The sequence below is a fragment of the Acinetobacter sp. 24-47-39 genome (assembly GCF_056783825.1).
The window spans coordinates 1-57,671 of sequence record NZ_JBWYIP010000007.1; the positions used below are offsets into that span (position 1 = coordinate 1).

A 57,671-nucleotide genomic window follows, 5' to 3' on the forward strand; every position below is an offset into this window, starting at 1 on the left:
TTCCCCCGCTCGACTTGCATGTGTTAAGCCTGCCGCCAGCGTTCAATCTGAGCCATGATCAAACTCTTCAGTTTAAAATCAATAGTACCTAAAGGGTACCAATCTTGGCTCATCAATTACTGACAAAAAATTTGCTCAAATAAACTTCGAGAAATTTCTACCAATTATCAATGATAATATATATCGATCAATCAACCAGTAAAAATCCACACAAGTTGTTCTTCATAATCTCTTAATGATCTTCTTAATGCTTCGTCAGCATCAAGCTAGGTCGGCTATATTACCCTTTCTCTTCAGAAAGTCAACTAGCAATGTTAATTTATTTTCTAACTCATTCTCAAAACTTAGATCCAACCTATTCAGCTAAACCCTTGTTTTTCAACAAGTTTTAATCAACATCACCGCCGATGGATGTGCATTCTACAGCATTCCTCCCCCAATGCAACCTCTTTTTTAAAATTTAATTATATTTTCTTAATAAGTGATTATATTTTCTACAAAATCACTCTTTTTTCACGGTTAATTCACATTTTTTGTGCAAATATACTTTAGTAAACTGCTTTCAACTCTCGCTATAATGGCGTTATTCTGTTCGTACTTACTATTTATTTAATAAGACTAATATTCAGCTTTTATTCTAGGATGTTTTTATGCAGTACTCTCAACTTATTTGGGTCAGTATGTTAAGTATTGGTTTAGCAGCACCCGCTTACGCCAAACAACCTGAGATTGCAGGCAATAAAATTGCTGACGATACTGCATTATCAACATCTGATAAGTTGTCTACCTCAAATGATAATAACCAGCCTTTAAACAACGATATTGCTAAGGCTTCACAACCAGCTTTAGAAAATTCAGTTAACACCAATGGATCTATCAAAGATTTAAAAAATTTAAAAATTGATAATTTCAAAGTCAATGCAACAGCAGCATTACCTGAAAATGAAAAAGATCCACTTCAACCTTTAAACAGACAAATCTACGCATTTAATGATGTTGTCGATCAAAATGTCTTGCGCCCCATAGCCGTGCAGTACGCTGATAAAGTTCCAGAACAAGTTAGAGATTCAGTACGTGGCTTCCGAGACAATTTGGGTGAGCCATGGAATGCTGTAAATCAGGTTGCTCAAGGTCGCTTTAAACGTGCCGCACAAACGTTTGGTCGTTTTACATTAAATACAATTACAACGCTTGGTTTCGCTGATCCTGCACGTCGCTTATCTCTCCCAATGGAAGATGAGGATTTTGGAACTACTCTAGGCTATTACGGTGTCCCTTCTGGTCCTTACCTCGTTCTTCCTTTTATGGGACCAAGCACCCTCCGTGATACTGTTGGTCGCGTAGTGGATAGTCAGGCACGCCCTCAAAAATATTTACTCGATGGTCATGATCGCATCTATTATAGTGACTGGGCACTTAGCGCATTAGATACACGTGCTCAACTTTTAGAGATTGAACAAGTCTTGCAAGGTGACAAGTATGCAGCAATGCGTGATGCCTACTTACAACGAAAAAACTATGTTATTGCTGAAAAACGCGGTTTAGAAACGGGTTCTGGACTATTTATTGAAGATGATTTTTCAGATGATGAATCCTTCATGGATGAGTCTATGGAATCCGAATAGAAACCATATGCAAGTTAAAGTCTAAATCTTGTGTTTTTAGACTTTAACTTGGCGTTCGATATAAGTTCGTCTAAGATAGTTTTATAAATAAAGCATTTAGGATTGATTCTTTCATCTATGTATTTCATTCAACCCACTCGTGACATCCATCTTCTAGATAGCGTTCTAGAGGCTCTGCCGAGTTTACAAATGATTCATATAGATGATCTTCATCTTTACGATTCAACCATCATTGCCATTAGTGATGTTAATGATTTTCTGCAATATAAATGGCCCCTCCCTACGATCGTGATAGGTCATGCAGATGAGGGACTTCAACTCTCGCAAGCATGGGAACTTGGTGCACTCGCTGGCTGGATTTGGGATCGTCTTCCAAAAGACCTCGCAAAATCGATTGCTAAAATTGAAGCAAAATACAAACGTAATCAGGACAGCCGCGACCTGCCCTCCGCAGCCGAATTACAAAAAAAACTATTACCCAACCCAATCGACCTACTTAATTATAAAGTCGAGACTTTATTTCAACCGTCAGCTTACTTATCTGGTGATTGGTATGATTATTGGAAACTCAGTGATCGTGAAATCTTATTTTATCTCGCTGATGTTTCTGGACATGGTGTAACAAGCTCACTTCTTACCTCTTGGATGGCTGCATTTCACGGTAGATCGAAAACCCCACGAGAACTCCTCAAAAAACTTAATGGCATGCTTTTACAAGAGAACATCGAAAAGCATATTACAATGATTGCAGGCACATTGAATCTAGAGACCCACCAGCTTAAGTGGTCAAGCGCAGGGCATTACCCTCCAGCAATTATCTTTGAACCTAATCAGGATGCTCGCATCCTCAACACCAGCAGCTTTCCCTTAGGTCTTACTGAAGATCTCGAAATTGAAGAGTTTGAATGTACGTTGAATCGTGGAGCTCGTTTTATTATTTGCTCAGATGGTGCACTTGAACCTTTTGATGGTGGATTGAATGAACAATTCACACAATTGGTCTATCACTTGCAAAATCAATCATTCGAAGTTCCTGAACATGTTGCAGATGATATTGCAATACTCAGCTTCCAACGTCTAAATTAAGTTAATAATCAATAGTGTAGCTGTTTATAAATCGATCTACGACTGAAGACTACTTGAGTATCGACTTGCGCTATGTGATAATTTTAGCATCCTTTCTGCAAATGGCATTTATATGTCAACAGGTCATGTTGAATATGCAAGCTTGGATGGTACGCACATTTTCAAACTCATTGGAGAAGTGCGCGCTCAATCTTGTATAAGCCTTGATAAATTATTATCTCGGATTGAACAACAACAAAACGTCGTAGGCGCAATTGTTGATTTAACCCAAACTACATTCATAGACAGTACTGTGCTTGGAATCCTCGCAAAACTTGGATTAAAGCTCAAACAAGTGCATCAAGTTCAAGCTGTTATGTTATCTACTAACCCAGATATCACTACACTTGCGAACAGTATGGGTCTTGGTCAGGTTTTCGTAATTTTAAACTATTGCGGAGATCCGAATGTGTGCACGCGCGCTTTATTGGACGAACACATCACACATAATGCAATGCTTTCAACTGTATTAGATGCTCATCGTACATTAATGAAATTAAATGCTGATAACCAAAATATGTTCGAACCTTTGGTTAAACAATTAGAACAACAACAAGATACCATCGATCACAGCATCTGATATTCTCTTAAGCATACTGAGCGCTTAAGGAGAACCTCATGACAACCTTACTTTCTGTCACCCAAATGAACTCCCAAAATGATATTGAAAATAACTTTCAAGTCATTGAATCATTGTTAGCAAAAAGTAAGAATCAAGGGGCCTCCTTGATCGTTTTCCCGGAGAATTTCGTTTGTTTTGCGGCAGGCAAACAGCGTGAGACTGCTGAACGATTTGAAGAAATACAATCTCGTTTAGAACAACTTGCTCATCAATATCAAATGTGGATTGTTGCTGGGACACTCCCCTGTCCTTTTCGCCCAGACGGCACCATTGTGCCAGATGGTCGTGTCAGAACAACCAGTCTTTGTATTAGCCCTGAAAAGACAGAAGCACGTTATGACAAGATTCATTTATTCGATGTTCAAGTCGGTGATGCGGTAGGTGGATATCAAGAATCTAAGTTTTTTGAACCAGGTGATCAAACCGTCATTGCTAAAACTCCATTTGGCAATATTGGTTTAATGGTCTGCTATGACCTTCGTTTTCCTGAACTTGCTTTAAAGCTGCGCGCACAAGGCGCAAATATTTTAACAGCACCTTCTGCTTTTACTTACACGACAGGTCAAATGCACTGGCAATTACTTTTACAAGCTCGTGCCATGGATAGTCAATGCCAAGTTTTAGGCTCAGCTCAACAAGGGTGGCACGGTGAAAAAAGACAAACCTGGGGTCACTCTGGTGCTGCGAATTCTCGTGGTCAATTGTTAGATATCATCTCTGAAGAAGGTGCTCAAATGATTACAGTTCCGTTTGACATCGATGAACAGAAAAAAATTAGAGAATCGATGCCATTAATTCAGCATCGTAAACTTATTCAGCTTTAACCTGCTCACACATAAAAAATTGAATACCAAGCTTTACAAAATTACCGCTTATCATTCCTTTTAAATCAGAGAGTATAGATATTCACCTATACTCTATCTGGAAGGAATCATGTCATTAGAAAAAGTTGTTTATACCGCACATGCAAAAGCTACTGGTGGGCGTGATGGTCGTGCTACATCATCAGATCAAATTTTAGATGTTCGGCTCGCTGTACCAAAAGAAATGGGTGGTCCCGGTGGTGGAACAAATCCAGAGCAATTATTTGCTGCTGGTTATTCTGCATGTTTCTTAGGTGCGATGAAATTTGTTGCCAACCGCGATAAATTGAAAATAACACCAGATGCTTATATTGAAGGTGAAGTGAGTATTGGTCCTATTCCAACTGGTTTTGGAATAGCAGCCACTTTAAATATTCATCTGGAAGGCTTGGATAAAGAGCAAGCTCAAAAGCTAGTAGATGCTGCTCATATCGTCTGTCCATATTCAAATGCAACACGTGGCAATATTGATGTGACCTTGAATGTGATTGTTTGATCCAGTTGTTTCAATCCTAAAAATCACGCTGATATGCATATTGCATCTCAGCTTTTTTAGCGTTGTAGGTTAAGTTCATGTTAGAACCCATTTAAAATCAGTTATTTAACCATATAAAAAAAGCCCTTTTCATCTCCGATTGGGCTCTTTTGTTGAATCCTCAGCTTTCGGGCTTAATTTCAAATCAGTGCTTCTTCGTTTTATCGAGAATTATTAAATCATCTCTGAATCACTCCGCCGCTTCGTTTGTTACTCGAAGTACTTCCTCTAATGTACTCTTACCTTCAAGCACCTTTCGTAATCCATCATCACGTATCGAACCTGACTGCTGGCGAGCATAGTTTTCAACTTCAAACTCTGCAGCATTCCCGTGAATCAGACGGCGCATTCCATCATCAACAGGGACGATTTCATAAATGGCGGTACGACCACTAAAACCTGTATGCGCACAATGTTCACACCCCTCTGGTTGAGGCAGATTGAGCGCAGTACCATCATGGACATTCTTAAAAATTTCTTTTTCAAAGTCATCCGCGGCACGCCAACTATGACAGTGCGAACACAAAGTACGAACCAATCGTTGCGCAATCACACCAATTAAAGAACTCGACAGAAGAAATGGCTCAATTCCCATGTCTTTTAAACGCGTCACTGCACCAATCGCAGTATTGGTATGCAACGTCGACAATACCAAGTGACCCGTCAAGGATGCTTGCACAGCAATTTCTGCAGTTTCTAAATCTCGGATCTCCCCCACCATCACCACATCTGGATCTTGACGAAGCATCGCTTTCAACGCACGCGCAAATGTCATATCCACTTTAGTGTTAACCTGAGTTTGTCCAATACCTTCAAGTTGATATTCAATTGGATCTTCCGCGGTCAAAATATTCTTAGATCCGTCATTTAAATCCGAGAGTGCAGCATAAAGTGTCGTCGTTTTACCAGAACCTGTCGGTCCGGTCACGAGAATGATACCGTGAGGACGATGCACTAATTGGGTTAATCGCTCGTAATCATCTTTCATCAGACCCAAATGGGTCATATTTAAACGACCTGCTTGCTTGTCTAAAAGACGCATTACTACGCGCTCACCATGTGAAGAGGGTAAAGTCGAAACACGGACATCCACCTCACGACCTGCCAGTCGTAAAGAGATACGACCATCCTGAGGAATTCGCTTTTCAGCAATATCAAGTTTTGCCATTACTTTAATACGTGAAACTAACAATGGGGCAAGTTCACGACGTGGTTGCACGATTTCTCGAAGTTGCCCATCAACACGTAAACGAACCGATAACTTTTTTTCAAAAGCTTCAATATGTATATCTGATGCACTCACTCGAATGGCTTCGGACAATAATGCGTTAATCAATCTAACAATCGGAGCATCGTCTTCCTGATCCATCAGATCTTCTGCTTCAGGTACTTGATCGGCTAAACTTAACAAGTCAGGATGATCTTCTAAACCAGCAGCCACTTGCTGAGACTCGCCTGTCTCGCCAGCATAACTTGAACTGAGTAACTGACTAAAATCTTGTTCAGTCGCCAATTGATATTGGGCTGTACGCCCCACGTAACGGCGTGCTTCTTGCAAAGCAACCAAAGCAGTATCTTGACGACGGACAATAAAAACTTGATCCCCTTCATAACGCAACAAAACGCCATGCTTTTTTGCAAAACTATACGGTATTTGTATTTGTTTAAGTACTTGCATAAGGGATGATAATCATGATTAAAATTACCTCGAGTGTACTCTAAGCATTTGACAGCGTGAAGACAGTTTTTTAATGAATTTATTTAAGGATATTCCCTATTGTCACTAGATCAGAAACTTGAGCAAAACCCTTCGACTTTAAGATGGTGGGGTGAGCAGCATTTTGAACTCAATCAAGTGCGTGCTTGGCAATTTGGTTCATTGCTCTTTCGACTCACTCGTGGCTTACAAGAATGGCGCATGGAGTACTACCGTCCTCAAATTCAATACGACTACGAACAAAAGTGGCAGGAAATGGATGACCCCCATTTTTCATTTCCTCGTCCAGTACATGTTGAACGTTACATGTTCAGGGAAACTCACCCTAAAATTCAATTGATACCACGTCTTGCAGATCGATCTGTGGTGATCCGTCCTGTAGACCCAATTTACATTCCAGCTGGTCAACGTGGCACGCTTTATATTAGTACCCCTCTGTGGCTTTCAGGTTATGTCGAAAGTCAAAAGACCCCATTATTCGATATACCGGTCATTATGCCTAAAGATACATGGTTCGGTCCTGATCAACGCAGTGGTGAAATGTGTTACGCCACTTCAGTCGATGGTCGCACAGAACTCAAACAACTTCGTCCACGTGCATTTCGTGCGGTCACTCCAATTGACTTTCACAATGTCAGTGGACATCAACTCCGTTTCGATCGAATGAATGTACCTGTTCCTGCCCTGCCTTTGTTTTATAGTGAAAGTACAGAGCGATTATGGACATCACAAATTAAAGTCATTCACGAAGGGATGGATCGACCAGCACGTATTCGTATTGAAAATCGCACCCCACCATTGGCAGGTGATGTAATTTATGTCAATCCAGCACGTGCCCCAGGTAGTACTTTATTTAACATGTTTGATTCATTCTTCTAAGGGGGGGGCATATGGCAGATAGTCTTACCAGCACCATTGCTGATAGCCTCAAAAGTATATTTACCAATATCAATACGGATCGCTTAACTGAAATTATTATTGCGATTGTGCTTTGCTTTATTGGATTCCTTTTTGCTCGAGTCGTTTCCAATACTTTTGTGAGAACGATCGGCGCCAAATTTAATGCTCATCAGCGTTTGGTATGGCGGCGCGGTATTTTTTATTTTATTTTCCTCATCTTTGTGATGGCGAGTTTAAAAGAAGCAGGTTTTAAATTAAGTGTATTTCTAGGTGCCGCTGGTATTTTGACCGTAGCGCTGGGTTTTGCATCTCAAACCTCTGCGACGAACTTGATCAGCGGTTTATTCTTGATTGGTGAAGGTTCTTTTGAAATTGGTGACACCATTCAAATTACGTTAATTCGTGGACATACCATCGAAGGTGAAGTGATCTCCATTGATTTACTGTCTGTCAAATTACTGACTCAAGATAATGTCTATGTCCGTTTACCTAATGAGCAATTAATTCGTGCTCCCGTACACAACCTTTCTAAATTCCCGATACGGCGCATCCCCATTACACTTGCAATCAACTTTCATGAAGACATCATTAAAGTACGAGAAGTTTTATTAAAAGTGGCAAACAGCTATCCTTTAGTGTTAGCAGATCCCAAACCTGCTGTAACGGTAACCGCATTCCGTGAATCTTCAATCGAATTGTTATTCGCCATTTGGTGCCAACAGGAAAACTTTTTAAAAGTGCGTGATGAAATGCAAGAGCGGATTCGAAACGGTTTTGTTGATCACCATATTGAAATTCCTGTACCTAAAATGGGTTTTGTTGATCGCCCTCCACAACCCTCGTTAACAGATGAGGAAATAGACCAATACGCCAATGCTAAGGAAATCAAAAGAGAGCCTAAATTATAATGAATTAAGGTTAATGCTTGATCTCAGGATCAAGCATTAGTCTCTTCTACTCGATTTTGCTCTGGCGCTGGGGCGATGTACGCAATAATCAGCATCAATCCTCCCGCGCCTAAAAATGATAAAACTCGACTTAGAGTGCCGATATGGGATAAATCTAACAATACCAATTTAAAAGTCACGATCGCCAAAATACTTGCACCAAACATCCATACCACTCGATTATGGATGACAGCGGCATATTTCATCACAATGAATGCCATGACCACCCACAATAATGTCAACGCCAATTGCACTGCAGAATCTTGCCAAATGATCCACTGGTTATAAGGTGTAGCAAAATAAAAATGTAAGGCTCTAAGAAGTACATAACTACTTACCCATAGCACAGCGAGTAAGATCAAGAATGCGCCAAGTGTTCGCTCTAGCCCCATTCTGATTTGACTGCGAAGCACCTGAATAAGAACCCACAAACCAGCCAGACTGACGACATCAATAGGATTTAAGATTGGGATAAAATATTTCCAAAAAGGTTCTACCACCCAAATTTGTGAGCTGACAATCCAGCACAACAATAAAATGAGGCTGGTCTTTGTTAACCAAAGCTTATTCAAGTCTGGTGTTTTAAAAATACTATAGCCATAAAGTATCAACGGTAAAAGGACAGCTCCCATCATAGGTGACATTGAAACTACACCCACGCTGGCACAAGCTAAAGAAGCGAGTCCACCAAAGGCGATCCATTCATTTTCATACTGAGCATTTGAAATTGGTTTTAACCACAGATAGCTCAGGCCCAAACAAGCCAAGATAAACAAGCCTTGCTCACCAAATGACTGCCAGACGATGACTCCTTGAGTGTATTGATCGATCAGCATAATAGCTGCGAACATTACAATAGGAATCAGCCCCAACCATTTTGGTAATAACCATGACCATGAGACTACTTGACGCGGTTGTAAGACTAAATTAGCAGCAAAATAAATCGCAGTTGTGAATGCAAGTGTGTAGATTAATCTCATCGGTTCACTAAAACTTTCCACACCTTGATAAAGCAGTAAAAGACTCGCAAAAAAAGAAAAAATAGACAGGAAAATTTTATCTGACAGTGTCAGCTGTTTTTGATAACGCATAACAACATTGGAGACCGCAATCGCAAGGATATAACTTAGACCTAGTAACCATGGGATGATATTTGGAATTGATGCTAACTCGATCAAATAGTATAAATACGAAAATAATCCAACTGCTAACAACGCATAACCTAATGTTCGCCCTACCCTAAACTCACGATGCAAGCCCCACATTAAAATAAGCAGTCCTTCAATGATCCACCCGATCACACTCCATGCTTGTGGAATCAAGATCGGCGGGATAAAACTTAGAAAAATAAAACCTAACATTAAATAATTTTGTTTAATCGCCGTATCAAATTTTGCGTGCTGCACAACTTTAAAAATCGCAAAGTGAGTCAATGCAAAACCCAAACACAAGGCAATTTGAACCGATGTTTGATCTAAATACATGGGATGTAAAAATGCATATGCGACCAAGGGACTGACATAAATCAATGCGGAGTCAATAATACGCTGACCTAAATGAGCCTGATTTTGATGTGTAGCGAGCTGGTTAAATCTGAAACCCAACCAAATAAATACACTCGCATGTGCAATAACTAGACAGGATAAAACGAATCTCTCTGCAACACCGCCATTCAAAAAGGCATAACCACCACCGATAACAACAATGAGCAGCAACGCTATTTGAGTGAGTATTTTCCATGGATGTAATGTACAAATTACACCTACAACACTATTGACCGCTAGATAATAAGACAGTAATTGAGCTGAGGAAAAATCTGCATGAGGTAATGTGAACGGTGCAATATAAGCAACCAAAACTCCCATCTGGGAAAGCTCCACTGACCGCTGTTTTAAAATCAGTATGACCAACGACAGCATGCTCAAGCTGTAAAGCGTAATCGTATTAATGAGATTTAACAGATCATAGTGATAAGCAAATAGAATACTTAATAACAATCCCGCAAAACCCAGTCCTTGTAAAGCAAGACCAAAGCCGCGGTTTTTTTTCTGTATATGATAACCAAAGGCAACACATATGACGGCGATGACAGCAACAGCCAAAAGTTTGATTGAAAGACTTAAGGTCCAATGTTCAACCATATATCTCAATAATAAGACGACCCCAATCACTAGGACGGTAATCGCAACTTTGAGAACAGGATTACCATGAAAGATCCATCGTCTGATTTGCATCCCAAAACCCAAATCATGCTGCTGATTTGTCTGGATTCCCTCTGAATCTTGTAAAATACTTGTGGTGCTGGTCTGATCGTCTCGATCTAGTTTTATTAGCTTTTCCTGCAAAGCACCGATTTGAATTAATCGACCCTCAAGTTGTCGCAACCAGTTTAGAAAAAAATAAATCCAGAATGTTAAACCTAATCCAACCAACCATGTCCAATCGAACAAACTACCAATTAGTGCAAAAAATGACGAAATATATAAGGGCAATCGTGATGTATTCTGCTTCGAATAATGAGTCTGTTGCTCAATGTTGGTAAGCGGTTTTTCAACATGATGGGCATATTGCATAACACTTATGATGAATGCAGCAACACATAAAAACGTAATGATCGGCAACGCTAGAACCCAAGTACTGATCGCTACTATGATGAGTAGCATCAACCAAATCATTTTTATTTCACTATATTGCTTCAGCATACACATCATTCCTTTTTAGCTAGATTGATGATACCTCAGCAAGAATTAGCATTTTGCGTTTTTCATCGCATATTCTGTACACTTGATTGCAAATCTTGTATCAGCGCAACTGCTGAAAATCACGTACAATGAAAAAGTTAATTGGATTAGGAACGTTTCAATGCCACCATTTGTCTTGGTCGATGGGTCATATTTTTTATTTCGTGCTTATCACGCACTACCACCGCTAACGACGTCAACAGGTTTACAAACCAACGCAATTCGCGGAGCTATTTCTGCTATCCAAAAGTTAATGCGTCGTGTTCAACCTACACACATGGCTGTCATTTTTGACACACCTGAACCAACTTTCCGTCATCAACTTTCCCCAATATATAAAGGGGATCGACCGAGCATGCCTGACGAACTCGCTCAACAAATTCCGTATTTACATAATTTAATTCGTGCTTTAGGTATCCCACTCCATGCCATACCTGGTGCGGAAGCCGATGATATCATCGGTACGCTGGCAAAACGTGCAGAAAAAGAAGGCTATCAAGTCTTGATTTCCACAGGCGATAAAGACATGGCTCAATTGGTCACGGATAAAGTGACACTTGAAGACAGTTTTAAAGACAAGCCCATGGATGTGAATGGCGTTTTTGAAAAGTTTGGTGTTTGGCCGAACCAAATTATTGATTATTTAACCCTCATGGGAGATGCCTCTGACGGCATCATGGGCGTTCCTGGTATCGGGGCAAAGACTGCGGCTAAACTGCTGAATGAATATGGTTCAATTGGCGGCATTCTTGAAAATGTAGATAAAATTAAAGGCAAAGTAGGCCAAAATATTAAAGACAATGCAGATGGTATTGCGCTAGATCATCAGCTAGCAAGTATTGTTTGTGACTTAGACATGAATCTGACCTATGATGATCTTAAACTCCGAGATCCAAATGTTGCAGAGTTACGTCAGCTTTACACCGAACTTGAGTTTAGAAATCAACTGCAGTCTTTAGATCATCCCAACAATCCAAATAGTGCTGCGTATAAACAATTGAGTCAAGTTGTCGCAAAACCGAGTACTGCAACATCGAAAATCGAAGACCAAGCGGTTCAGACTAGTGTAGATGATCAGCTTGGCGAGGCAACTTACCATACCGTTTTAACACCAGCGGATTGGGAAAAACTCTTTCAAAGATTGACTACTGAGAAACGCTTTGCTTTCGATACTGAAACCACAAGTTTAGATTATCGTGTTGCAGAGATGGTAGGCTTCTCTGTGGCATTTGATGCCCAAGATGCATATTACGTTCCGCTTGCTCACGATTATGAAGGTGCTCCAGAGCAATTGGATCGCGACGCTATTCTTGCGCAAATCAAACCAATTTTAGAAAACGCTGAGATTGAGAAGATTGGTCATCATTTAAAATATGATGCTCATATTCTCGAAAATCATGGAATTCATTTACAAGGCTGGTACTTTGACACCATGCTCGCCTCGTACGTGCTCAATGCTGTGGCGACGCGCCATGGTATGGATGACGTTGCGCGCGTTTATCTTAGCCACTTAACCACCACTTACGAACAAGTGGCGGGCAAAGGTGCTAAACAAAAAACCTTTAATCAAATTGAAATCGAAACAGCAGCGCATTATGCCGCTGAAGATGCCCATGTAACCTATCGTTTGTATGAGGTATTGGAGCGTAAGCTTAAAGAAATCCCAGAGCTTCTCAATATTCTTCATCAAATCGAAATGCCGACAGCTGCAGTTCTGACGACGATGGAAGAAAATGGAATTCAGCTCGATTTGAGTTTCCTCGATCACTTGGGTCAAGAATTTTCTAATACAATTCTAGAGTTAGAAAATCAGATTATCGAAATCGCGGGTCAACCTTTTAATGTCAGCTCACCTAAGCAGGTGGGTGATATTCTTTTTGATAAGTTAGGTTTAAAAGGTGGTAAGAAAACTTCAACAGGTCAATACAGTACCAGCGAAAGCATTCTTGAGAAAATTGATCACCCGATCGCTGCACTTATTTTAGAATATCGTGGCTTGTCTAAATTAAAAAGTACCTATACTGACGGTTTAATCAAACAAGCCAATAACGAAAGTCATCGTGTTCATACCAGCTACCATCAAGCTTTAACCGCAACTGGACGATTATCTTCTACTGATCCTAATCTTCAGAATATTCCAATTCGTGAAGAGATCGGTCGTCAAATCCGAAAAGCTTTTGTTGCACCTGAAGGTCGGGTCTTACTTGCTGCCGATTACTCACAAATTGAACTACGTCTTATGGCACATTTTTCACAAGATGAGGCTTTAGTTGACGCGTTTAATCACGGCCAAGATGTTCATCGCCGTACTGCTGCAGAAGTATTAAATATTGCTTTGGATGATGTAACCAATGATCAACGTCGCCAAGCCAAGGCAGTCAACTTTGGATTACTTTATGGCATGTCTGAGTTTGGTTTAACACGTCAGTTGGGATTCACACGCGAAGAATCTCAAAATTACATTAAACAATATTTCCATCGCTATCCTGGCATTTATGAATATATGCAACGCACACGACAAGTCGCATTAGAACAAGGCTTTGTTGAAACCATTACAGGGCGACGCTTATACACCCCAGATATCGATGCGCGCAATATGATGATTCGAAAGGCAGCTGAACGCGCTGCAATTAATGCGCCTCTTCAAGGTTCTGCTGCGGAGATTATCAAAATGGCAATGATCGAAGTAGATAAAATTTTACCTAAAGCTCAGGCCAAATTATTATTGCAAGTTCACGATGAATTAGTGTTTGAGGTAGATGAAGCGATTGCTGACGAGATCGCTATTAAAATCGCAGATGCAATGCAAGGTGTTGTTCAACTCTCTGTGCCACTTGTTGTTGAAGTCGGCAAAGGGAAAAACTGGGGCGAAGCGCACTAACTCCTAAGATTCTTAAATTATAAAAAAGGACTCATTTGAGTCCTTTTTTATAAAATTGTTAAAATCCGTAATCTAGATTTAACCAATTGATTTCAACATGATTTCAGCAATATAAAGTGTAAAAAATGCAAGGATTGGAGATAGATCAATCATCCCTAAATTTGGCATTACTTTACGGAATGGTGCCAACATCGGTTCAGCTAATTCTTGAATCACTTCTATATACGGTGAACGTGTTTGTGAAAACATCAAAATCCAACTACATATGATGTAAGCGAACAGTAAATATTTAAGAATTGAAATTAATGCCTGCAACATTGAAAGTACTGTTGAACCAATAAAGTACAATGCATCGCCTGTTGGTAAGGCATTTAAATATTTATAGCCAAATACCTTAAGAAAATACAACAACACGATCAGCACTAAAGCTGCTAGGTTTACACGCCCCTGTGCCACAGTTGGCAAGATTCGTCCAAATACATCTACGATTTTAGTTGCTTTCACTGTGGAGAGCACAACAGGATTATATGGACTGACTGCCGCCAATTGCATTAAAAAACGGAAAAATACCAATAAAATCGCAACATTAATGATAATGTCAAAAAATAGCGCAGAGTTCGCACCCATACTTCAATTTTCCTAAAATTTAGTTATTTAGAACTATCACTTAATTCCTGAGCGAGCTCCTGACTGCGTTTTTTTGCAGCCGCAAGAGCAGCCTGAATATTCTGTGAAATTTGCGCTCGATCAAAAACTTCCAAGGCTGCTTGAGTTGTACCATTTGGTGATGTCACATTTTTACGCAGTTCAGATGGCGTATTAGAACTGGTGATCGCCATTTGCGCAGCACCGAGAGCTGTTTGTAGCGTTAAGGCTGTTGCAGTTTTCTCATCCAAGCCTAAATTTTTCCCAGCACGAATCATACTTTCCATCATATAGAAGAAATACGCTGGACCTGAACCCGATACCGCAGTTACTGCATCAATTTGCTCTTCTGAGTTTACCCAAAGTGTTAAGCCTGTTGCAGCTAAAATCTGACTTGCCAATTCACGCTTTGCTTGATCAACAACGTCATGTGCATATAAACCATGGGCACCTGTTTGAACCAATGCAGGTGTATTAGGCATGACACGAACGATAAACTCCGTCCCCGTTAATGCAGCAATCGTTGCAATTTCAGCCCCTGCTACAATCGAAACAATTAACTTATTCTCAAATTTACCTTTTAACGGTTTAAGGACTTGTGCCAGTACTTGTGGTTTCACCGCCAGAACAACAACATCAGCATTTTGGATCGCGTCTTCATTATTGTCTGTAACTTGAATTTCTTTTTCTTTTAATAACTCTCTCACACGTTCTACAGGATCGGAAACTGTAATACGCGTTGTTGGTAAACCACGACTAATCAACCCTCCAATTAGGGCTTGAGCCATATTACCACCACCAATGAAACAAATATTACAGTTTAACGCAACACTCATGAACGACTCTCAACCTTGATTTTATAGCGATGAAACTAACTTTGGCTGCCAACCACCGACTTCACAATACTCTGATTCAGCCAGCCAAAACCCTTTTGGCGTGAAAACACCAAGCATAACATTATCTAAGCTTAAAATTTGAATAGTATGACGCTTCCATGGAAAAATTTGTGCCTCTTGAATTGCTTTTTTTAATGGCCATTTCCCCACACGTCCATGCAAATGGACTTTTTCCCCACCTTGACGATAATGCAATGTCAAAGGCTGATTTAAAAGTTCTATACGCAGACCATACTCTTCCTGATGTTGGCAGATCTTAAATTGACCCGAAGCTAAATTTACAACATGCTGGATTTCAAATTTTATTTCTGAATCAGTTGTATTTGATGCTGCTAAGTATTCATCCTTAGGAACTCGATATAAGATATTTTGGAAACGAACATAATATTGTCCATTCCAATGCAATGCTGCTTGTGCATCAGGTTTCGCCAAAATAACTTCTTCAGTCAACCGCTCTACCATCTCAAATGCAGGACGGTATTGGTCTTGTCCTTTCATCCAATTGGATAAAAGTTGTCTTCTTCTTGCTAAACTTAATTGATTGAGTTGTCGTAAATCTAGATGATCATCATCGCCACAGAATGCCAAATCCTGTTGTAAAACCTCTTGCAAAATTTCATTCGCATCTTGCATCAGCACACTGGTTCTCACAATCGCCTGTTGCATTTTAGGGAATCGGCTTTGCAAAATATTCCAAAGCTCATGACGACACCAAGCTCGATCATAATGCGTATCAAAATTGGTCGGGTCATCCACGTAGGGCAATTCGAGTTGCTCTACCCATTGGCAAATCTGCTCACGACTTAGATTCAATAATGGTCGCCAAATAATGATGTCTTCACGTGAATCTAATAATTTCATCGCGGACAACCCCTGTATTCCAGCACCAGAGAACAAACGTAATAATACGGTCTCAGCTTGATCCTGCTGATGATGTGCCAGTACTAAAATATCTGTGTCGGATAAATGATGTTTAAAAGCTTGATAACGTGCTGCTCGAGCTTGCTGTTCCAAATTCCCTTCAGCAACTTGAACTGTCTCGAGAACCACAGGGATGTGCGCTGCCATACAAAATTGATGGACGAATTCAGCCCATTCCTGATTTGCAGATTGCAACTGGTGGTTAATATTAATCGCACGGATTTTTTGGGGAATTAATTGAGACATGACATACAGCAACAGCATGGAATCCATGCCGCCACTGCATCCCACTAAGAACGTGTGTTCATCACCAAATTTGGCAATTTGTTTTAAGAAGCTAGACCTGAATTGTCGCTGCCAAACTTCATTAAACGTTGGTAACGTGCTTCGCATCTTGCATTTGCATCCATTGGAACAAGCTCATCAAGTGCAGCTTGTAACACATGTTTTAATTTATCCATGACTAGGTCTGGCTGAAGATGAGCACCCTCACCTTCATCTACAACATACTCAACAATACCAAGTTCTTTCAGTTTATCTGCAGTGAGTGCAAGTGCTTCACTCGCTTGCTCAGCTTTTTCAGCAGTTTTCCAAAGAATTGAGGCACAACCTTCAGGTGAAATCACAGAGTAAATACTGTGAGAAAGCATAATCACACGATCTGCAACGCCAATGCCTAATGCGCCGCCAGAACCACCCTCGCCTAGAACAGTCGCGATGACAGGTACTTTTAAACTTGAGAGTTGAGCTAGACTCGTAGCAATTGCTTCTGCTTGTCCACGCTCTTCAGCACCTACACCAGGGTATGCACCCATGGTGTCAATAAATGTGAAAACTGGAAGATTAAATCGTTCAGCCATATCAAGTAAACGCTGAGACTTGCGATAGCCTTCTGGATTACTCATCCCAAAATTATGCTGTAACTTTTCACGTGTACTACGACCACGATGTTGACCAACCACCATCACAGCCTGACCATTAAAACGTGCTAAACCGCCAACCATTGCACCATCATCACCATATAAACGGTCACCATGAAGTGCATCAAATTCTGTAAAAATTTCGCTCACATAATCTAAAAATTGTGGGCGATCTGGATGACGCGCAATTTGAACCGTTTTCCATGCTTTAGATTGAGCAGCTTTATTTTTCATAAGTCGATGAATATCCCTAAATTAACTATGACGTAGTTAACTAATAAAATTCGCTTATCAGCTTCTGTTAGCCAATAAATTGTTCCGACTGAATATTCAAAACGATATCCCAATGTTTAAATTGCACCTGCTCATCATGCAGCTCTGCAACCAACAAAGGCCATTGTTTTGCATCACCAGAAACTTTCAGTTGCCATTGTTGCTCATCTAATATCTTTAATTCAATGGCAGGAAGCATCTCATCGCTTCGGCTGTGATTCAGCAAAATTGCGAGACGAAGGAGCAAACATAGATAGACAAGTTTAATTCCACCGACTTTCGTCACATCATTTTTTGCTTCAGCACGCAATTTACGGCGATGATGAGCGACCAAATGTGACAAATGATTTTGATCAATTTGTGAAAAACCAGCAATGTCAGAATGCTGAAGCAAATATGCGCCGTGACGATGATAACCACTATGACTAATCGCTAAACCTATTTCATGAAGATAAGCTGCTCGACGTAGCAAATCACTATCGTCATTATTTAGACCAAGCGTTCCTGCCACGCTATCAAATAATTGTTGAGCCGTTTCAACAACACGCTCTGCTTGTTTTTGATCAGCACCATAACGCCCCATCAAGGCTTGTACGCTACGATCTCGAATATCTTCATGCTGGAAACGCCCGAGTAAATCGTACATTACACCTTCTCGTAAGGCGCCATCTGAATAGACCAGCTTATCAACTTGAAGAACTTCAAATACAGCGTATAAAATCGCAATACCCGCAGGTAGGACTGCACGACGATCTTCCTTAAGACCCTCGAATTCCATGTCTGAAATATGCTTGTATTTGAGTAACTTATCTTTAAGTTTTTCCAAGCCTTCTCGCGTCAAGTTTTCCTGATCATCGCTCCAACCCATATTTACCGCAATTTGACGACAAGCTTTAATGGTTCCACTTGAACCAACAACAGTATCCCATCCTGCCGCACGGTAAGTAGTCGCGATACCCGAGATTTCTTTGCGTGCGGCAGTCACCGCACGATCGAAAGCTTTTGGATTAATATCGCCGTCTGCAAAATAGGCCTTCGTAAATGCAACGCATCCCATTTGCACGGATTCAGTATGAATTGGCTCAAACTCTTCACCAATGATTAACTCGGTCGAGCCACCACCAATATCAATGACCAAACGGCGACCGCTGTTCGCCATAGTATGTGATACACCTAAATAAATTAAGCGTGCTTCTTCACGACCAGCAATAATTTCAATAGGTTTAGGCAGAATTTCAGCTGCTTTTTGAATGAATTCATGCCCATTTTTAGCTTGGCGCAAAGCATTGGTGGCCACAATTCTTAAACGATTCGATTGGACTGAACTTAGGCGCCCTACAAATCGAGCCAAGCATGCTAAACCACGTTGTTGAGCAGCTTCTGTCAAATTTTTATTTTCATCTAAACCTGCGGCCAATTGGACCTTTTCAGACATCGATGCGACTTTTTTTACCTCACCATGATCAACTCGAGCAATCGCCAAGTGGAAGCTGTTTGAGCCCATATCAATGGCTGCAAGGAGTTCTTCATCAATCAAAAAATCAGACATTGTTGCGCTAAGTTCAACCAGAATTGTGCCTAGATTAATTCACATAACTGTAATTTAAAAGCCATTTATTTAGTCAATTTAACGACTATTTAAAAAATCATCATATATGACAATTGTGTTACACCGATCATGGAAATCGTGAGCATCAATTAGACATTTACAGAATTTAGTCCGAAAATAAACCCTATCCCCTACTTTGTTAAAGTGGTCTATGTAATACTTATATACATAGATAGACCGTTTTCAAAAAATTATTCGGAGCAAATTCCATGTCTGCTAATATCGTTAATACAACTGATGCTAATTTTGAAGCTGACGTTTTAAATTCTGACACGCCAGTTCTTGTTGATTTTTGGGCAGGCTGGTGTGCGCCATGTAAAGCTATTGCTCCTGTACTTGAAGTTTTAGCAACTGAATACGAAGGTAAAGTTAAAATCGTAAAAGTTGACGTAACTTCATGCGAACAAACTGCTGTAAATTACAATATTCGTAATATCCCAGCTTTATTGATGTTCAAAAATGGTGAAGTTGTTGCTCAACAAGTTGGTGCAGCTCCTAAATCAAAACTTGCAGCTTTTATTGAAGAAAATATCTAATTCTTTCAATTTTAATGGCTTTGAAAGCGTCAAATTTTTGGCGCTTTTTTTGACGGTAAAATTGACAAAGAGCCATATCTCACTTATATTGCATGATCAAGAAACACTTGGACAATTTCTCCTCGTTTCTTACAATACACAAAACATAAGATCGCCGCTCGGCTAAAGAAATTGTTTACACATTTCTCCTCGAAAGAACTTACTAGATTCTGAGTTTGTTATTGTGCAAATCAATTGCTGCTCTTTTCTTGCACTGCGGATGTCTTTTGCTTCTATTCTATCTGTGTTCCACACTTCCTTTTAATTCAATCGACCATTTATGAACTTAACTGAACTCAAGAAAAAACCGATAGGCGAACTCATCAAAATTGCTGAGTTCATGGGCCTTGAAGGAATGGCACGTAACCGTAAGCAAGACATTATTTTTGCCATTTTGAAACGCCATGCTATGAATGGTGAAGAAATTTTCGGCGATGGTGTTCTTGAAATTCTGTCTGATGGTTTCGGTTTTTTACGTTCTGCAGCAGGGTCTTACCTTGCGGGTCCAGATGACATTTATGTCAGCCCTTCTCAAATTCGCCGCTTCAATTTGCGCACTGGGGATACGATTACAGGTACGATTCGCCCACCAAAAGAAGGCGAACGTTATTTTGCACTTTTAAAAGTGAATCAAATTAACTACGACACGCCAGAAAACTCTCGCAATAAGATTCTTTTCGAAAACTTAACGCCTTTATTCCCAACTGAACAATTAGTGATGGAGTTAGGAAATGGTTCGACTGAAGATTTAACTGCGCGTGTTGTCGATTTAGTTGCTCCAATTGGTAAAGGTCAACGTTCAATTATTGTTGCACCACCCAAAGCTGGTAAGACAATGTTGATCCAAAACATTGCTCAATCTATTGTTCGTAATAATCCTGAATGCTTCCTAATCGTTCTTCTCATTGATGAGCGTCCAGAAGAAGTAACAGAAATGGAACGTACCGTTCGTGGTGAAGTTGTTGCTTCAACATTTGACGAATCACCTGCACGTCACGTTCAAGTCGCTGAAATGGTGATTGAAAAAGCTAAACGTTTGGTAGAACACAAAAAAGACGTTGTTATTTTGCTTGACTCAATTACACGTTTAGCACGTGCATATAACACGGTTATTCCATCATCAGGTAAAGTTTTAACTGGTGGTGTTGATGCCCACGCTTTAGAACGTCCAAAACGTTTCTTCGGTGCTGCACGTAATATCGAAGAAGGTGGCTCACTTACGATCATTTCTACTGCTTTAATTGAAACTGGCAGTAAAATGGATGAAGTCATCTACGAAGAATTCAAAGGTACAGGTAACCAAGAGATTACGCTTGATCGCCGTATTGCTGAGAAACGTGTATTCCCTGCGATGAATATCAAGAAATCTGGTACACGTCGTGAAGAACGCCTCATGGATGAAGATAAACTACGTAAGGTTTGGATTTTACGTAAGCTTCTCCATCCTATGGACGAACTTGCTGCGATGGAATTCTTACTTGATCGCATGAAGGAAACCAAGACTAATGATGATTTCTTCGATCAAATGAAACGCAAAGCTGCCAACTAATACGCAAAAGGCCATCATTTATTGATGGCCTTTTATTTAGGTTGACACCATTTACATAAATACACAATACCGACTTTTGAATGTAACTTTTTTTGCAAGTATGTGATTTTTATCATCTTGTATTTTAATTCCCTTTATTTTTTAAGTATTTACTTAGTGTTTATCCAATTCAAAATGCAAAAATGATTGTAATTTTCTGTTAAAAATAGGGTCAAATTTCTCATTTTTTAAGCATTTTTTCATTTCGCCTAGTAGTAATTCAAAATACTCAGTGATAGCATGTCGGCATACCAGTTAGGCTGCTCCATGCGTTATTAACCTTACTAACGTTAGGAATAATAAAAGCACACAACAGACTAACCGGGTTTTTTGTCTCAATTTATTTTAATGAGAGTGATGCCATGTTATTCAAAAAAATTGCTATTGCTGCTGCCGTTGCTACTACTTTAGCTTTCGTTGGTTGTGCTAAAAAAACTGAAGAAGCTGCTGCTGACGCAAACGCTGCTGCATCTGAAGCTGTAGAAGCTGCTTCTGAAGCTGTTGTAGCTGCTGACGCTGCTGCTGTTGAAGCTTCTTCTGAAGTTGCTGCTCAAGCTGACGCTGCTGCTGCTGAAGCTACTGACGCTGCTGCTGAAGCTACTGACGCTGCTGCTGACGCTACTGCTGCTGCTTCTGCTGCTCAATAATCTAAACTTTAGATTATTCGAAAAAAAGAGAACCAAAGGTTCTCTTTTTTTATGCGCTGAATTCTATGAATTCGCATAAAGTTAAGAGCATAAAAAAACCTGAGCGGAGCTCAGGTTTTTTTAAATGTTATTTGATCAAGCGATTAATCGACTTGCTCTGTCCCTACACGCTGTCTAAACTTTTGACCAGCACGGAAGGTCACTACACGGCGAGCAGAAATAGGAATCTCCTCACCTGTTTTTGGATTACGCCCTGGACGCTGACGCTTGTCACGCAGTTCGAAATTACCAAAACCCGATAATTTGACATGTTCACCTGCAATTAATGCCTGGCTAATTTCATCAAAAAACAACTCAACCATTTGTTTAGCTTCACGACGATTTAAACTCGTCAGCTCACTCAAATGATCAGCCATTTCTGCTTTTGTTAATGCTGTCATGAGGCCCTCAATGTCGCTTGGTAAGTGTTTTCTAACACTTGTAAAATATTATCCATACCAGATTTAATTTCAGCATCCTCAAGCGTGCGACTCGGATGCTGCCATAAAAGTGCAAACGCCAATGAACGTTTACCCTCTTCTACACCTTGACCCGTATACACATCGAATAACCAAGAAGAATCAAGTAACTCTCCTCCAGTTTTTTCGATAAGTTGCTGAATTTCACTAACATTAATCTTATCACTAATTAAAACTGCAATATCACGTCTCACTGAAGGAAATCGTGATAATTCTGTAAAATTAGATACATAAGTTTGCAAAACAGACGATTGATCGAGTTCTGCTACCCATGTCGTTGCGAGATCAAGCTCATCTTCAAGCGATGGATGTAAACGACCAATATAACCAATCGATTTTCCGTCCACTAAAATTTCAGCAGATTGACCTGGATGTAACCATGAACGCTCTGAACGTACATATTCTACTTGAACTCGCCCAGCTGCCAATACAGCCTCAATTTCACCTTTAAAATCGAAGAAATCCATTGGCTGAGGTTTAGCATGCCAAGATTCCTGATTCTTCGCACCTGTTGCCACAATCGCAAGTGTAGGTATTTGCTTAAGATCATGAATACTGGTTGCTTCTTGATAATCAAAACGTAAGCCAAGCTCAAAGAAGCGTACGCGACTTTGTTGACGATTAACATTGTATTGGACACAAGGAATTAAGCTTGAAAGTAAAGTCGAACGCATTACAGCCAAATCACTTGAAATTGGATTTGCCAATGCCAAAGGATTTACACTTGGATTTAACTGTTTTTCAAGTTTTAAATCAGCAAAACTAAAGCTGATTGCCTCTTGGTAACCAAGTGCAACCAAAGTTTGACGTAATTGTGCAACTTCAAATTGATCTTGGTATTTTGCAAGTTTCACATCAATCACAGGCAAGCTGATTTGAATGTTGTCATAACCATGAATACGCGCAACCTCTTCAATTAAGTCTTGGTAGATTGCCATATCATAACGATGTGATGGCGGTACGACAGACCATTGACCTTGTGCTTTAATTGTTACCTGACAACCTAGACGTGTTAACGCATCAGTAATAAAGTCAGAGTCAACTTTATAACCAAGAAGTTGATCAACTTGCGCCTGCTCAAGCTCGATTGCTTCGCGTGTTGGCAATACTGTTGGATTTTCTGCTACAGTAATTGGACCAAATTCACCACCTGCAAGCTCAGAAATCAACTGAGATGCACGGTGCATTGCGATCATTGGAAGTTCGAAATCCACTCCACGCTCATAACGCTGAGACGCATCTGTATGTAAACCGAAGCTACGCGCACGACCCGCAATATGAAGTGGTGCAAAGAATGCTGATTCAAGGAAGATTTCAGTCGTTGCGTCTGTCACCGATGAAGACAAACCACCCATGATGCCCGCAATTGCTAATGCTTTTTGGTCGTCTGCAATCACCATCACGTTGTCTTGCATTTCAACTTCTTGCTCATTCAATAGAACAAGTTTTTCACCTGCAGTTGCTTGACGAACGTGTACCGCACCTTGAACTTTACCACCATCAAATGCGTGAAGCGGTTGACCCAACTCCATCAATACATAGTTGGTAATATCAACCAAGATACTGTGCTGACGGATACCAGAACGAGCCAGTGCACGCTCCATCCATTCAGGAGTTGGCGCTTTGGTGTTGACATTTTTGATCACACGACCTAAGTAACGTGGGCAACCTTCAGTAGATACAACGACCTTCTTTTCATCAGCAATCGTTGCAGCCACTTCTTTAATTTCAGGCGCAGTCACAGGAAGTTGGTTAATCACACCAATTTCACGTGCAATCCCACGAATACTGAAACAGTCACCACGATTTGGTGTGATACTAATATCAATCACGTTGTCATCAAGGTCTAGATATTCACGTACGTTTACACCGACTGGCGCGTCCGCAGGAAGCTCAAGTAGACCATCGATTTTATCTTCTAAATCAATTTCAGATGCACCGCACAGCATACCTTGTGATTCAACACCACGAAGCTTACCTTTTTTGATTTTAAAATCACCCGGTAATACTGCACCAATGGTCGCTACAGGTGCTTTCATACCTGCACGTACATTTGGCGCGCCACAGACGATTTGTAATGGTTCACCAGAACCAATGTTGACAGTCGTTACACGTAAACGATCTGCATCTGGGTGCTGTTCTACCGTAAGTACTTCACCTACAACCACACCTGTAAATGGTTTTGCAGCAGGAGATAAATCATCTACCTCAAGGCCAAGCATGGTCAGTTGGTCAGATAAAGTATCGCTATCGATGGCTGGGTTAACCCATGTGCGTAGCCAATTTTCGCTAATTTTCATTGATATAAAACCTGTAATTCAAATCTCTAGAATCCTCCCTCTAACCCCCTTTGCTAAGGGAGAGAACCCCAAATAATTCTGTGGAGTTCCTCAAGTTAGGAGAGGATTTAATAAAAAGTTTTAAGCAAACTGGCGTAAGAAACGCACATCATTTTGGTAGAACATACGCAAGTCGTTTATGCCATAACGAAGCATTGCAAAACGTTCAACACCTAAACCAAATGCAAAGCCTTTGTACTTATCTGGATCAATACCCGCTGAACGAAGAACATTTGGATGCACCATGCCACAACCTAATACTTCTAACCATTTTCCTCGCTCATCCATGATGTCGACTTCAGCACTTGGTTCTGTGAATGGGAAGTAAGATGGGCGGAAACGTACTTTCAAGTCTTTTTCAAAGAACTCATTCAGTAAATTAACCAATAATCCTTTCAATTCAGCAAAGCTCGTATTTTCTGCAACGTACAAACCCTCAATTTGGTGGAACATCGGAGAATGTGTTTGGTCTGAGTCACAGCGATACACACGACCTGGACATACAATACGAATTGGTGGTTGCTGTGTTTCCATCGTACGAATCTGTACACCAGAGGTATGCGTACGAAGCAAATGGTTTACATCGAAGTAAAAGGTATCGTGCATTGCACGCGCAGGGTGATGACCCGGAATATTTAATGCCTCAAAGTTGTGATAGTCATCTTCAACCTCTGGACCAGTCGCAACAGAAAAACCTGCTTTCGTGAAGAATTGACAAATACGCTCTTGTACTTGGGTCACTGGGTGGATACTACCCACCTGTTGACCACGACCAGGCAACGTGATGTCTATCTGTTCACTTGCTAATTTTTGTTCTAGTGCAGCTTTTTGTAATGCAGTTTGACGCTCAGTTAATGCACCATTAATCGCTTCTCGAACTGAATGAATCTGCGCACCAAAGACCTTACGCTCTTCCGGATCCATTTTACCCAGTGCTTTCGATTGTTCAGCAAGCTGGCTTTTCTTACCCGTAAATTGCACTCGAACCTGATCGAGTGTTGCAAGGTCTTGAGCTGCTGCAATGGCAGCGAGCGCTTCAGTGGTCAGGGCTTCCAGTGACATAGTAACTCTCAAAGCAACAAATATAAAAAATAATATAACTGCGCATTCTAACAGCTTTTATAGCTCCGTATGAAGATCAGCAAGTGTTAAAATTGGATGTGGAATTAAATTGGAAATTACATTTATAAAAAGTTTAAGATATCCTCAATGATCATTGAGAAGATATGTCATGGCATTAGATCAAATTTGGAAACAACAGCTCACACTCGTGACTTATGGCAATGAGTTTTTAAGTCAGGATTTAAGTTTTCAACACTGGAAAAATCATGCGATTTTTAATCAGCACCATTTCCTTTTTCGAGATTTAAATACACAACACTTATTGGCACAACACTTCCAAGTTTGGTTAGAAAGCTTAAAACGTCAGGGTGTCACACGCTTAAGCCTACATAACTCAAGTTTATTAATCGATGAAAAAAATCCCAATCCAAATGTTGAACTTTTACCATATCCCCATTTCATTGTCAGTCATCACCGTAATGTAAAAACAGCATGGATCTGTGGTAAAGAACTTGCCGAATGGTATAGCTCTGAACAAGACTTCGACATACCAAACAATCAAACACTCCCCGCACGAATTGAAACATTTTGGCGTTTTGATCTATCCACCCAGCATATCAAACGTGTTGAGGCAGATCTTCAAGCACCTAATTGGAATGATATTCACGACTACACAGAGAATGAGCTGTTCGATCGCGCATTAGCACAAGGTGTGCAATCCGTTGAGCGTGGTGCAATCTTTTATGGTACTGACGATCAATCGCCCTGCAACATTGGAGTTGCCTTACCATTACTGCCACAAGATTATGCAGCACCTTATGCCAATGAAACCTTAGTGCGTTTCATGCATCTAGAACAACATTTAAATATTCAAAAACGAAAACTTTTGGAGCAAGATCATCAAGAATCTCTTGAGGAAGAAAAACAACTGAAGGTATTTCAACAAAAGTTAGATGACCTGAGTGCAAAATTCATCACTAAAGTAGCAAATCACTATAAATCTGCTCATTTAAAAAGCTCCGAAATTCACTCCCCTTTGGATGAAGCCTCAACACATACTCAACATGGAAAACGCTTTTTTTACAATGATTCCTCTCCTCACCAACCCACACCTAAAACAGGTAAATCAAATGTGTTTGCCCTCATTTTAGTCACTGCAATAATCTGTTTCTGCGCTTACTATTTTGGACTGTGATGTTTTAAAAATTCATCTAATTGTTCAGATTTATGAAAATGTAGCCACTTTATATGATGATATTGAGTGGCTTTCATCATCTGCGAATATTTAAGTCTATTTTTCCCATGCGTTTGGACTACCCACAATATTATTGAGTCTTTACTTAACAATTTCGCCCAATGTTCTCTATTGTTAGAATTTTTCCATATTTTCTTTTGGCTAATCACACGATATAGCGACCTCTTAATCACACGATAAAGATTTACGCGTAGTGAAAAATCCAACCAAATCACAGTGTCGATCTCACTTAAGATTAAATTTTGAATCAGGGAATAATTACCATCAATTACGAAGCCCTTATTCATAGACCTAACACGACTTATAAATTTTTCTTGAAATTGTATTGAAGATGACTCAGTCCAGTTATCCAACCAAAAGAGATTATCAAGTTCAATATGATCGACTTACAGTTGAGCAGCCAACTTACGTGCAAAGGTTGTTTTCCCAGATGCTGCTGTACCGACGACCATAATTTTATTCATGCTGATCTCTTGGCTTTATTTGGTCGTAAACAATGAAAATAAAAAAGACCGCTAAAAAGCGGTCTTTTTCTCATCTACGATGATTAAGCAGCTAATGCGCCTTTAGCTTTTTCAGCTAAAGCAGCAAATGCAACTGCGTCATGCATAGCGATGTCAGCAAGTACGCGACGGTCGATGATCACTTGAGCTTTTTTCAAGCCATCGATCATACGGCTGTACGACAAACCATTTTGACGTGCACCAGCATTGATACGCGCAATCCATAAAGCACGGAATTGACGTTTCTTTTGACGACGGTCACGGTAAGCATATTGACCTGCTTTGATTACCGCTTGGAACGCTACGCGGTAAACGCGTGAACGAGCACCATAGTAACCTTTAGCGCGAGCAAGAATTTTTTTGTGACGGCGATGAGCCTGTACACCACGTTTTACACGAGCCATTTATAATCTCCTTAGATGTACGGGCACATACGACGAACTGAAGCAACGTCACTTACGTGAACCATTACACAGCCGCGCAATTGACGAATACGCTTAGCAGATTTTTTGGTCAAAATGTGGCGTTTGAACGCTTGTTTACGCTTAAAACCGTTAGCAGTCGCTTTGAAGCGTTTTGCTGCACCACGGCGAGTTTTCATCTTAGGCATAACAACCTCTTTTGAACACCTGTTCGGCTCGTTTGCACCATTACAATACGACCTGCAGGTAAGGGAGCGAGTATTCTATAGCATCTTTGCGCAAAACAAAAGCACCGTTAATCTTGATTCAGACAAATTAATCTTGATGAGTTTTACTCTACGAAAATTTACAACAAACCAAGATACACCCAGTAGATAAATAGATATCGACCTGTTTTCGCTATACCCACCACGAAGATAAATTTCCAGAATTTTTCTTTCAAGATTCCTGCAATTAAGGTGATTGGATCACCAATGATAGGCACCCAACTTAAAAAAAGTGACCATGTACCATACTGCTGATAAGCCCGTTGAGCACGAATCATTTGATCTGACTTAAATGGAAACCACTTTTTGGTTTTAAACTGCTCTATTTTTAAGCCCAACCACCAATTAACGCATGAACCCATCACATTCGCTACACTTGCAACAAAAATAAGCATCCACGGCGAAAATTGTTTTAGAGCAAATGACCCCAACAATACTGCTTCGGACTGTAAAGGCAATAAAGTGGCGGCTCCAAAGGCACTTAAAAACAATAAAATCAGATTCATTTACTGGACTTGTTCGCTGCTAAAAGTTTCTGCGTTTTGCGATATTCTTTTATCGACCAAGCAATTGCCAACACTACTATGATGGCACGTAGCACCGTATATTTACTCGTAATTGCTGGAATCACCTGTTTTAATTGATCCCTAGAATCTGGTTCGATTGCTGCAATGATATTTTGCACATGAAATATTTCGACGATATAAGAAGCAACACAGAGTAAAATACCAGCAATAATTGCCCAGTATACTTTTGAATTAGATTCAACAATTTTGCTGAAATTTAAAAAAAAATCCTTCATGGCAGTTCTCCATAAAAAAACCACCAAATGGTGGTTTAGATGTATAGAGTTTAGCACACTTAAATCCGTGATCTACTTAAGTAGTGCAAGCGCCTTTTGTACCGCTGGTCTCTGTTGGATACGTTGAATATAAGCTTCCACTTCAGGAAACTCTGCTAAATGAATACTTTGCCACTCGTGCCGCATCAACCAAGGGAAAATTGCCATATCCGCAATAGAGTACTCGCCTGCCACATAGTCTTGCCCAACTAACTGCTTATTGAGCACTCCATATAATCTTTTGGTTTCTGTCATGTAGCGCTCGATCGCATAAGGGATTTTCTCTTTAGCAAATTTAGCGAAATGATGATTTTGACCTAACATCGGTCCTAGACCACCCATTTGCCACATCAACCACTGCTCAACCTGAATCCTCGCGATTTCGTGCTGAGGATAGAATTGTCCCGTTTTACGTCCTAAATATTGCAGTATTGCACCAGATTCGAAAATCGAAATTGCTTGATTATTTGGTCCATTTTGATCAACTATCGCAGGAATTTTATTATTAGGAGAAATCGCAAGAAAGTCAGCTTGGAACTGATCATTTTCTAAAATATTGATTGGATAGATTTGATAATCTAAAGCCATTTCTTCGAGTGCAATTGTTATTTTTAATCCGTTGGGTGTTCCCCAATAATATAAATCGATCATTACAGTTCAGGCTCCATATGCCCTTTGTTGATTGATTTATCCACCATAAATCATTTCAAACCAAACAACAAGGATAGAAATTTTTTATTTATAAGTTATAAAAAATCAATTATTTATAAAATATTTTTAAAAATTTTTTGAATTTATTATTGAAAAATTTCGGTCTGAACCTATATAAAAAATTGCCAGATTTATGATGATCATCTGATTCTGTTGATGATAGTCATGACAGAACAACATTCTTATTTTTATGACTTTGCTGACCTCAGGAGGTTTTAATCATGAGTAACTTAAATCTTCATCCATTGTTTCGTCGTAGCATTGGTTTTGATCGTTTAAACGATTTTATTGATTATGCAATGCAAAGTGATGCTCCAAACTACCCACCTTATAACATTGAAAAAAAAGGTGAGAATAAATATCGCATCGTGGTCGCTACTGCAGGCTTTAGTCAAGATGAGTTAAATATCAGTCTTGAAAATCAGCTTCTCTCGATCACAGGAAAACCAGAAGCTATTCAATCTGAACAAACCGAATATCTTCATAAAGGAATTGCGCGTCGTTCATTTAAATTATCGCTTCGCTTAGATGAACATATTGAAGTTCAACAAGCAGATTATGAAAACGGCTTATTAGTGATCGATTTAGAGCGTATCATTCCAGAAGAGAAATTACCTCGACAAATTCCAATTGGCAAAAAACTTCTGTTAGAAAATACAGAGTCTACTGAAAAAACAGTTCATGTCGAATAAAACATCGAAGTTGATGAGTCACAAAAAAGCCGATGCAAAAGTATCGGCTTTTTTTATAGATCAAATCTACAGGTGCTTTGAGCAACGAATTTCCTGATGTGCTAATGTGCTAATGTGCTGATGTGCTGATGTGCTGATGTGCAATATAAAAAATCCTTTTTGGGTCATCTTTCAAGACAGTAAACACTCTAAACCTATTCAGTTTTACCATCCATCTAGAATTTTCTATGCATAAGTACGAGTTTACCTGTCGAAATAACTACATTTTTTACTCAAGCCACAAAATGATTCGAGAAGTTTAAAATATACGTTTATTAGACTTCACTAAAGTACTGCCTGATGGAAATATTCAACTGATGATTTATACCCCAACTACAGTCGTTCCTCTCTTTACTAACTCAGGATGTACCTATATTCCTTCAATCAACATATAAAAAAAGCCCTGCATGTGCAGGGCTTTTTCTCTAAATCGGTTTTACTTTTTCTTTTTAGGACCAAGTAACATACCCATTTGACGGCCTTCCATTTTTGGTGCTTGTTCCACTACACCGATTTCAGCCACATCAGCTTCAATCTTTTGTAATTGAGCAAGACCCAATTGTTGGTGAGCCATCTCACGACCACGGAAACGTAGAGTAATTTTAACTTTGTTGCCTTCTTCAAGGAATTTCAGAATAGCACGCAACTTAACATTGTAATCACCAACGTCTGTACCAGGACGCAACTTGATCTCTTTAACCTGAACTTGATGCTGCTTTTTCTTAGCATCTTTTTGCTTTTGCTTCAGATCAAATAAATGCTTGTTGTAATCCATGATTTTACAAACAGGCGGCTCTGCATTCGCAACGATCTCAACGAGGTCAAGATCAACTTCTTCTGCAGCACGCAACGCTTCAGCAAGTGAAACGATGCCTTTTTGTTCTCCGTCAGCGCCAACGAGACGTACTTCTTTCGCACGAATCTCATCATTTAATGCAGGACGATTGCTTTTAGCACCTTGTTGTTGGTTACGGTCAGGCTGTTTAATCTTTCTTACTCCACAATATACCGGCCGCGTTCGGCTACGGCTACTTTCACTAAGTCAACGAATGCATCGATAGACATAGTACCTAAATTTGTTCCAGAGCGAGTACGTACATTCACTGTACCTTCCTCTACTTCTCGATCCCCAAGCACCAATAGGTATGGAATACGCTCTAAAGTACGCTCACGAATCTTAAAGCCGATTTTCTCATTTCTCAAGTCTGAAATCGCTCGAATGCCATTTTCTTGCAATTTAGCGACGACTGACTGACAAGCATCTGCTTGAGAATCGGTAATATTCATCACACATGCTTGAATTGGTGCCAACCATGGTGGCATAAATCCAGCGTAGTGTTCAATAAGTATACCAATAAAACGTTCAAAACTGCCAAGAATTGCACGATGAAGCATTACAGGATGATCACGATCGTTATCTTCAGTGACATAAGATGCATCTAAACGTAATGGCAAGTTAAAATCGCATTGGATTGTACCGCACTGCCAGATACGACCTAAACAATCTTTCAAAGAAAATTCAATTTTAGGACCGTAGAACGCACCCTCACCAGGTTGTAAATCCCAAGCGAGACCCGCTGCATCCAGTGCGTCAGCTAAAGATTTTTCAGCAACATCCCAAAGCTTATCATCCCCTACACGCTTTTCTGGACGTGTTGAGAGTTTCATTTGCACTTCTTCAAAACCGAAATCTTTATAAACATCTAAAGTCAGTTTGATAAAGTCAGCAACTTCTTGACCAATTTGCTCAGTTGTACAGAAAATGTGTGCATCATCTTGGGTGAAGCCACGAACACGCATAATCCCATGTAATGAACCCGATGGTTCGTTACGGTGACATGAACCAAATTCAGCGAGCCGAATTGGTAAATCACGGTAAGATTTTAAACCTTGGTTAAACACTTGAACATGACATGGGCAGTTCATTGGTTTAACGGCATAGTTACGGTTTTCAGAATGTGTAGTAAACATGTTTTCTGCATAGTTTGCAGCATGTCCTGATTTTTCCCAAAGACTAAAATCGACCACCTGAGGTGTGCGAATCTCTTGATAACCATTGTCCTGCTGAACTTTACGCATGTATTGTTCTAAAACTTGATAGATCGTCCAGCCATTTGGATGCCAGAACACCATGCCTGGTGCTTCTTCTTGCATGTGGAACAGATCAAGCGCTTTACCAATTTTACGGTGGTCACGCTTTTCAGCTTCTTCAATACGTTTGATATAAGCAGCCAACTGCTTCTTATCCGCCCAAGCCGTACCATAAATACGTTGAAGTTGTTCGTTTTTCGCATCACCACGCCAGTAAGCACCTGACATCTTCGTCAACTTAAATGACTTTAAGAATTTAGTGTTTGGTACGTGTGGACCACGACACATATCCACATATTCTTGATGATAATAAAGACCCATTTGAGTCTCATCTGGCATATCTTCGATGAGGCGTAATTTATAATCTTCACCACGCTCAGTGAATACTTTGATCACTTCATCACGAGGTGTCATCTTTTTAATGACATCATAATCTTGATCGATGAGCTTTTTCATACGCTCTTCGATGGCAGCCATATCATCTGGTGTAAATGGTTTTTCACTGTAGATATCGTAATAGAAACCATCTTCAATGACAGGTCCAATCACCATCTTTGCTTCGGGGAAAAGCTGCTTCACTGCGTGACCAACTAAATGGGCACAAGAGTGACGAATAATTTCAACACCTTCATCATCTTTAGGCGTAATGATCTGCAACGTGGCATCATCAGTGATTAAGTCACATGCATCAACTAGATGGCCGTTTACACGACCTGCAACCGTATTTTTTGCAAGACCTGGACCGATGCTTTGAGCAACTTCCATGACAGAGACAGCTTGATCAAATTGTTTTTGATCGCCGTTTGGCAAAGTAATAATTGGCATAAAAAATCCTTAAGGAGTGATGCCCCGTACAATGGAGCATGTCACCGCGAGATTATGATCGAGGCGAACCTCAAAAGATAAAAACGGTGGATAAATAAAATCGCTAGAGATTTTACACGTGTCACGTTGTTTAATAAACCGTTAATCGAGCATTAGGCGATAGCAGTTTTAATTATGACAAAAATAGTTAAAATATATTCCCAATTTGATATTTAAATTACTATTATCCCAATTATAGAAAAATAATCTTTTATGCTTTCTATTAGATGATCAACATACTTTTAAACAAATAAATATAACCCACTGAAATCATTAGGCAGGTCATATGAAATCTCACCCACTAATTGCTTGGTCTACACTCCAGCCGCTTAAACCCGCATATGCTTTAGCAGCCAATGTGGATCTTGTTGTTCTTCGTCTTGAAGATCATGATGAAGAAAAAGTCGTAGTCATGTATGGTCGTTGTCAGCATCGCGGAGCACTCATGTCCGATGCCCATATTCAAGGCGACAAAATTGTATGTGGCCTTCACGGCTCTCATTACATCTATAAAACTGGCATTAACCCGAGATATCTAAATAAAAATCTGCAAAAATTTAAAGCTTGGATTCATGATGATCATGTCTATGTTGACTTAGAAGAAATCGAAGCTTGGGAAAAAAGAAATCCACAGCAATTCAACCGTGATCGTTATCAAGGACTCTACGCAGATTCTCAGCCTGCTCCTGAAGAGCCACACAATAGATTCATCTTAGAATTAGCTCGAAATGGTCTAAAAAATTTCGGTCATCATGGTCCTACCGCAGCCATGGGTGTGCCTTTTGACAAACTTCCAAAATGGGAAGATATCCAACTGGTCACAGCTCAACTTTGGAAAGTTCCTCTACTGGATGATGCCCCCGTTGCAAGCGAAGTGATTATTGGAGCAAATGCAAAAAAACCATTGAGACTCAATATTCCATTATTTGTTTCCGACATGAGTTTTGGAGCTTTATCGCAAGAAGCAAAAACTGCACTGGCAATGGGTGCGGAAATGGCAGGTACTGGCATCTGTTCTGGTGAAGGTGGAATGTTAGATGATGAACAAGCCTCGAATTCACGATATTTTTACGAGTTGGCCTCTGGTCGTTTTGGCTATGACATTGAAAAAGTAAAAAAATGCCAAGCTTTTCACTTTAAAGGTGGACAGGCAGCAAAAACAGGAACAGGCGGACATCTACCCGGGCATAAAGTGGTCGGTAAAATTGCAGAAGTACGTGGTTTAGAAGAAGGACAATCTGCGATTTCTCCCGCAACCTTCCCGGATTGGACTGAACTTTCACAGTACAAGGAGTTTGCAAACTATATACGCGAGCAGACAGGTGGCATTCCGATTGGCTTTAAACTGTCTGCACAGCATATCGAAAAAGACATTGATGCTGCGATTGCGATAGGTGTGGACTACATTATTCTAGATGGTCGTGGTGGTGGTACAGGTGCAGCACCAACATTATTCCGTGACAATATTTCAGTGCCGACCATTCCTGCCTTGGCACGGGCACGTCGTCATTTAGATCGTTTAGGACGTCGTGACATTAGTTTGGTCATTACAGGTGGCTTACGTGTCCCTGCTGATTTTATTAAAGCCTTAGCGCTGGGTGCAGATGCCATTGCCGTGTCTAACTCTGCCATGCAGGCAATTGGTTGTTTAGGAATGCGCGCGTGTAATACAAATGAATGCTCTGTCGGTATTGCAACACAAAAAGATCATTTGCGTCGAAGACTCGAAATAGAAAAATCAGCACAGCAACTCGCCAACTTCTTCAATGCTTCAGTCGAGTTGATGCAAGTAATGGCGCGTGCTTGTGGGCATGACCATTTAAGTAAATTTAATTTGGATGACTTAACCACTTGGAAAAAAGAAATCAGTGAATTAACGGGCATCCATTACGGCGGCGTCCAATAAATTTCAAACCAATGCTAAAAAGGGATGATTAACTTCATCCCTTTTTTTCTTTTAATCACTACTCTCTAAAATTTTCCCAAGGTTCAAATCTACTCGTTTCCAAATCAGATGAATTCCACTCATTTTCTTTTCGATAAAGGTACGTGCGATTGAACTGCGGGATGACCACCTCACTCTGGCTCGGTCGAATAAATACATAGTCATCAGGATGGATATCAATTTTACGATCGACACAAATCATTTCCTGGTTGGTGCTTCGTCCATACAATAAATGAGGATGAGATTTTGCTGGATAAACATATTGACCCATCCAATAGCCACCGTAGATAAAAACCGCTTGATGCTTCTGAAAGAATTTTATTTTTTTAAATGAAGGTATCCCTGGCAATGAGACTTCGTCTAATACTTTCAGTACGGGACTCGCAATATATAAAGCGGGTTTAAGCAAAGAAAGATGTTCAGAATCAAAATCGCTGGGCTTTAGCAACATTGAGCCAAATGACAGATCATTACACACACTATGTTTCACGTGAAAACTAAAGGTTGGACTTCCTCCTCCGTTAAAACACAGCTGAGCATGATTTAAATCTGGGAATTGGTGCTTTAAGATGTGCTGATAATTTTGATAAATATGTTGAGACTCAGCATAAGCTGTTTCTGGACGCTTCACCATCTTAGGTAGTTTAGTAACATGCGCATCGTAGCCCATTAAACCACTCAAATTTAGCGTTTTTTGATGCTGCTGAATATAATTGAGCATTTGTATAAATTCAGCAGAATTTTGAACGCCTCCACGATGTAATCCCACATCAATTTCAAGATTGATATTGAAGCTAAATCCCAGTTGATCAGCCAAGGCATGATATTGTTGCAAACGAGCAAAGGAATCAATTAACCAATGTATCTTGCATTTGATTGGCGTGTGATGGTTTTGATAAAACCTTTCTACTGCACGAATTGGCATCGGCTTGCCAAAGAGTAAATCAGCTTGATCAAAATGATTGAACATCAATTGTAAGTGATCAATATGAAATACCATAAAGTGTTGGGTGTCTAAATCGAAACTTAGCTTTTTTAACAAAGGCAAACAAGCCAAAGATTTAACGACTAACCGCGGTTTTAAGTGCTTTGCCGAAGCTAGCTGCTGTTTTACATAAGCAATATTAAAGTTTAATGCATCGTCATCGATCAAGAGCATAGGTTGACCTAAACCATGTGCCCGCAAATCATCATTCATTTGATTAAAAAAACTATTCATCTCTCATCCTTGTTGCCCAAGTAATAGTTTTTCAAGATAGGGATTGAGAAACTTTCGATGGGGATCGAGCGCTTCTCTGATTTGCATAAATTCATTCCATTTCGGATAAAGAGCTGGAATCTCTTGGTGAGACAGTTGATGCATCTTAGCCCAGTGTGGACGGCCTCGATATTTTTGAAAAATCGGCTCAATAAGATCAAATACTTTTTGAGGTGACTGCTTATAATATTGATGGATGGAAATCGAAATACTGTCCTGCTGATAGAAAGGACTTAGCCAAATATCATCCCCTTTGACCACGCGAAATTCGATAGGGAAAAAAGAATTTATCTGATATTTTCTAAACGTTGCAATCACTTCTTTGATGCATTGAATACCATTCTCAATTGGAATTTGATATTCCATTTCATTGAATTTGGTATTCCGAGGTGTTGCAAAAATATCACTCGACCAATCAATGAATTCTGTTGGCTTCACAAAAACACCGACTAATTTTTGAAGATATTTCGTCAAAAAAGGGGCTTTTTTAGAAATTTCACAACACCATGTTAAAAGTTGATCCTCAGATGGCCAAGAAGTTTCTCTTGGCTTCACCTCACCCTCTGTAACATCAAGTGTTTTAAAAATTAATTGATCTGTAAAAGGGAAAATAAAATATTCCAAATGCCGATGTTGGTGCATCAATTGGAGAAATTGATCAAGGCTTTCTTCTACAGGGGCTAAATGAATTTTCTCTTTCAATTTATATCTAGGGCGGTTTTGCATGGTTATTTTCGTTAATATCCCGAGCGATCCCAACGATACTCTACCTGCCTGAAAAATTTCAGGGTTCTCCGTCTTTGAGCATTGGATTAAATCCCCATTTGCCTGTAATAGCTCAAAATCTTCTACATAGCCTGAAATAGAATATAGCGCTGCACCTGTCCCGTGTGTTCCTGTAGATACAGCACCAGCTAAACTTTGTTGATCAATATCACCCTGATTCATAAGCGACTGCTCATAAGGCGCAAGATGCTGGCCTAAATTGAATAGTCGAGTACCTGCCCATAACGTCGCTTGGCATTTAGCCTGATCAGCATTTAAGACACTTGAAAATCGGTCTAAAGAAATAATAGACGCATCCGTTTTTACCAACGGAGTAAATGAGTGCCCTGCACCAACCACACGAACTTTAGGATGTTGAATCACAATATCCTGTAATTCATGTAATTGGTCTGGATATAAGATATGTTGCGGGTTTGAGTGGCAATATCCCGACCAGTTAGACCAATAATGATGTGTCAGATTACTCATGTTGCCAACTCCTTTTGTGCAACGGCGGTTTGAACATTTCCCCGATTGGTTCTTTTCTCTAATTCTTTTTGAGGTACTGCTTTAGGTACGCAATTTGATAATTGACGTTGTTCAGGTGGCAAACAAATCTGTTTAGCCAAATGTTTAAAATAGGTTTGAAAAGCTGCCAAAGTCCATTGACCAAATAAAGTGTGTCCACCTTCATAGGCTTGTTCTTGATATTCTTCGAATGTCGTGACATAGCCCATATAGTCATTACAATAAGATGCAAACCAAATTTTTGCGTTAGGAAATGTCGGTAATACACTTTTCTGAATGGTATTTAATACGCGCTTACCTGAAGTTGTTGTAAACTCTCCGGGAACACATACCAAAAAAAGTTGACCGATTCGAATGAGCTGAATTGGCACAATATGTGGCACTAAATCGCTTTCTTGAATTGCGCCAGCGTGAACTTGAGCATTCATTTCAGCAATGAGTGGATCTAAAACACCAGGAAGTGAACCTAATTTTTTTCCTAATATCCGATGCTGACCCGATTCAAAAATAATATTTTTGGGTCCTTGAGCATGATAAAGCTTCTGATAATAAGCACTTTCCACTGGATCTTTTGAATTCAATTTACTTCGTTTGAATTGTTTTGAAAGTAAATTCATAGCCATGATCAATGGCTTTGCAGCACCCACACCATCGACTGGTGTGCCCGCAATAAATGCTGTCCCATGACAAGCTTGGCTTGTTATCGCATTGCTATATCCACCTGAAAACTCTGGATCAGCCACAGTATTTGCCATATCCACATACTCGAGTACTGCATCCAAATCTTGATATTGGATGTTTTGATTCTGTTTCTCAAGTAAAGCGGCTAAAGCATACTCACTCTGTATACGACCATTGTTTCTCGCATAGATGTATTCTGCTTCTCCTTTTATCTTTTTTCTGATCTTAGTCTGATTCTTTCCATGGAAGTGTGGTGACACATCGCCTGCTGTTGCTTGCGCAAATATACAAACTGGTCCATACACCCCAGCAGCACTTAAGGTCTCTTCCGAAAGTGTTGCGGCATAGCCTTTATTATCACCATCATGAGCGTCTAATTGATTGCCCAAACATGTCGCATGCACACCAAACAGTGACAACAGAGAATGAAGCTTTTCCCCACGATAAAAGCCAAGGACTTGCATTTGTCGATTGATTGCTTTGTAAGTTTCAGATTCATCGACGAATGCAGTATCGAGATTTCGATTATACGCTTTTATCGAGCGATTCCATGCCACAGGGACTTGCTCAGGAATGTCAATTGTCGCTAATCGAATCTCTGTAAAATCGCGATTGGATAATGCCTGTTGAATACTGGATTGCACAGCATCCACAACTGCATCAAGGTGCTCAGGCACAAATCCTGGTGTCGGCATATTATAAAGAGCTTCATAACCACAACCGCCTGGACCTGAATGGGTATGCGTTGCCATTAGAACCAAACGATGCGGATCGAAACAATCCCTCAACGTTTCATTCAAGCGTTGGATTACATTGATTCGAATTGCTGAAGTAATACAGCCAAAATCTAGACAACATAATATCAATGGGGCATCTTGATCTTTTTGAATGGTCACTGTTCTCGCATACAGCGAAGTTCTTTTTTTATAGGCACGGTGATGCCACATCCCATAGCCAAACATGGCATAGCCTTTGGGTTCGATGTTAATTTCATCTTTCCCCCACCCAACAATATACATATGCAAAATCCTTTTGCTTTTATTATTCGATTTTGAAACTTAAAATCTGTTTAAAATTTACCCCATTTCTCGATCAATTACATTATTCAGCACAAATAAATATCACCAACTTCACGAATAAATCGCAATAAAATGAAGTTAAAAAATATGAAATTTCGCCTAATTGACAAAATGTCACGTTTGCTCGACTAAAGGATAAATGTATTCCGTTTATTTTTTGCTTATCTTTTACTCAGGATTATAAAAATGAAGATGGATACTAAAATGAATTTAAGTCCGTATGACGAACTACCTAGAACGCCAGCAAATTTTGTTGCCCTTTCTCCACTCAGATATTTAGAGCGTGCGGCCTATATCTACCCTCAGCAAGATGCAATTATTCATGGTACACGCCGGATTAGCTGGAAAGAAAAGTACAAACGTTGCCGTCAATTTGCCGATCAGCTGCAAAAGCTTGGTATTCAAAAAAATGATACTGTGTCGGTATTACTTCCAAATATTCCAGCCATGATCGAAGCGCATTTTGCAGTGCCTATGGCAGGCGCTGTACTCAATACATTAAATACGCGCCTAGATGCAAAAACACTCGCATTTATGCTTGAACATGCTGAATCAAAAGTACTTTTAGTTGACCCTGAATTCTCAGAATTAGCACAGGAAGCTTTAGCACAAGTTCCTCAGGACATTTATGTTATCGATGTTGCAGATACTGAATATGAATTCAATGATCAAGCGCCCCGTATTGGAAAAATTGAGTATGAATCTTGGCTTTCACAAGGTAATCCTGAGTTTGAGTGGCAATTACCACAGGATGAATGGGATGCCATCAGCTTAAACTACACCTCAGGCACAACTGGGAATCCAAAAGGTGTGGTCTATCATCATCGTGGGGCTTATATTAATGCAGCGAGTAATATCATTGCTTGTGGTATGACACCCCGTGCCACCTATTTATGGACTTTGCCTCTGTTCCATTGTAATGGATGGTGTTTCGCTTGGACCATGGCCGCCAACGGTGGCACAAATGTTTGTCTTCGAAAAGTTGATCCAGCACAGATCTATCAATTGATCGCGGATCATCAAGTCGATTACTTCTGCGGTGCACCAATTGTATTGTCCATGTTGATCAACACACCAAAAGAGCAACAACGCGAAATTAATCATCGAGTCGAAGTGATGGTTGCTGGTGCAGCGCCACCAGCTGCCATTATTGAAGGTATGCGAAATCTAGGAATCAATGTTACCCACGTCTATGGTCTCACTGAAACCTATGGACCATCAGCGCTATGTGCTTCGCAAGCAGGCTGGAGTGATTTAAGCATCCAAGAACAAGCTCAACTACATTCACGCCAAGGTGTACCTTATCCACTTCAAGATGGGATGAAAGTATTGGATCCTGAAACGATGCTGCCTGTACCGAACGATGGTCAGACCATGGGGGAAATTATGTTCCGTGGCAACATTGTCATGAAAGGTTACTTGAAGAATCCTGAAGCCACCGCTGAAGCATTTGCTGGTGGATGGTTCCATACTGGCGATCTTGCCGTATGCCAGCCTGATGGTTATGCCAAAATCACAGATCGCTCGAAAGATGTGATTATTTCTGGTGGTGAAAATATTTCTTCACTTGAAGTGGAAGAAGTACTTTATCAACACCCTGCCGTGCTGACAGCTGCAGTTGTTGCAAAACCTGATCCACGTTGGCAAGAAGTTCCATGCGCATTTATTGAATTGAAGCAAGGGCAACAAGCTACACCTGAAGAAATCATTGAATACTGCAAACAACATCTTGCTCGATTCAAGGTACCTAAAGACGTAGTGATTACTGAAATCCCTAAAACTTCAACAGGTAAACTGCAAAAGTTTGTGTTGCGAGATTGGGCAAAAGATCGTGCTGCACTCTAAATATTAAGCATCTAAGAAATAAAAAAGGTCTGAAATATCAGACCTTTTTTTTGACCATCAACGATCAGAGATAAGTGCAACTTGCTGAACGTAATTCAGCAAATTTAACTTAGATTGTGCAACAGCATCCTCACCTAAGTTTTTTTGAATATCACGTTCAATACGAAGTAAATGCTGACGTATTGCATGATGCTCTGCAGCATTGTAAGTCTTCATAAATTCTTTAATAACAGGCTCACCTTGTGCAATCATACGATCGACCCAACGGTGCAATTGTGCTGTCTTTTTCGCCCCTTGTTGAGGTGTCAAATAAGATAAGATCATGCTCTCGTCTTCATTGCGTAATAATTTACCAATACGCAAAAATTGACGACGACGAGCCTCACCTGATGTTATCAATTGAACATCCAATAAAGCTTCAATTAAGCGCTCTTCCACAGGAAGGCTTTCAATCTTTTTTTTGGGTAACTCAGCAAGTTGAGCCCCTAAAGCAGCCATACGTTGTACAGCTTTCTTTTGTTCAGTTTTACTTGCACGTCCTTCTAAAGACTCAAAATCATCTTCAGTAAAACGTTGCGATCGACGTGCCACGATTATTCAGCCTCGTAAAATTTTGCTGCGAATAATGCTTGAACTTCAGACAAAGCTTTCTCTTCATCTGCCCCTTCAATCACTAGTCTTAATGTAGTTCCTTTGCCTGCACCGAGCATGAGCAAAGACATAATATTTTTGGCATCGACTAATTTATCGCCCTTACCAATTTTAATCGAACTTCGAAATTTGGTAGTGACCTCAATGAGCTTGCCTGACGCACGCGCATGTAATCCTAATTTGTTAATTACGTCAACAGTTGTGTCAATCATGACCAGTGCTTCATTTCTCTATGCAAGACCTGAATAGACCATTGTGCCTCAAGCGCCTTTTTGAGTCTATCCACAATAAATACAGAGCGGTGCTGACCACCTGTACATCCAATCGAAACCGTAATGTAATGGCGATGCCCTTCTGCAAAGGCAGGCAACCACTTCTCTAAAAATTGCTTTAAATCCTCAAACATCATATTCACTTGGTCAAATGATGTCAGGAATTTTTCAATGGGCTCATCTAAACCCGAATATTTTCTAAGCTCTAAATCCCAATGTGGATTGGGTAAATGCCGCACATCAAAAATAAAATCAGCATCCAACGGAATACCATGCTTATATCCAAAAGACTGTAAAATAACAATTAAGTTATCTACCTGCCCTAAGCGGGATAATAATGTATCTTTAAGATCATGGACACTTTTATCTGATGTATCAATCTGTACAGTTGCTCTTAATTGAATCGGCAACAGTAATTGTTTCTCTTCCTGAATGCACTCATTCAGACTTTTAAAACGATTCGCCAGTGGATGAGGTCGACGCGAAGCACTAAAACGAGCAATTAACTCTTGATCTTTGGTGGTGAGATAAATCACCTCGACCTCACCATGTTTTTCCAGTTGCTGATAAACTTGCTCAAATTCTTGCAAATCAGCGCGTGTACTCCGAACATCAACCCCTAAAGCCAATTGTTCTAAATTATTTTCTTGATCTAACTTTCCAACGATCTCAGGAAGTAATGCTAGCGGCAAATTATCGATACAGTAATAACCTAAATCTTCGAGAACCTGCAATGCAGATGACTTCCCTGAACCGGATTGTCCTGTAACAATAAGAATTCGCTTCATGCACCACACCTGACGATCATCATCGAGTTTAATCCTGTTTTAAAGACTGATTTGTAAATTGTCGATCAAGCGTGTCGAACCAATTTTCGCAGCAACAAATAACACAATATCTTGGTCAAATTGCTCTACTGCCTGCAACATTGGATTACGTGCTTCAACATAATCCACGACAAAGCCAGCATCACTTAAAGTTGATTTTATCTCAGCAAGAACCTCTGTAAGCGCTTGACCTTGTTTTAAATTTGTTTCAGCAGTTTTTAAAGATTGATAAATAACTGGTGCAATTTGACGATGTTCAGCCGAAAGATAACCATTACGTGAACTTAATGCCAAACCATCTTCAGCACGTGCAATTGGCACACCAATAATTTCAATCGGCATGTTCAAGTCACGTACCATTGTCTTAATCACAGCCAACTGCTGGTAGTCTTTTTGACCAAAAAATGCAAAATGTGGTTGTACGATATTAAATAACTTCGTTACCACTACCGCAACACCATCAAAGTGCCCCGGACGTTGAGCACCACATAAATCATTGGTAATTTGACCGACACTAATGTTTGTTAAGCGAGGTTGACTGCCATACATTTGCTCAACTGAAGGTGCAAAAATAATGTCACAACCCTCTTCAGCCAACAACTGACTGTCTTGATCAAGTGTGCGTGGGTAACTGTCATAATCTTCATTTGGGCCAAATTGTATCGGATTCACAAAAATACTGACCACAACCACATCACATAATTTACGTGCTTCACGTACTAAATTTAAGTGACCTTGATGTAGATTCCCCATGGTCGGGACAAAACCAATAGTCTTTCGTGCTTGACGAGCAGCATGAAGTGATGCGGTTAAACCATGGATTGTTGTTTCAGTTTTCATGATTAAAGCTCAACTTGGAACGTATGTTCTTTAGCAGGGAAAGATTGATCTAGTACAGCAGCATGATACGATTTGATTGCATCAAGAATGGCCGTTTCACCAGACTGTTCTTTCATAAAATTACGTACAAAACGTGCAACACGACCGAAGTTTAATCCCAGCATATCTTGAACAACCAGAACTTGGCCATCGGTTTGTGCCCCAGCACCAATACCAATCACAGGTACATGCGGAAATAGTTCTGTAATTTCTTGACCCAATTGTGCAGGTACACACTCTAGCAGTAACACTGCAGCCCCAGCCTCAACAACGGCTTTACAATCAGCAATCAGCTGATCCGCAGCTTCACGCGTTTTGGCTTGTAATTTATAGCCACCAAATACATGAACGGATTGTGGCGTTAATCCAAGATGGACACACACTGGAATACCATTGCGAGTCAATACTTCGACCGTTTCAGCAAGCCAAGCACCACCTTCAAGCTTGACCATTTGTGCGCCAGCTTGCATCACTTTTTTCGAGTTTACTAGTGCATCATTGAGTGTGGCATAACTCATAAAAGGCAGATCAGTTAAGATGAAAGCATGGTTATTTCCACGACGTACAACTGAGGTGTGATAGACCATATCTTCCACATTCACAGGCAACGTTGAATCATGGCCTTGAATAGTCATCCCAAGCGAATCACCAATTAAAATGGTATCTATTTCAGCAATTTCCATTGCCTTCGCCATACTGGCGTCATAACAAGTCAGACATGAAAATTTTCGACCTTGCTGTTTGAATTGTCTTAAATCGCTCAGACTGATCATAAGATGTCCTCTAACACAGTTCCTTAGAACATTTTAAAGTTTAAATATTGATCCAAGATGAATCTGCTAAAACATCCAATTGGCTGTGTTTTGCAATATTCGTTTCTCGAATTTTCTGTCCATGAATTTCTAATTCGACATCCAGATCTAATAACGGCAGTATGACAAAATCTCGCTCAAATATCCCGATATGCGGAACAGTTAAGCGATCATTTTGAATCGTTTGATCACCATATAACAATAGATCTAAATCGAGTGTGCGTTCACCCCAACGACGTAAACGCACCCGCCCTGCTTCATTTTCTATTTTTTGTAATTCATCCAATAATTCAAGCGCCGTTAGACTCGTATCTAAACGAACGACCGCATTGTGGTAATGTGGTTGGTCTTGAGGACCCATAGGTGGACTATGATAAAGCCTTGATGCTTTCACCATACCCAGCATTGCCAGTTTCGTATAGGCTTCTGCCATCAACTGCTGAGAATCACCTAAATTACTTCCCAGTCCAATATATGTTCGTACTGTCATTGGATAGGACCAAACACCACTGTATTTAAATCGCGTTTGACACGTTTACGCTTCAAAATAGGATGATCAGCTGCAATACCATTATCCAAAGCGATACTCGCATTTTGCTCTGTTCTTCGCTCATTCGCTGAAGCGGCCTTACGACTGCGGCGGCTACGTGACTCCGTTTCTTTAACTAGCGGTTCAATCTGCTGAGGCTTTGTTTCCGCAACATCTTCGGTCACGGCAACTTTACGTCGTGATTTAGTCCGTTGACGATTGTACTGCGCAATCACACGCTCTTTTTCGTCCAAAGACATCAACTGATAAGCATCCCACCATTGACCCATGCCATTGGTCGTCTGATCTCCAGACTTTTCACGCAGCAACATAAAGTCAAAACCTGCTCTAAAACGAGCATGACCTGAGAGTGCTTCAATTTGCTGAGGTTTTGGGTTCAACAAACGAGTTTGCATTTCCCAAACTTCACGAATAAATGTTTCTGCAAAACGCGGGATAATCGTGCGTGTCGCTTGGCGCTTCAGCACATCTAAGCCAGCTTGAGCACGTGCTTCAGCTGCCACAACACCTTTGTGCATATAAAAATCACAACGCTCAAGGAATGGTTTCCACAACAATACCGCATAGAAAAATGCAGGGTTGATCGTTTTACCAATTTGAATTCGCTGATCTGTATTTTTCGCTGCACGTTCAATAAATGCATCAATATGAGGAGGAATATCTGCAAATAATTGCTTCCAGATTCCAAACTCAATCAACATCGGGAGCACACGATTCAAATGCCCCATTGTGAATAACTTTTGAGATTCATCATATAAACGATGTGGTGATACATCACGTAAAAGCAAGGTTGCTTCAGGTGTAAATACGTCTAAAATTGCATGATCAATTTTAAAGTTAAGTTTCGCAGCAAATCTCAGTGTTCGTAACATACGAACTGGATCTTCTTCAAAGCGTAACTTTGGATCACCCAATAAACGCAATGTTTTTGTTTTTATATCATCAATAGCGTTACAGAAATCAAGAACGATACCCTTACGCGGTTGGTAATACATCGCATTGATTGAGAAATCTCGACGAGCAAAATCTTCCTCAATTGAGCCCCAATTATTATCTCTTAGAATCATCCCTGCAGCAGAAGTCACTGCTTTTTTAGGAGGAGCTCGGAAAGTGGCCACTTCAATTATTTCACGACCAGAATAGACATGAGCCAACTCAAAACGACGACCAATAATTCGGCAACGACGACCAAATACTTCTTTGATTTGTGAAGGTGTCGCATTGGTTACAGCATCGAAATCTTTAGGCGCAAGTCCAAGCATCAAATCACGGACACCACCACCGACGATATAAGCTTCATAGCCGGCTTTAGTTAAAGAATCAATAACATCTAAAATGGAAGAAGGTAATTGTGCAGTGGATAAACCGCACTTTGACGCGTGCAAAGTTTGCAAAAGACGCTGTCTCCTACGTCAGAACGTAAAATCATAATTGTGCTAATCATAGCTCTAACACAATCAAAGGGCAATTTTATTCTCCAAGATTCACCGTCAAAATTGATTAAATTTCAACACCCCTTAGTGCCATTTGACCTCTATAAAAATGTGTTAGAGGGCTAACTGGTTGCGATTCTTTTCGATAAACTTTGGACCTATTCCTTTGACATTTTGAAGTTCATCTACTGACTTAAAACTGCCATGCTTTTGCCGATACTCAATAATTGCAGCAGCTTTCTTCTCACCCACTCCTTTAATCATTTGTAGTTCAACCATTGAAGCCGTATTAAGACGAACTTTAGTTGATTGCCCGACACCACCAGCTGATTGCTTTGATGATGTATTTACGGCTGGTCGAGATAAATAATGGTTCGCACTTTGCCGGTTAAGTCGTTGATCATGAGCTTCTTGCTCTGCTTTCCATTTTAAGTAAGATTCATCAAACTGTTGTGGATATGCCGAACTGATTAAACTCACACATGCAGTAAATATCAGAAGAAGAAAAGAAATGATGCTATTCATGTTGAACCTGAATTTTATTGTTATGTTGCTTTAGATACACTTTTGCCTGATCCCACAATTGGTCCATTTCTTTGAGACTCATATTTTCAATGGGCGTATTTCTATTTTTTGCCTGCAACTCAATGTATGAAAAACGTTGTTTAAATTTGTGGATGGTTCCAAGTAGAGCCATCTCACTTGAAATGCCGATTTTACGTCCAACATTGATTAAAGAAAATAAACAATCTCCAAACTCCTCTTGTATTTCGTCGGAATTTTGATGGTTGAGCGCCTCTCTCAATTCAGATAACTCTTCATCTAACTTTTCATACGCTTGCTCAACATTTTCGAAATCAAATCCAATCTGAGCTACATTTTTTTGAATTTGTTCGGCTTGATCTAAGGCAGGACCCGCTTTAATTTCATCTAAACGTGATTTAGTTTTGTCTTTTTTCTCTTCAGCCTTAATTTTTTGCCAAAGTTCACTCACCTGCTGTTCATTCAGTTGTTCAAATTGAGCCGATTGAAAGACATGAGGATGTCTTCGAATCAACTTGTCGCACAGTGTTTCCACCACATCATGAAAATTAAATGCTCCTTGCTCACTATACATTTGCGATTGAAATACAACTTGCAGCAGAAGATCTCCTAATTCCTCTTTTACATGCGCTGTATTTTGTGATCGAACTGCTTCTTCAACCTCATAAGCTTCTTCAATCGCATAGCGAGTCAAGCTTTCAGGCGTTTGTTTTTGATCCCATGGACATTTCGCACGAAGCTCTTGCATGATATTTAAAAGTTTTTCCATGAAAGTTGATCTCTAGTGAATGATGAGTTTAAAGTTATTGTTGATTCAATGAACAATCTTATGCTCAACTAGGAACATAAAATGATGTAAAACAACAAGGATTTTCGATGACATCTAGCATTTTTATCAGTGGCGCAGCACAAGGGATTGGCGCAGCTACCGCAAAACTATTCTATCAGCAAGGTTATAAAGTCGGTATTTATGACATCAATCTCGAACAAGCTGAACAATTGGCTCGATCTTTAGGGCCAAATGCTAAAGCGGGTTTGCTAGATGTTTCCCAATACGACCAATGGCAAAGTGCTTTAACTGAGTTCAACGAATGGGCTGGTGAAATAAATATATTATTAAATAATGCTGGCATCTTATATTCAGGGGCATTCGAAAATACAGATATCTCATCGCATCATCGAACATTTAATATCAATGTTAACGGCGTTCTCAATGGCTGTCATGCTGCGCTCCCTTTCTTAAAACAGGCCTCCCACGCACGTATCATCAATATGTCCTCTGCTTCTGCTATCTATGGTCAAGCTGATTTAGTGTCCTATTCAGCAAGTAAATTTGCTGTTCGCGGCATTACAGAAGGTCTTGATGTTGAATGGCAAAAATATGGAATACGCGTATTAGACATCATGCCATTATTTGTTCAGACTGCCATGGTAAAAGGCATGGATGCGGGTACGATTCAAAATATGGGAGTCAGTCTCAGCGCCCAAGACGTTGCTCAGGAAATTTACCGTGTCGCACGTTTAAAAAACCATCACTTAACCGTGACTCACCATACGGTTGGCATCAAAACTGAACTGATGTATCACCTGTCAAGATTCAGTCCTCAATTGATCAATAGAGTGACAAATTTAATATTAAGTAAAAAGAAATGACAAATTAGTCGCATTTGTGTAATATTCCCTCGCCCCAACAGGGGCATTTATAACAATGCGTTACAAATGAGAATATATAATGAAAAAAATTTTAACTTTAGCTATCGCTACTGCTTTAACAACGACTCTTGCTCAAGCTTCGGGTGAACTACCAACGAAACAACACTCAACTGCTGAACTCAAGGCAATGGATTGTGCAACACTAGCTGTTGAAAAAGCCAATGCTAAGCGTAACTTAGAAAATGCTGATAAAAATATTGCAGCTGCTGCAACCCAAACGCCAGCTAAATCATTGAGCAAATGGGCGGGTATGGCAGGTAATGCATTATCTACTTTCGGTGGCAACTCAGAAAAAGCAACAAAAATGGGGCAAGTTGCAAACTCTGTAGCGGGTGAAAGCGATACTTCTGATGCTGCAAATATTCCATTACAGCAACAGATCAAAGCTGCATCGCAAGCAAACATCGATAATATTGGAATCTATCAAGGTTCTAAAAAATGCAAAATCTGATTTAACTCTATTTGAGTGATCAGTCATAAAAAAGCCTGCTAAAGCAGGCTTTTTTTTAATTTCCTTGAACCAAACGTCTTGCGCTAATGATGCCTGGTTGCTGTTCCAATCGAGCCAACAAGCGAGACAATTGAGCCAAACCTTTGACCTCAATCAATAGTTTCATATTGGCAATACCATCCGCTTCGGAAATGGTATTCACTTGGCGAATATTAATCTGATCTGAAAAAATCACTTGGGTTAGATCCTTCAGCAGTCCTCGACGATCATAAGCCTCAACCACAATTTGGACACTCTGCCCTCTTGTCGGTTGCATTTCCCAATCTGCTTCAACAGCGCGTTCAGGTTCTTGGCTGATCATACGTACATAATCCGGACAAGCCACCTTATGAATACTCACCCCACGATTGAGTGTGATATATCCAGCAATCGACTCACCATGAACAGGCTGACAACATTGTGCAATATGTAGTTCAACATTATCCAAACCGTCAATCAGAATCCCATGCGCTGATAATGTATGACTCGCCCGTGGATTTAATGCTGGCTTCAGCACTAACTCAGGCTCATCTTGATCCAAGTGCATATGACGATTGACTTGATTAATCAATGCATGAAGACTGATATCTCCACTCACCAAGGATACAAGAATGTCCTCACCTGTTTTAACGTTAAAATGAGCACAATAATCACTCAAATCAATACTTTTTGGGTGAATTGCAAGACGTGATAATTCCTTGGTGAGAATCTCTCGACCGACTTCTAAGTTCTTACTACGGTCTTGCTGTCTGAACCAATGGCGCAACTTGTCTCTTGCACGTGCTGTCTTGATATAACCTAAAGAGTTCACCAACCAATCACGATTTGGCTCACGATCTTTCTTGGTCAAAATCTCGACTTGTTCACCTGTTTTTAATGTATAAGTCAGTGGAACATAACGTTGGTTTACACGTGCTGCATAACACTTGTTGCCAACCTCCGTATGCACATGGTATGCAAAATCTAAAACGGTTGAATTACGCGGTAATTCTTTGATGTCACCATCACGACTAAAAACATAAATTTTTTCAAAATCTTCAAAATCTTGAAGCTGATTGAAATTTTCAGTTTCGTCTTCATTCGGATGCGCACCTGCTTCATTTCGTTCTTGATAATGCTCAAGCACCGAACGTAAAGAGTGTAAACGATGATTAAATGAATAATCTGTAGTTTTCGCACCTTCCTTATAATTGAAATGAGAACAAACGCCTAACTCAGCTTCTTCATGCATTTCAGTGGTTCTGATTTGAATCTCTAAAGATTTATTTTCAGCAATCACTGCGGTATGTAAAGAGCGGTAACCATTGGCTTTCGGGTTAGTGATGTAATCATCAAACTGATGGGGAATATGACGCCAGATTTGGTGTACGATCCCCAAAGCGTGATAACACTCAGATACATTCTGAACCAGTACACGAACAGCTCGAATGTCATATAGCTGATCGAAACTTAAGTTCTTGCTTTTCATTTTTCGATAAATCGAATAAATGTGTTTCACACGACCTGAGATTTCAGCCTCAATACCATGCTTCAGCAACTCACTTTTCAGTTTATCGACCACGAATTGAATATATTGTTCGCGCTCTAAGCGTTTTTCATTGAGCAAAGATGCAATTTCTTTATAGCGCTCTGGTGCTAAATAACGGAATGCAAGATCTTCAAGTTCCCATTTTAACTGCGCGATACCAAGACGATGCGCCAAGGGTGAGTAAATGGTTAAAATTTCTCGTGCGACACGCTCTTGACGCTCTTTTGGAGAGTTTGCCAACTCACGCAAAGCCAGCGTACGCTCAGCCAACTTGATTAATACAACGCGAACATCCTCTGTTACTGAGATCAACATCTTGTAAATCCCAGTTAAATGTTCACGCTGATTATTATTGAAATGATCTTCTAAACGTTTATTTTTTTCGATCAGCTCTGACAACTTACCCATTGCCAAAGTGCCTTTCACCAAATTGTAGACACTTTCACCAAAGCTTTTACGAATCTCCTCAAGCGACGTCATGCCCTCACGCACACTACGATAAAGCATCGCTGCTGACAAAGTATCTTCATCAACATGTAGGTGAGCCAAAATATCTGCCATACCTAAGCCAGTCGCGAAGGTATTGGTTTTATGATGGTGATCAGAAGTCAGTTCTTTTTTTAAAACACTAAGAGCGACTTCTTCTAATTTTTTAAGTTCTGCACCGTCTAAAATAATCCGCGCACGGTCTAGCCAAGTTGCTAAACCAAGTTGCGCTTCAGCGGCATGTTCTACAGTCGTTTCCTCAGACAACTCAGTCAGTCGTCCAGGTAACTGCTCACGTACTGTGACCATACCCTTCTCCTTTTTTAAATCTAATCTTCATTTTATTAAATCAACACTTAGCACTAGCTTTTTTCAAATAAAGCAATAGATTCAACATGGCCTGTATGACTGAACATATCCATCACACCAGCTTTCTTCAACTGATAACCATGTTGTACTAAAATCCCTGTATCACGTGCTAATGTAGCAGGATTACAGGAAACATAGACGATTTTTTTTGCACCAAAATTTGGCACATAGTGCATAATTTCTTCAGCTCCAGCGCGTGGAGGGTCTATTAAGAGTGCATCGAACCCTTGATTTGCCCAAGAATGTTGCGAAAAATCTTGCGTTAAATCCTGAGCATAAAATTTTACGTTTGTGATGCCGTTTTTCAGTGCATTTTCTGTCCCACGCATCACCATTTCCTCACTTCCCTCCACCGCGACGACCTCACCCCGTGTTACAGAACGTGCAAGTGGCAATGAGAAATTCCCTAAACCACAGAATAAATCAAGAACACGCTCATTTCCGCTCAGGTCAAGCAATTCACATGCCAGCTTCACCATTTGTGGATTAATGGTGGGGTTAACCTGAGTAAAGTCAGTCGGTTTAAATCCAAACGTCACGTTAAAATCCGGTAGTGAGTAATGTAATCGCTCAGATAGGTCACCATCCGCACGATGAACACTACTTACACCAGCTGGTTGCAAATAAAGCTGCCATGATCTTTCTAACGCAAATTCACGCAGTTGGTTGACATCATTTTGCAGTAATTTGTTGGTATGACGTATCAAAAGTGCAACCTCTTGATCTCCTTTCGCCAATTCGATATGACCTATATCTGCTTTTGCTTTTAGATTTTCAAGGAGTACCTTGAGGTGAGGTAACGCAGCATCTAGCTCTGCATCTAAAATTTTGCAGGTTTTAATTTCAGTAAGCTGATTAGATTGAGCCTCACGAAAACCCATGACTAATTTATTTTTTTTAGCAATGTAGCGAACGCCAATACGAGCCTTGTGACGATAATCTTCACGTGTCGAACGCAATGGTTCTAGCCACGACTCTGGAAGAGCACCTGCAAAGTGGGTGAGATGCGACTCTAAAACTGATTGTTTTAAACGAATTTGTTCATCTAATTTTATGTGCTGCATATTACAGCCTCCACATTTTCCAAAATGTGGACAAACTGGCTGTGTACGAATTGGACTCGGCGCCCCAATCAACTGCACACAATCAGCTTCTTCTAATTTTTTTGCCTGATGGGTAATTTGAGCTTCTACTGTTTCTCCTGGCAGTGCAAAACGAATAAAGACCTTTTTACCCAATTTGTCTTGAGGATGTTCCTGTCCTTGAAAATGTGCGATCCCTCGCCCTTCGTGTGAAAGTCTCTCAACTGTAAATGTATAACGAGGAAGTTGAGATGAGCGATGTGCGGCACGTTGTTTCAAAGAGATAACCTAATGTTGAGTTGATTTAAAATCCGAAGCGGTGAAGTCAGTTTTTTCAGCAGTTTCTTGCCAAATACGCAAAAATTCTGTTTGCTGTGGTTGACCTTGAAGATAATGAATCGTCGCTTGAATCCAGAGACGATGATCTTCAGGCAAAATCTGTCCTTTTAACAATACATAGCGCAGATAGACTAACCATGTGTTTAAAACATCCCCTTCACAATAACTGGTTAATTCTATCCAATTATTGTTACGAACATATTCAGGGATAAAATAACCTGGTGTTCCGCGCTTACCCGGGTAACCGAGCATATAGGCGACATCATCCAGTTTTTGGAAGTGACGCGCATTAAACATTGCCATAAAATCCATCAAATCAATATGACGATGATGGTAACGATTCTGGTAGTTATTATAGCGCTTTTGTGTATCAATTTCGCCTTGATCAAACAGACTTGGCGCAGACAACCCATGATACATTGCTCTATACATAATAACAGGCAGATCAAATTGGGAGCCATTCCAACTGACTAAAGTCGGATTACGTTTATCAAAAATTGATAGAAATTTTTGTAAAATTTCAGGTTCTGAATAATGTTCACGACTGAATGAAAATAATTTCATTCCCGCCTTTTCATCAATCCATAGTCCTGAAATACAGACAATTTCATGTAAAGCAAGTCGCTGAAAGTCAGTGCCCGCTTCTTGACGTCTTAACTTACTCAGCGCTTGTTCAATACTATCTTCTGGTAAATCTAAGCCATATAGATGCGCTCCTGATTTAAGATCGGTCAATGTTTCAATATCAAACACTAAAACAGGTAAGCGCATATAGATTTACTCGAATTTATTGTTCATCTTCTACAGAGAATAAACCCGTAGAGAGATAACGATCACCACGATCACACACGATACATGCAATCACAGCACCAGGATGTTGTTCAGCGATTTTTATTGACGCCCAAACTGCACCACCAGAAGAAGTACCAGCACTAACTCCTTCCTTACGTGCCAATTGACGAGCCATTTTTTCAGCTTCAATTTGTGGAATATCCATAATTTGATCAACACGAGAAGCATCAAAAATCGTCGGTAAATATTCTTGAGGCCAACGGCGAATACCTGCAATATTCGACCCTTCAGATGGCTGTAGACCAATAATTTGAATATCTGGATTTTGTTCTTTGAGGTATTTTGAAATCCCCATGATGGTTCCCGTTGTTCCCATCGAACTAACAAAATGCGTAATTTTACCGCCAGTTTGTTGCCAAATTTCTGGACCAGTTGTCAAATAGTGTGCTTGGACATTGTCTGGATTACCAAACTGATTGAGCACCAAACCTAGACCATCTTTTTCCATTTGCAATGCGATATCACGAGCTTCTTCCATATTCTCGGATTCAATAAGCTCAGCACCATACGCACGCATTGCATCTTTGCGTTCTTGGCTAGAACTTGCAGGCATAATCAATTTCATTTTATAGCCACGCATTGCCGCTACCATGGCTAATGCAATACCTGTGTTACCGCTAGTCGCTTCGATCAGCGTATCACCTGGCTTAATGTCACCACGTTTTTCAGCTTGCATGATCATGTTATATGCTGGGCGATCTTTAACAGAGCCCGCTGGATTATTCCCTTCCAGTTTTGCCAATACAGTCGCTTGAGTATGACTTGCCAGACGCTGTAACCTAACCAATGGGGTTTTACCCACATAGTGGTCTAATAAAAAATCGTCTGATTGAAAATCTACTTGTGTATTACTCATTATTTGCACCCATATTGAGGTGCAGGTATTGTATGAAAAAAAGTATCTCACTGCATCAATTTCAAAGGCTTTTTAATGAGGGTGATTAAAGCACCATCATTTTTTTAAAGCGTGCTAATATGCCCAACATGGGGAATGAGTCACTCTGCACATGTCGAATTTGAATAAAAAAATCTTCAATCGCTTAAAACTAAACCATGCTTATGGGCAATTGATTGCCCTCATTTTTGTACCCATTGCGGTACTGGCAAGCGTCGGCTCTGCACTGGTGCTCACAGAAACGTCTAATTCCGCAAAATCAGAACAACGCTTTGCCGCAAATGCAATTTTAAGTCGTTATAAATACACGACAGAAAACCTACTTATTGCGCTTGAAAAAAACCCCTCACAAGCGCAACAAGACCGCGCTAAAAGCATCTTACAAAAGATGTTTAATGAAAAGTATTTACTCAGTGTCGCAGTCCTAGACCAACAACAAAAACCTTATTTTGGGTTAGGCTATCGCAATGAAAAACCTTGGCCTAGCTTCCCGACCAATGTACAAACATTTGGTCCGATTAAAGATCAACATAATCATATTTATGGCTTAGCATTAAATACGCCTGATCAAAGTAAAAAATGGCTTGTTATCGAGCTAGATAATCAACCTCTAGCCATTTCTCAATATCGTGTTTTCATTGTACTGATCACGACGGGTTTGTTGACACTTTTACTATTATTACTGTGCTTGAACTTTTATTCACGACGTTGGATTGCACCTATGTACGAAATACGTATGCAATTACAGCGACTCAATGCAGACACACTCGACCAACACATGGTCATCAATAGTACTGGCGAGTTAAGGTTACTCCAACGTGATATTGCGAATGTCGTGAAGCGTCTACATTTCAGCTTTTTAGAGCTGAAGGAACATACCGAGCAGACCGAAGACGATTTAAGACGTACGCTTGATACACTTGAAGTGCAAAATATTACTTATAAACAAGCACGCGATCAGGCCATCTCATCCAATCAGGCAAAATCTGTTTTTCTTGCCAATATCAGTCATGAGTTGCGTACCCCGCTGAATAGTATCGATGGTTTTATTCACTTGTTATTGCGCCAAGAGAATCTCAGCAATGATCAAAGCCTGTATTTGCAAACGATTCGCAAATCATCAGCACATCTTTTAGCACTGATCAATGATGTCTTAGACTTTTCAAAAATTGATGCCGGTAAACTTGAATTAGAAACCGCATCATTTGATTTAGAAGAAGCGATCTTCGATGTTATGGACATGTTGTCGCCATTAGCCGCCCAAAAAAATATCGATATGGCCTTCTACTATGCCGATAACATTCCAAAGTATGTGATTGGCGATGCTTTACGTTGTAAACAGATTTTGACTAACCTGATTTCAAATGCCATCAAATTCACTCCTGATGGTGAAATTATTGTACGTGTTCGCATGGAGCATGACGATCTAGAACATTGCCTATTGCATTTCAGTGTTCAAGATAGTGGTATTGGATTAAGTGGTACAGATCGTAAACGGTTATTTGAATCATTTTCTCAAGGCGATGCTTCCGTTACTCGTCAATTTGGTGGCACAGGTTTAGGGTTAGCAATCTCAAAACAATTGGTTAATCTGATGCATGGCCAAATTGGCTTTGAAGATAACCAAGAACGCGCCCCAACTGAAAAGGGTTCAACATTCTGGTTTACTGCGAAATTTGCGGTTGATGAATATGAAATTATTCATCCGCAATTCCATGACATGCGTGTCATCTCCTATTTAGCCCACCCTGCAACTGCGAATGTTTTACGTCATTATTTAGAAAATTACGGTGTTGAACACACAGAAGCTCAATCCATTCTAGATTTATTCAGCCGTCTAAACGGTTTGACACATCAACCTGAAAATACGTGGTTGATTGTAGATCACAGTGGTGATCCAGAGGCTTTATTAAAAGAGATTCGCGGACGTTATCAAGGTCACTTAGCCGTATATGGCTATCAGATGGCGCTCGACCTCAACATGTTGAATGAATACAAAGCGAGACCACTGTATCAACCTCTGAGCCGTTCATCATTAATTCAGCTTTTGGAAAATCAGCCAATATTTGAAGTAGAACCTCATGATAACTTTAAAGCCCTTAATTTACATGTACTTGCAGTAGACGATCATCTACCAAACTTAATCGTTTTAGAAGCTTTGCTCGGCGAAATTAATGTTCAAACAACTAAAGCGCAAAGTGGACAAGAGGCACTAC

The 57,671-nt window shown here is 40.1% G+C and carries 51 protein-coding genes and 1 rRNA gene (1 of these 52 running past the window's edge); 18 read left to right on the forward strand and 34 right to left on the reverse strand.

Annotated features, from left to right (window positions below; all coding sequences use genetic code 11):
- Positions 1-74 (reverse strand): 16S ribosomal RNA (locus AC1M9C_RS07580); the annotation flags it as partial.
- 576 nt (positions 75-650) lie between these two features.
- On the opposite strand from AC1M9C_RS07580, the gene AC1M9C_RS07585 reads away from it, so the two are divergent.
- From AC1M9C_RS07585 to AC1M9C_RS07605, 5 genes are all read left to right on the forward strand, one after another.
- Complete coding sequence (locus AC1M9C_RS07585) at positions 651-1,625, forward strand: MlaA family lipoprotein (protein ID WP_481591515.1); 975 nt, start codon at positions 651-653, stop codon at positions 1,623-1,625.
- Between the two features lie 117 nt (positions 1,626-1,742).
- Complete coding sequence (gigA, locus tag AC1M9C_RS07590; RefSeq protein WP_481953518.1) at positions 1,743-2,711, forward strand: RsbU family protein phosphatase GigA; 969 nt, start codon at positions 1,743-1,745, stop codon at positions 2,709-2,711.
- Positions 2,712-2,823: 112 nt separating this feature from the next.
- The gene (gigB, locus tag AC1M9C_RS07595) at positions 2,824-3,330 is read left to right on the forward strand and encodes an anti-anti-sigma factor GigB (protein WP_035268529.1); all 507 of its coding nucleotides are present in this window, start codon (positions 2,824-2,826) and stop codon (positions 3,328-3,330) included.
- A 38-nt stretch (positions 3,331-3,368) separates the two neighbouring features.
- Positions 3,369-4,196, forward strand: a complete 828-nt coding sequence (locus AC1M9C_RS07600) for a carbon-nitrogen hydrolase family protein (RefSeq protein WP_481587539.1) — start codon at positions 3,369-3,371, stop codon at positions 4,194-4,196.
- 109 nt (positions 4,197-4,305) lie between these two features.
- On the forward strand, positions 4,306-4,731 hold the full coding sequence (locus tag AC1M9C_RS07605) for an organic hydroperoxide resistance protein (RefSeq protein WP_481953467.1): 426 nt from the start codon (positions 4,306-4,308) through the stop codon (positions 4,729-4,731).
- A gap of 229 nt (positions 4,732-4,960) precedes the next feature.
- Here AC1M9C_RS07605 and gspE read toward each other — a convergent pair whose 3' ends face one another.
- On the reverse strand, positions 4,961-6,448 hold the full coding sequence (gene gspE / locus AC1M9C_RS07610) for a type II secretion system ATPase GspE (RefSeq protein WP_035268540.1): 1,488 nt from the start codon (positions 6,446-6,448) through the stop codon (positions 4,961-4,963).
- A 99-nt stretch (positions 6,449-6,547) separates the two neighbouring features.
- On the opposite strand from gspE, the gene AC1M9C_RS07615 reads away from it, so the two are divergent.
- Positions 6,548-7,366, forward strand: a complete 819-nt coding sequence (locus AC1M9C_RS07615) for a hypothetical protein (protein WP_092768367.1) — start codon at positions 6,548-6,550, stop codon at positions 7,364-7,366.
- Between the two features lie 11 nt (positions 7,367-7,377).
- Complete coding sequence (locus AC1M9C_RS07620; protein ID WP_481953468.1) at positions 7,378-8,295, forward strand: mechanosensitive ion channel family protein; 918 nt, start codon at positions 7,378-7,380, stop codon at positions 8,293-8,295.
- A gap of 29 nt (positions 8,296-8,324) precedes the next feature.
- Here AC1M9C_RS07620 and AC1M9C_RS07625 read toward each other — a convergent pair whose 3' ends face one another.
- Positions 8,325-11,036, reverse strand: coding sequence for a DUF2339 domain-containing protein (locus AC1M9C_RS07625; protein ID WP_481953469.1), 2,712 nt, complete (start codon positions 11,034-11,036; stop codon positions 8,325-8,327).
- A gap of 160 nt (positions 11,037-11,196) precedes the next feature.
- Between AC1M9C_RS07625 and polA the strand changes: the two genes are divergently transcribed.
- Positions 11,197-13,956, forward strand: a complete 2,760-nt coding sequence (gene polA / locus AC1M9C_RS07630) for a DNA polymerase I (RefSeq protein ID WP_481953470.1) — start codon at positions 11,197-11,199, stop codon at positions 13,954-13,956.
- A 78-nt stretch (positions 13,957-14,034) separates the two neighbouring features.
- On the opposite strand, the gene AC1M9C_RS07635 is transcribed toward polA, so the two are convergent.
- From AC1M9C_RS07635 to ppx, 5 genes are all read right to left on the reverse strand, one after another.
- Positions 14,035-14,583, reverse strand: a complete 549-nt coding sequence (locus AC1M9C_RS07635) for a YggT family protein (protein WP_092768361.1) — start codon at positions 14,581-14,583, stop codon at positions 14,035-14,037.
- A 23-nt stretch (positions 14,584-14,606) separates the two neighbouring features.
- Positions 14,607-15,437 (reverse strand): pyrroline-5-carboxylate reductase, encoded by an 831-nt coding sequence (gene proC, locus AC1M9C_RS07640; protein WP_179998602.1) that lies wholly within the window; start codon positions 15,435-15,437, stop codon positions 14,607-14,609.
- Positions 15,438-15,458: 21 nt separating this feature from the next.
- Positions 15,459-16,811: a tRNA lysidine(34) synthetase TilS gene (gene tilS / locus AC1M9C_RS07645; RefSeq protein ID WP_481587543.1), complete on the reverse strand. Its 1,353-nt coding sequence runs from the start codon at positions 16,809-16,811 to the stop codon at positions 15,459-15,461.
- Positions 16,748-17,572: an acetyl-CoA carboxylase carboxyltransferase subunit alpha gene (locus AC1M9C_RS07650; protein ID WP_481587544.1), complete on the reverse strand. Its 825-nt coding sequence runs from the start codon at positions 17,570-17,572 to the stop codon at positions 16,748-16,750. Before AC1M9C_RS07650 ends, tilS begins: the two co-directional genes overlap by 64 nt.
- Positions 17,573-17,639: 67 nt before the next feature.
- The gene (ppx, locus tag AC1M9C_RS07655) at positions 17,640-19,160 is read right to left on the reverse strand and encodes an exopolyphosphatase (protein ID WP_035268561.1); all 1,521 of its coding nucleotides are present in this window, start codon (positions 19,158-19,160) and stop codon (positions 17,640-17,642) included.
- Positions 19,161-19,429: 269 nt separating this feature from the next.
- Between ppx and trxA the strand changes: the two genes are divergently transcribed.
- The 3 genes from trxA to AC1M9C_RS07670 all read left to right on the forward strand — a co-directional run bounded on the left by trxA (position 19,430) and on the right by AC1M9C_RS07670 (position 22,030).
- Complete coding sequence (gene trxA, locus AC1M9C_RS07660) at positions 19,430-19,756, forward strand: thioredoxin (protein WP_035268564.1); 327 nt, start codon at positions 19,430-19,432, stop codon at positions 19,754-19,756.
- Positions 19,757-20,075: 319 nt separating this feature from the next.
- A complete protein-coding gene (gene rho / locus AC1M9C_RS07665) occupies positions 20,076-21,344 on the forward strand; it encodes a transcription termination factor Rho (protein WP_035268567.1) in 1,269 nt (422 codons plus the stop codon).
- Positions 21,345-21,745: 401 nt separating this feature from the next.
- Positions 21,746-22,030, forward strand: coding sequence for a hypothetical protein (locus AC1M9C_RS07670; protein WP_035268570.1), 285 nt, complete (start codon positions 21,746-21,748; stop codon positions 22,028-22,030).
- 143 nt (positions 22,031-22,173) lie between these two features.
- On the opposite strand, the gene AC1M9C_RS07675 is transcribed toward AC1M9C_RS07670, so the two are convergent.
- The 3 genes from AC1M9C_RS07675 to pheS form a co-directional block, all read right to left on the reverse strand.
- Positions 22,174-22,470 carry an integration host factor subunit alpha gene (locus AC1M9C_RS07675; protein ID WP_035265376.1) on the reverse strand — a complete coding sequence of 99 codons (297 nt, stop codon included), beginning with the start codon at positions 22,468-22,470 and terminating at the stop codon, positions 22,174-22,176.
- Entirely contained in the window at positions 22,467-24,848 is a 2,382-nt protein-coding gene (pheT, locus tag AC1M9C_RS07680; RefSeq protein ID WP_481953471.1) for a phenylalanine--tRNA ligase subunit beta, read from the reverse strand. Before pheT ends, AC1M9C_RS07675 begins: the two co-directional genes overlap by 4 nt.
- 120 nt (positions 24,849-24,968) lie before the next feature.
- Positions 24,969-25,949 (reverse strand): phenylalanine--tRNA ligase subunit alpha, encoded by a 981-nt coding sequence (gene pheS, locus AC1M9C_RS07685; RefSeq protein ID WP_035265373.1) that lies wholly within the window; start codon positions 25,947-25,949, stop codon positions 24,969-24,971.
- Between the two features lie 169 nt (positions 25,950-26,118).
- Here pheS and AC1M9C_RS07690 point away from each other — a divergent pair, with 169 nt between their 5' ends.
- Positions 26,119-27,144: a hypothetical protein gene (locus tag AC1M9C_RS07690; RefSeq protein WP_481587546.1), complete on the forward strand. Its 1,026-nt coding sequence runs from the start codon at positions 26,119-26,121 to the stop codon at positions 27,142-27,144.
- A 607-nt stretch (positions 27,145-27,751) separates the two neighbouring features.
- Here AC1M9C_RS07690 and rplT read toward each other — a convergent pair.
- The 5 genes from rplT to AC1M9C_RS07715 all read right to left on the reverse strand — a co-directional run bounded on the left by rplT (position 27,752) and on the right by AC1M9C_RS07715 (position 29,887).
- Entirely contained in the window at positions 27,752-28,111 is a 360-nt protein-coding gene (rplT, locus tag AC1M9C_RS07695; RefSeq protein ID WP_004867327.1) for a 50S ribosomal protein L20, read from the reverse strand.
- 11 nt (positions 28,112-28,122) lie between these two features.
- Positions 28,123-28,317 carry a 50S ribosomal protein L35 gene (gene rpmI / locus AC1M9C_RS07700; protein ID WP_004278281.1) on the reverse strand — a complete coding sequence of 65 codons (195 nt, stop codon included), beginning with the start codon at positions 28,315-28,317 and terminating at the stop codon, positions 28,123-28,125.
- Positions 28,318-28,475: 158 nt separating this feature from the next.
- On the reverse strand, positions 28,476-28,901 hold the full coding sequence (locus AC1M9C_RS07705) for a YqaA family protein (RefSeq protein ID WP_481953472.1): 426 nt from the start codon (positions 28,899-28,901) through the stop codon (positions 28,476-28,478).
- On the reverse strand, positions 28,898-29,197 hold the full coding sequence (locus AC1M9C_RS07710; RefSeq protein WP_481953473.1) for a hypothetical protein: 300 nt from the start codon (positions 29,195-29,197) through the stop codon (positions 28,898-28,900). The genes AC1M9C_RS07705 and AC1M9C_RS07710 overlap by 4 nt, the downstream gene beginning before the upstream one ends.
- Before the next feature lie 72 nt (positions 29,198-29,269).
- Positions 29,270-29,887, reverse strand: coding sequence for a glutathione S-transferase family protein (locus tag AC1M9C_RS07715; RefSeq protein WP_481953474.1), 618 nt, complete (start codon positions 29,885-29,887; stop codon positions 29,270-29,272).
- 281 nt (positions 29,888-30,168) lie between these two features.
- Between AC1M9C_RS07715 and AC1M9C_RS07720 the strand changes: the two genes are divergently transcribed.
- The gene (locus tag AC1M9C_RS07720; RefSeq protein WP_179998611.1) at positions 30,169-30,639 is read left to right on the forward strand and encodes an Hsp20 family protein; all 471 of its coding nucleotides are present in this window, start codon (positions 30,169-30,171) and stop codon (positions 30,637-30,639) included.
- Positions 30,640-31,114: 475 nt separating this feature from the next.
- Here AC1M9C_RS07720 and infC read toward each other — a convergent pair whose 3' ends face one another.
- Positions 31,115-31,666 (reverse strand): translation initiation factor IF-3, encoded by a 552-nt coding sequence (infC, locus tag AC1M9C_RS07725; RefSeq protein WP_081403231.1) that lies wholly within the window; start codon positions 31,664-31,666, stop codon positions 31,115-31,117.
- A gap of 5 nt (positions 31,667-31,671) precedes the next feature.
- Positions 31,672-33,594 (reverse strand): threonine--tRNA ligase, encoded by a 1,923-nt coding sequence (gene thrS, locus AC1M9C_RS07730; RefSeq protein ID WP_092768341.1) that lies wholly within the window; start codon positions 33,592-33,594, stop codon positions 31,672-31,674.
- A gap of 325 nt (positions 33,595-33,919) precedes the next feature.
- Here thrS and AC1M9C_RS07735 point away from each other — a divergent pair, with 325 nt between their 5' ends.
- A complete protein-coding gene (locus AC1M9C_RS07735; protein WP_481953475.1) occupies positions 33,920-35,539 on the forward strand; it encodes a glutamate synthase-related protein in 1,620 nt (539 codons plus the stop codon).
- A 58-nt stretch (positions 35,540-35,597) separates the two neighbouring features.
- Here the strand turns inward: AC1M9C_RS07735 and AC1M9C_RS07740 are convergent, their stop codons facing one another.
- Genes AC1M9C_RS07740 through AC1M9C_RS07750 form a run of 3 tightly spaced genes read right to left on the reverse strand, consistent with a single transcriptional unit; the run spans position 35,598 to position 39,829 of the window.
- The gene (locus tag AC1M9C_RS07740) at positions 35,598-36,797 is read right to left on the reverse strand and encodes an alanine racemase (protein ID WP_481587549.1); all 1,200 of its coding nucleotides are present in this window, start codon (positions 36,795-36,797) and stop codon (positions 35,598-35,600) included.
- 3 nt (positions 36,798-36,800) lie between these two features.
- Positions 36,801-38,090, reverse strand: coding sequence for a D-arabinono-1,4-lactone oxidase (locus tag AC1M9C_RS07745; RefSeq protein ID WP_481953476.1), 1,290 nt, complete (start codon positions 38,088-38,090; stop codon positions 36,801-36,803).
- Complete coding sequence (locus AC1M9C_RS07750; protein ID WP_481587551.1) at positions 38,087-39,829, reverse strand: neutral/alkaline non-lysosomal ceramidase N-terminal domain-containing protein; 1,743 nt, start codon at positions 39,827-39,829, stop codon at positions 38,087-38,089. The genes AC1M9C_RS07745 and AC1M9C_RS07750 overlap by 4 nt, the downstream gene beginning before the upstream one ends.
- A gap of 264 nt (positions 39,830-40,093) precedes the next feature.
- Here AC1M9C_RS07750 and AC1M9C_RS07755 point away from each other — a divergent pair, with 264 nt between their 5' ends.
- A complete protein-coding gene (locus AC1M9C_RS07755; RefSeq protein ID WP_481587552.1) occupies positions 40,094-41,734 on the forward strand; it encodes an acyl-CoA synthetase in 1,641 nt (546 codons plus the stop codon).
- A 57-nt stretch (positions 41,735-41,791) separates the two neighbouring features.
- On the opposite strand, the gene yjgA is transcribed toward AC1M9C_RS07755, so the two are convergent.
- The 9 genes from yjgA to mazG all read right to left on the reverse strand — a co-directional run bounded on the left by yjgA (position 41,792) and on the right by mazG (position 48,470).
- Entirely contained in the window at positions 41,792-42,325 is a 534-nt protein-coding gene (yjgA, locus tag AC1M9C_RS07760) for a ribosome biogenesis factor YjgA (protein WP_035265351.1), read from the reverse strand.
- Between the two features lie 2 nt (positions 42,326-42,327).
- Entirely contained in the window at positions 42,328-42,597 is a 270-nt protein-coding gene (locus tag AC1M9C_RS07765) for an HPr family phosphocarrier protein (protein WP_035265349.1), read from the reverse strand.
- Complete coding sequence (rapZ, locus tag AC1M9C_RS07770; RefSeq protein WP_035265345.1) at positions 42,594-43,445, reverse strand: RNase adapter RapZ; 852 nt, start codon at positions 43,443-43,445, stop codon at positions 42,594-42,596. Before rapZ ends, AC1M9C_RS07765 begins: the two co-directional genes overlap by 4 nt.
- A 39-nt stretch (positions 43,446-43,484) precedes the next feature.
- Positions 43,485-44,324 (reverse strand): pantoate--beta-alanine ligase, encoded by an 840-nt coding sequence (panC, locus tag AC1M9C_RS07775; protein ID WP_035265343.1) that lies wholly within the window; start codon positions 44,322-44,324, stop codon positions 43,485-43,487.
- 2 nt (positions 44,325-44,326) lie between these two features.
- Positions 44,327-45,136, reverse strand: a complete 810-nt coding sequence (gene panB, locus AC1M9C_RS07780; RefSeq protein WP_179998618.1) for a 3-methyl-2-oxobutanoate hydroxymethyltransferase — start codon at positions 45,134-45,136, stop codon at positions 44,327-44,329.
- Between the two features lie 40 nt (positions 45,137-45,176).
- Positions 45,177-45,665 carry a 2-amino-4-hydroxy-6-hydroxymethyldihydropteridine diphosphokinase gene (gene folK, locus AC1M9C_RS07785; protein WP_481591534.1) on the reverse strand — a complete coding sequence of 163 codons (489 nt, stop codon included), beginning with the start codon at positions 45,663-45,665 and terminating at the stop codon, positions 45,177-45,179.
- Entirely contained in the window at positions 45,662-47,119 is a 1,458-nt protein-coding gene (gene pcnB / locus AC1M9C_RS07790) for a polynucleotide adenylyltransferase PcnB (protein WP_481953477.1), read from the reverse strand. Before pcnB ends, folK begins: the two co-directional genes overlap by 4 nt.
- 153 nt (positions 47,120-47,272) lie before the next feature.
- Positions 47,273-47,683, reverse strand: a complete 411-nt coding sequence (locus AC1M9C_RS07795; RefSeq protein ID WP_481953478.1) for a ComEA family DNA-binding protein — start codon at positions 47,681-47,683, stop codon at positions 47,273-47,275.
- A complete protein-coding gene (mazG, locus tag AC1M9C_RS07800) occupies positions 47,676-48,470 on the reverse strand; it encodes a nucleoside triphosphate pyrophosphohydrolase (protein ID WP_481587553.1) in 795 nt (264 codons plus the stop codon). The genes AC1M9C_RS07795 and mazG overlap by 8 nt, the downstream gene beginning before the upstream one ends.
- Before the next feature lie 107 nt (positions 48,471-48,577).
- Here mazG and AC1M9C_RS07805 point away from each other — a divergent pair, with 107 nt between their 5' ends.
- Both AC1M9C_RS07805 and AC1M9C_RS07810 read left to right on the forward strand, forming a co-directional pair.
- On the forward strand, positions 48,578-49,354 hold the full coding sequence (locus AC1M9C_RS07805; protein ID WP_481587554.1) for an SDR family oxidoreductase: 777 nt from the start codon (positions 48,578-48,580) through the stop codon (positions 49,352-49,354).
- A 79-nt stretch (positions 49,355-49,433) separates the two neighbouring features.
- Complete coding sequence (locus tag AC1M9C_RS07810) at positions 49,434-49,865, forward strand: hypothetical protein (RefSeq protein ID WP_035265332.1); 432 nt, start codon at positions 49,434-49,436, stop codon at positions 49,863-49,865.
- Between the two features lie 55 nt (positions 49,866-49,920).
- Here AC1M9C_RS07810 and AC1M9C_RS07815 read toward each other — a convergent pair whose 3' ends face one another.
- Genes AC1M9C_RS07815 through cysM form a run of 4 tightly spaced genes read right to left on the reverse strand, consistent with a single transcriptional unit; the run spans position 49,921 to position 55,416 of the window.
- A complete protein-coding gene (locus tag AC1M9C_RS07815) occupies positions 49,921-52,227 on the reverse strand; it encodes a RelA/SpoT family protein (protein ID WP_035265331.1) in 2,307 nt (768 codons plus the stop codon).
- A 53-nt stretch (positions 52,228-52,280) separates the two neighbouring features.
- Positions 52,281-53,648, reverse strand: coding sequence for a 23S rRNA (uracil(1939)-C(5))-methyltransferase RlmD (rlmD, locus tag AC1M9C_RS07820; protein ID WP_092768317.1), 1,368 nt, complete (start codon positions 53,646-53,648; stop codon positions 52,281-52,283).
- Between the two features lie 9 nt (positions 53,649-53,657).
- Entirely contained in the window at positions 53,658-54,479 is an 822-nt protein-coding gene (locus tag AC1M9C_RS07825; RefSeq protein ID WP_035265329.1) for a 3'-5' exonuclease, read from the reverse strand.
- Positions 54,480-54,495: 16 nt separating this feature from the next.
- Positions 54,496-55,416, reverse strand: a complete 921-nt coding sequence (gene cysM / locus AC1M9C_RS07830) for a cysteine synthase CysM (protein ID WP_481587557.1) — start codon at positions 55,414-55,416, stop codon at positions 54,496-54,498.
- 151 nt (positions 55,417-55,567) lie between these two features.
- Between cysM and AC1M9C_RS07835 the strand changes: the two genes are divergently transcribed.
- Positions 55,568-57,671 carry the 5' portion of a GacS-like sensor histidine kinase gene (locus tag AC1M9C_RS07835; protein WP_481953479.1) on the forward strand. 701 nt of this gene lie beyond the right edge of the window, so the window shows 2,104 of its 2,805 coding nt (coding positions 1-2,104); it begins with the start codon at positions 55,568-55,570; the stop codon falls past the right edge of the window.

Excerpts from the sequence above, each read along its gene's own strand:
- AC1M9C_RS07585 (WP_481591515.1), top strand. The coding sequence starts at position 651 with ATGCAGTACTCTCAACTTATTTGGGTCAGTATGTTAAGTATTGGTTTA.
- gigA (WP_481953518.1), top strand. The coding sequence starts at position 1,743 with ATGTATTTCATTCAACCCACTCGTGACATCCATCTTCTAGATAGCGTT.
- gigB (WP_035268529.1), top strand. The coding sequence starts at position 2,824 with ATGTCAACAGGTCATGTTGAATATGCAAGCTTGGATGGTACGCACATT.
- AC1M9C_RS07600 (WP_481587539.1), top strand. The coding sequence starts at position 3,369 with ATGACAACCTTACTTTCTGTCACCCAAATGAACTCCCAAAATGATATT.
- AC1M9C_RS07605 (WP_481953467.1), top strand. The coding sequence starts at position 4,306 with ATGTCATTAGAAAAAGTTGTTTATACCGCACATGCAAAAGCTACTGGT.
- gspE (WP_035268540.1), bottom strand. The coding sequence starts at position 6,448 with ATGCAAGTACTTAAACAAATACAAATACCGTATAGTTTTGCAAAAAAG.
- AC1M9C_RS07620 (WP_481953468.1), top strand. The coding sequence starts at position 7,378 with ATGGCAGATAGTCTTACCAGCACCATTGCTGATAGCCTCAAAAGTATA.
- AC1M9C_RS07625 (WP_481953469.1), bottom strand. The coding sequence starts at position 11,036 with ATGCTGAAGCAATATAGTGAAATAAAAATGATTTGGTTGATGCTACTC.
- polA (WP_481953470.1), top strand. The coding sequence starts at position 11,197 with ATGCCACCATTTGTCTTGGTCGATGGGTCATATTTTTTATTTCGTGCT.
- AC1M9C_RS07635 (WP_092768361.1), bottom strand. The coding sequence starts at position 14,583 with ATGGGTGCGAACTCTGCGCTATTTTTTGACATTATCATTAATGTTGCG.
- proC (WP_179998602.1), bottom strand. The coding sequence starts at position 15,437 with ATGAGTGTTGCGTTAAACTGTAATATTTGTTTCATTGGTGGTGGTAAT.
- tilS (WP_481587543.1), bottom strand. The coding sequence starts at position 16,811 with ATGCGAAGCACGTTACCAACGTTTAATGAAGTTTGGCAGCGACAATTC.
- AC1M9C_RS07650 (WP_481587544.1), bottom strand. The coding sequence starts at position 17,572 with ATGAAAAATAAAGCTGCTCAATCTAAAGCATGGAAAACGGTTCAAATT.
- ppx (WP_035268561.1), bottom strand. The coding sequence starts at position 19,160 with ATGTCTGATTTTTTGATTGATGAAGAACTCCTTGCAGCCATTGATATG.
- trxA (WP_035268564.1), top strand. The coding sequence starts at position 19,430 with ATGTCTGCTAATATCGTTAATACAACTGATGCTAATTTTGAAGCTGAC.
- rho (WP_035268567.1), top strand. The coding sequence starts at position 20,076 with ATGAACTTAACTGAACTCAAGAAAAAACCGATAGGCGAACTCATCAAA.
- AC1M9C_RS07670 (WP_035268570.1), top strand. The coding sequence starts at position 21,746 with ATGTTATTCAAAAAAATTGCTATTGCTGCTGCCGTTGCTACTACTTTA.
- AC1M9C_RS07675 (WP_035265376.1), bottom strand. The coding sequence starts at position 22,470 with ATGACAGCATTAACAAAAGCAGAAATGGCTGATCATTTGAGTGAGCTG.
- pheT (WP_481953471.1), bottom strand. The coding sequence starts at position 24,848 with ATGAAAATTAGCGAAAATTGGCTACGCACATGGGTTAACCCAGCCATC.
- pheS (WP_035265373.1), bottom strand. The coding sequence starts at position 25,949 with ATGTCACTGGAAGCCCTGACCACTGAAGCGCTCGCTGCCATTGCAGCA.
- AC1M9C_RS07690 (WP_481587546.1), top strand. The coding sequence starts at position 26,119 with ATGGCATTAGATCAAATTTGGAAACAACAGCTCACACTCGTGACTTAT.
- rplT (WP_004867327.1), bottom strand. The coding sequence starts at position 28,111 with ATGGCTCGTGTAAAACGTGGTGTACAGGCTCATCGCCGTCACAAAAAA.
- rpmI (WP_004278281.1), bottom strand. The coding sequence starts at position 28,317 with ATGCCTAAGATGAAAACTCGCCGTGGTGCAGCAAAACGCTTCAAAGCG.
- AC1M9C_RS07705 (WP_481953472.1), bottom strand. The coding sequence starts at position 28,901 with ATGAATCTGATTTTATTGTTTTTAAGTGCCTTTGGAGCCGCCACTTTA.
- AC1M9C_RS07710 (WP_481953473.1), bottom strand. The coding sequence starts at position 29,197 with ATGAAGGATTTTTTTTTAAATTTCAGCAAAATTGTTGAATCTAATTCA.
- AC1M9C_RS07715 (WP_481953474.1), bottom strand. The coding sequence starts at position 29,887 with ATGATCGATTTATATTATTGGGGAACACCCAACGGATTAAAAATAACA.
- AC1M9C_RS07720 (WP_179998611.1), top strand. The coding sequence starts at position 30,169 with ATGAGTAACTTAAATCTTCATCCATTGTTTCGTCGTAGCATTGGTTTT.
- thrS (WP_092768341.1), bottom strand. The coding sequence starts at position 33,594 with ATGCCAATTATTACTTTGCCAAACGGCGATCAAAAACAATTTGATCAA.
- AC1M9C_RS07735 (WP_481953475.1), top strand. The coding sequence starts at position 33,920 with ATGAAATCTCACCCACTAATTGCTTGGTCTACACTCCAGCCGCTTAAA.
- AC1M9C_RS07740 (WP_481587549.1), bottom strand. The coding sequence starts at position 36,797 with ATGAATAGTTTTTTTAATCAAATGAATGATGATTTGCGGGCACATGGT.
- AC1M9C_RS07745 (WP_481953476.1), bottom strand. The coding sequence starts at position 38,090 with ATGAGTAATCTGACACATCATTATTGGTCTAACTGGTCGGGATATTGC.
- AC1M9C_RS07750 (WP_481587551.1), bottom strand. The coding sequence starts at position 39,829 with ATGTATATTGTTGGGTGGGGGAAAGATGAAATTAACATCGAACCCAAA.
- AC1M9C_RS07755 (WP_481587552.1), top strand. The coding sequence starts at position 40,094 with ATGAATTTAAGTCCGTATGACGAACTACCTAGAACGCCAGCAAATTTT.
- AC1M9C_RS07765 (WP_035265349.1), bottom strand. The coding sequence starts at position 42,597 with ATGATTGACACAACTGTTGACGTAATTAACAAATTAGGATTACATGCG.
- rapZ (WP_035265345.1), bottom strand. The coding sequence starts at position 43,445 with ATGAAGCGAATTCTTATTGTTACAGGACAATCCGGTTCAGGGAAGTCA.
- panC (WP_035265343.1), bottom strand. The coding sequence starts at position 44,324 with ATGAAAACTGAAACAACAATCCATGGTTTAACCGCATCACTTCATGCT.
- panB (WP_179998618.1), bottom strand. The coding sequence starts at position 45,136 with ATGATCAGTCTGAGCGATTTAAGACAATTCAAACAGCAAGGTCGAAAA.
- folK (WP_481591534.1), bottom strand. The coding sequence starts at position 45,665 with ATGACAGTACGAACATATATTGGACTGGGAAGTAATTTAGGTGATTCT.
- AC1M9C_RS07795 (WP_481953478.1), bottom strand. The coding sequence starts at position 47,683 with ATGAATAGCATCATTTCTTTTCTTCTTCTGATATTTACTGCATGTGTG.
- mazG (WP_481587553.1), bottom strand. The coding sequence starts at position 48,470 with ATGGAAAAACTTTTAAATATCATGCAAGAGCTTCGTGCGAAATGTCCA.
- AC1M9C_RS07805 (WP_481587554.1), top strand. The coding sequence starts at position 48,578 with ATGACATCTAGCATTTTTATCAGTGGCGCAGCACAAGGGATTGGCGCA.
- AC1M9C_RS07810 (WP_035265332.1), top strand. The coding sequence starts at position 49,434 with ATGAAAAAAATTTTAACTTTAGCTATCGCTACTGCTTTAACAACGACT.
- AC1M9C_RS07815 (WP_035265331.1), bottom strand. The coding sequence starts at position 52,227 with ATGGTCACAGTACGTGAGCAGTTACCTGGACGACTGACTGAGTTGTCT.
- AC1M9C_RS07825 (WP_035265329.1), bottom strand. The coding sequence starts at position 54,479 with ATGCGCTTACCTGTTTTAGTGTTTGATATTGAAACATTGACCGATCTT.
- cysM (WP_481587557.1), bottom strand. The coding sequence starts at position 55,416 with ATGAGTAATACACAAGTAGATTTTCAATCAGACGATTTTTTATTAGAC.